The 56,919-nt window shown below is 70.8% G+C and carries 54 protein-coding genes and 1 tRNA gene (2 of these 55 running past the window's edge); 23 read left to right on the top strand and 32 right to left on the bottom strand.

From position 1 onward, the window contains the following. The 5 genes from KF837_18455 to KF837_18475 all read left to right on the top strand — a co-directional run. On the top strand, positions 1-1,092 hold the 3' portion of the coding sequence (locus KF837_18455; GenBank protein MBX3229308.1) for a hypothetical protein. It extends 699 nt beyond the left edge of the window; only the last 1,092 of its 1,791 coding nucleotides appear in the window; its start codon lies beyond the left edge, outside the window; its stop codon occupies positions 1,090-1,092. A gap of 38 nt (positions 1,093-1,130) precedes the next feature. Further along, a complete protein-coding gene (ftsY, locus tag KF837_18460; protein MBX3229309.1) occupies positions 1,131-2,372 on the top strand; it encodes a signal recognition particle-docking protein FtsY in 1,242 nt (413 codons plus the stop codon). Between the two features lie 417 nt (positions 2,373-2,789). Continuing rightward, a complete protein-coding gene (locus tag KF837_18465) occupies positions 2,790-3,488 on the top strand; it encodes an outer membrane beta-barrel domain-containing protein (GenBank protein ID MBX3229310.1) in 699 nt (232 codons plus the stop codon). Between the two features lie 11 nt (positions 3,489-3,499). After that, positions 3,500-4,375 (top strand): hypothetical protein, encoded by an 876-nt coding sequence (locus KF837_18470; protein MBX3229311.1) that lies wholly within the window; start codon positions 3,500-3,502, stop codon positions 4,373-4,375. Positions 4,376-4,410: 35 nt separating this feature from the next. Then, on the top strand, positions 4,411-5,874 hold the full coding sequence (locus KF837_18475) for a sigma 54-interacting transcriptional regulator (protein MBX3229312.1): 1,464 nt from the start codon (positions 4,411-4,413) through the stop codon (positions 5,872-5,874). 11 nt (positions 5,875-5,885) lie between these two features. Here KF837_18475 and KF837_18480 read toward each other — a convergent pair whose 3' ends face one another. Then, positions 5,886-6,779, bottom strand: coding sequence for a LysR family transcriptional regulator (locus KF837_18480; GenBank protein MBX3229313.1), 894 nt, complete (start codon positions 6,777-6,779; stop codon positions 5,886-5,888). 92 nt (positions 6,780-6,871) lie between these two features. Between KF837_18480 and KF837_18485 the strand changes: the two genes are divergently transcribed. Beyond that, on the top strand, positions 6,872-7,555 hold the full coding sequence (locus KF837_18485; GenBank protein ID MBX3229314.1) for an NAD(P)-binding domain-containing protein: 684 nt from the start codon (positions 6,872-6,874) through the stop codon (positions 7,553-7,555). A gap of 3 nt (positions 7,556-7,558) precedes the next feature. Here the strand turns inward: KF837_18485 and KF837_18490 are convergent, their stop codons facing one another. After that, the gene (locus KF837_18490; GenBank protein MBX3229315.1) at positions 7,559-8,305 is read right to left on the bottom strand and encodes a HEAT repeat domain-containing protein; all 747 of its coding nucleotides are present in this window, start codon (positions 8,303-8,305) and stop codon (positions 7,559-7,561) included. Positions 8,306-8,345: 40 nt separating this feature from the next. Continuing rightward, positions 8,346-9,752, bottom strand: coding sequence for a cache domain-containing protein (locus tag KF837_18495; protein ID MBX3229316.1), 1,407 nt, complete (start codon positions 9,750-9,752; stop codon positions 8,346-8,348). A 93-nt stretch (positions 9,753-9,845) separates the two neighbouring features. Between KF837_18495 and KF837_18500 the strand changes: the two genes are divergently transcribed. Then, positions 9,846-10,868 (top strand): histone deacetylase, encoded by a 1,023-nt coding sequence (locus KF837_18500; GenBank protein ID MBX3229317.1) that lies wholly within the window; start codon positions 9,846-9,848, stop codon positions 10,866-10,868. 16 nt (positions 10,869-10,884) lie between these two features. Here KF837_18500 and KF837_18505 read toward each other — a convergent pair whose 3' ends face one another. The 4 genes from KF837_18505 to KF837_18520 all read right to left on the bottom strand — a co-directional run bounded on the left by KF837_18505 (position 10,885) and on the right by KF837_18520 (position 13,128). Next, complete coding sequence (locus tag KF837_18505) at positions 10,885-11,334, bottom strand: DUF2147 domain-containing protein (GenBank protein ID MBX3229318.1); 450 nt, start codon at positions 11,332-11,334, stop codon at positions 10,885-10,887. A 56-nt stretch (positions 11,335-11,390) separates the two neighbouring features. Continuing rightward, positions 11,391-11,579, bottom strand: coding sequence for a hypothetical protein (locus KF837_18510; GenBank protein MBX3229319.1), 189 nt, complete (start codon positions 11,577-11,579; stop codon positions 11,391-11,393). Between the two features lie 139 nt (positions 11,580-11,718). Next, positions 11,719-11,791: transfer RNA gene (locus KF837_18515), tRNA-His, on the bottom strand. A 179-nt stretch (positions 11,792-11,970) separates the two neighbouring features. Further along, a complete protein-coding gene (locus KF837_18520) occupies positions 11,971-13,128 on the bottom strand; it encodes a hypothetical protein (protein MBX3229320.1) in 1,158 nt (385 codons plus the stop codon). A gap of 231 nt (positions 13,129-13,359) precedes the next feature. Between KF837_18520 and KF837_18525 the strand changes: the two genes are divergently transcribed. From KF837_18525 to KF837_18535, 3 genes are read left to right on the top strand one after another with little or no spacing between them, the layout of a single operon-like run. After that, positions 13,360-13,878: a phosphotransferase gene (locus KF837_18525; GenBank protein ID MBX3229321.1), complete on the top strand. Its 519-nt coding sequence runs from the start codon at positions 13,360-13,362 to the stop codon at positions 13,876-13,878. A gap of 9 nt (positions 13,879-13,887) precedes the next feature. After that, entirely contained in the window at positions 13,888-15,072 is a 1,185-nt protein-coding gene (locus tag KF837_18530; GenBank protein MBX3229322.1) for a PLP-dependent transferase, read from the top strand. 48 nt (positions 15,073-15,120) lie between these two features. After that, positions 15,121-15,708: a hypothetical protein gene (locus KF837_18535; GenBank protein ID MBX3229323.1), complete on the top strand. Its 588-nt coding sequence runs from the start codon at positions 15,121-15,123 to the stop codon at positions 15,706-15,708. On the opposite strand, the gene KF837_18540 is transcribed toward KF837_18535, so the two are convergent. Continuing rightward, on the bottom strand, positions 15,671-16,633 hold the full coding sequence (locus KF837_18540; GenBank protein ID MBX3229324.1) for a trypsin-like serine protease: 963 nt from the start codon (positions 16,631-16,633) through the stop codon (positions 15,671-15,673). The two genes, KF837_18535 and KF837_18540, sit on opposite strands and share 38 nt — an antisense overlap. Beyond that, on the bottom strand, positions 16,630-17,124 hold the full coding sequence (locus KF837_18545; GenBank protein ID MBX3229325.1) for a tetratricopeptide repeat protein: 495 nt from the start codon (positions 17,122-17,124) through the stop codon (positions 16,630-16,632). The genes KF837_18540 and KF837_18545 overlap by 4 nt, the downstream gene beginning before the upstream one ends. 26 nt (positions 17,125-17,150) lie before the next feature. Here KF837_18545 and KF837_18550 point away from each other — a divergent pair, with 26 nt between their 5' ends. Together KF837_18550 and KF837_18555 are read left to right on the top strand one after the other, a co-directional pair. Continuing rightward, positions 17,151-19,163 (top strand): hypothetical protein, encoded by a 2,013-nt coding sequence (locus tag KF837_18550; GenBank protein MBX3229326.1) that lies wholly within the window; start codon positions 17,151-17,153, stop codon positions 19,161-19,163. Then, the gene (locus tag KF837_18555; GenBank protein ID MBX3229327.1) at positions 19,160-19,753 is read left to right on the top strand and encodes a hypothetical protein; all 594 of its coding nucleotides are present in this window, start codon (positions 19,160-19,162) and stop codon (positions 19,751-19,753) included. The genes KF837_18550 and KF837_18555 overlap by 4 nt, the downstream gene beginning before the upstream one ends. A gap of 3 nt (positions 19,754-19,756) precedes the next feature. On the opposite strand, the gene KF837_18560 is transcribed toward KF837_18555, so the two are convergent. Beyond that, positions 19,757-20,239 carry an acyl-CoA thioesterase gene (locus KF837_18560; GenBank protein ID MBX3229328.1) on the bottom strand — a complete coding sequence of 161 codons (483 nt, stop codon included), beginning with the start codon at positions 20,237-20,239 and terminating at the stop codon, positions 19,757-19,759. A gap of 62 nt (positions 20,240-20,301) precedes the next feature. Between KF837_18560 and KF837_18565 the strand changes: the two genes are divergently transcribed. Continuing rightward, positions 20,302-21,015 carry an alpha/beta fold hydrolase gene (locus KF837_18565; GenBank protein ID MBX3229329.1) on the top strand — a complete coding sequence of 238 codons (714 nt, stop codon included), beginning with the start codon at positions 20,302-20,304 and terminating at the stop codon, positions 21,013-21,015. Positions 21,016-21,098: 83 nt separating this feature from the next. On the opposite strand, the gene KF837_18570 is transcribed toward KF837_18565, so the two are convergent. After that, positions 21,099-22,004 (bottom strand): DUF882 domain-containing protein, encoded by a 906-nt coding sequence (locus KF837_18570; protein ID MBX3229330.1) that lies wholly within the window; start codon positions 22,002-22,004, stop codon positions 21,099-21,101. A gap of 381 nt (positions 22,005-22,385) precedes the next feature. On the opposite strand from KF837_18570, the gene KF837_18575 reads away from it, so the two are divergent. The 3 genes from KF837_18575 to KF837_18585 are packed head-to-tail and all read left to right on the top strand — an operon-like array spanning position 22,386 to position 24,878. Next, positions 22,386-22,925, top strand: coding sequence for a hypothetical protein (locus KF837_18575; GenBank protein MBX3229331.1), 540 nt, complete (start codon positions 22,386-22,388; stop codon positions 22,923-22,925). Then, positions 22,922-23,926 (top strand): DUF72 domain-containing protein, encoded by a 1,005-nt coding sequence (locus tag KF837_18580; GenBank protein MBX3229332.1) that lies wholly within the window; start codon positions 22,922-22,924, stop codon positions 23,924-23,926. The genes KF837_18575 and KF837_18580 overlap by 4 nt, the downstream gene beginning before the upstream one ends. Positions 23,927-23,951: 25 nt before the next feature. Then, a complete protein-coding gene (locus tag KF837_18585) occupies positions 23,952-24,878 on the top strand; it encodes a hypothetical protein (protein MBX3229333.1) in 927 nt (308 codons plus the stop codon). 6 nt (positions 24,879-24,884) lie between these two features. On the opposite strand, the gene KF837_18590 is transcribed toward KF837_18585, so the two are convergent. The 11 genes from KF837_18590 to KF837_18640 form a co-directional block, all read right to left on the bottom strand. Beyond that, positions 24,885-26,021: an MCE family protein gene (locus tag KF837_18590; GenBank protein MBX3229334.1), complete on the bottom strand. Its 1,137-nt coding sequence runs from the start codon at positions 26,019-26,021 to the stop codon at positions 24,885-24,887. Next, positions 26,018-26,797, bottom strand: a complete 780-nt coding sequence (locus KF837_18595) for an ABC transporter ATP-binding protein (protein MBX3229335.1) — start codon at positions 26,795-26,797, stop codon at positions 26,018-26,020. Before KF837_18595 ends, KF837_18590 begins: the two co-directional genes overlap by 4 nt. A 37-nt stretch (positions 26,798-26,834) precedes the next feature. Beyond that, positions 26,835-27,116, bottom strand: a complete 282-nt coding sequence (locus tag KF837_18600) for a hypothetical protein (GenBank protein MBX3229336.1) — start codon at positions 27,114-27,116, stop codon at positions 26,835-26,837. A 249-nt stretch (positions 27,117-27,365) separates the two neighbouring features. Further along, complete coding sequence (secF, locus tag KF837_18605) at positions 27,366-28,583, bottom strand: protein translocase subunit SecF (GenBank protein ID MBX3229337.1); 1,218 nt, start codon at positions 28,581-28,583, stop codon at positions 27,366-27,368. Between the two features lie 9 nt (positions 28,584-28,592). Beyond that, on the bottom strand, positions 28,593-30,641 hold the full coding sequence (gene secD, locus KF837_18610; protein MBX3229338.1) for a protein translocase subunit SecD: 2,049 nt from the start codon (positions 30,639-30,641) through the stop codon (positions 28,593-28,595). Between the two features lie 51 nt (positions 30,642-30,692). After that, on the bottom strand, positions 30,693-31,109 hold the full coding sequence (yajC, locus tag KF837_18615; GenBank protein MBX3229339.1) for a preprotein translocase subunit YajC: 417 nt from the start codon (positions 31,107-31,109) through the stop codon (positions 30,693-30,695). A gap of 442 nt (positions 31,110-31,551) precedes the next feature. Beyond that, complete coding sequence (locus KF837_18620) at positions 31,552-31,872, bottom strand: hypothetical protein (GenBank protein MBX3229340.1); 321 nt, start codon at positions 31,870-31,872, stop codon at positions 31,552-31,554. Positions 31,873-32,056: 184 nt separating this feature from the next. Next, positions 32,057-33,028, bottom strand: coding sequence for an SUMF1/EgtB/PvdO family nonheme iron enzyme (locus tag KF837_18625; protein MBX3229341.1), 972 nt, complete (start codon positions 33,026-33,028; stop codon positions 32,057-32,059). A gap of 28 nt (positions 33,029-33,056) precedes the next feature. Beyond that, positions 33,057-34,754: a hypothetical protein gene (locus tag KF837_18630; GenBank protein ID MBX3229342.1), complete on the bottom strand. Its 1,698-nt coding sequence runs from the start codon at positions 34,752-34,754 to the stop codon at positions 33,057-33,059. 80 nt (positions 34,755-34,834) lie between these two features. Continuing rightward, positions 34,835-35,305, bottom strand: coding sequence for a hypothetical protein (locus KF837_18635; GenBank protein ID MBX3229343.1), 471 nt, complete (start codon positions 35,303-35,305; stop codon positions 34,835-34,837). After that, a complete protein-coding gene (locus KF837_18640) occupies positions 35,302-35,826 on the bottom strand; it encodes a hypothetical protein (protein ID MBX3229344.1) in 525 nt (174 codons plus the stop codon). The genes KF837_18635 and KF837_18640 overlap by 4 nt, the downstream gene beginning before the upstream one ends. Positions 35,827-35,975: 149 nt before the next feature. On the opposite strand from KF837_18640, the gene KF837_18645 reads away from it, so the two are divergent. The 4 genes from KF837_18645 to KF837_18660 are packed head-to-tail and all read left to right on the top strand — an operon-like array spanning position 35,976 to position 40,484. Beyond that, complete coding sequence (locus tag KF837_18645) at positions 35,976-37,337, top strand: serine/threonine protein kinase (GenBank protein MBX3229345.1); 1,362 nt, start codon at positions 35,976-35,978, stop codon at positions 37,335-37,337. After that, a complete protein-coding gene (locus KF837_18650; protein MBX3229346.1) occupies positions 37,334-38,401 on the top strand; it encodes a hypothetical protein in 1,068 nt (355 codons plus the stop codon). Before KF837_18645 ends, KF837_18650 begins: the two co-directional genes overlap by 4 nt. 5 nt (positions 38,402-38,406) lie before the next feature. Continuing rightward, complete coding sequence (locus tag KF837_18655) at positions 38,407-39,318, top strand: hypothetical protein (GenBank protein MBX3229347.1); 912 nt, start codon at positions 38,407-38,409, stop codon at positions 39,316-39,318. Next, positions 39,318-40,484, top strand: a complete 1,167-nt coding sequence (locus KF837_18660; protein ID MBX3229348.1) for a hypothetical protein — start codon at positions 39,318-39,320, stop codon at positions 40,482-40,484. Before KF837_18655 ends, KF837_18660 begins: the two co-directional genes overlap by 1 nt. Before the next feature lie 6 nt (positions 40,485-40,490). On the opposite strand, the gene KF837_18665 is transcribed toward KF837_18660, so the two are convergent. Continuing rightward, entirely contained in the window at positions 40,491-41,870 is a 1,380-nt protein-coding gene (locus tag KF837_18665) for a PhoH family protein (protein MBX3229349.1), read from the bottom strand. A gap of 147 nt (positions 41,871-42,017) precedes the next feature. Here KF837_18665 and KF837_18670 point away from each other — a divergent pair, with 147 nt between their 5' ends. After that, positions 42,018-43,127: a DUF1704 domain-containing protein gene (locus KF837_18670; GenBank protein ID MBX3229350.1), complete on the top strand. Its 1,110-nt coding sequence runs from the start codon at positions 42,018-42,020 to the stop codon at positions 43,125-43,127. A gap of 10 nt (positions 43,128-43,137) precedes the next feature. Further along, positions 43,138-44,139: an LD-carboxypeptidase gene (locus tag KF837_18675; GenBank protein ID MBX3229351.1), complete on the top strand. Its 1,002-nt coding sequence runs from the start codon at positions 43,138-43,140 to the stop codon at positions 44,137-44,139. A gap of 1 nt (position 44,140) precedes the next feature. On the opposite strand, the gene KF837_18680 is transcribed toward KF837_18675, so the two are convergent. From KF837_18680 to KF837_18720, 9 genes are all read right to left on the bottom strand, one after another. Next, positions 44,141-45,187: a hypothetical protein gene (locus tag KF837_18680; GenBank protein MBX3229352.1), complete on the bottom strand. Its 1,047-nt coding sequence runs from the start codon at positions 45,185-45,187 to the stop codon at positions 44,141-44,143. After that, positions 45,184-46,671, bottom strand: coding sequence for a protein kinase (locus KF837_18685; GenBank protein ID MBX3229353.1), 1,488 nt, complete (start codon positions 46,669-46,671; stop codon positions 45,184-45,186). The genes KF837_18680 and KF837_18685 overlap by 4 nt, the downstream gene beginning before the upstream one ends. A gap of 14 nt (positions 46,672-46,685) precedes the next feature. Further along, positions 46,686-47,150: a hypothetical protein gene (locus KF837_18690; protein ID MBX3229354.1), complete on the bottom strand. Its 465-nt coding sequence runs from the start codon at positions 47,148-47,150 to the stop codon at positions 46,686-46,688. Further along, positions 47,147-48,136: a hypothetical protein gene (locus KF837_18695; protein MBX3229355.1), complete on the bottom strand. Its 990-nt coding sequence runs from the start codon at positions 48,134-48,136 to the stop codon at positions 47,147-47,149. Before KF837_18695 ends, KF837_18690 begins: the two co-directional genes overlap by 4 nt. A 51-nt stretch (positions 48,137-48,187) precedes the next feature. After that, on the bottom strand, positions 48,188-49,144 hold the full coding sequence (locus KF837_18700; protein MBX3229356.1) for a thrombospondin type 3 repeat-containing protein: 957 nt from the start codon (positions 49,142-49,144) through the stop codon (positions 48,188-48,190). Then, the gene (locus KF837_18705; protein MBX3229357.1) at positions 49,144-51,453 is read right to left on the bottom strand and encodes a choice-of-anchor D domain-containing protein; all 2,310 of its coding nucleotides are present in this window, start codon (positions 51,451-51,453) and stop codon (positions 49,144-49,146) included. Before KF837_18705 ends, KF837_18700 begins: the two co-directional genes overlap by 1 nt. Positions 51,454-51,638: 185 nt before the next feature. Then, the gene (locus KF837_18710; protein ID MBX3229358.1) at positions 51,639-52,682 is read right to left on the bottom strand and encodes a hypothetical protein; all 1,044 of its coding nucleotides are present in this window, start codon (positions 52,680-52,682) and stop codon (positions 51,639-51,641) included. 210 nt (positions 52,683-52,892) lie between these two features. Continuing rightward, positions 52,893-53,948, bottom strand: coding sequence for a hypothetical protein (locus KF837_18715; protein ID MBX3229359.1), 1,056 nt, complete (start codon positions 53,946-53,948; stop codon positions 52,893-52,895). After that, the gene (locus KF837_18720; GenBank protein ID MBX3229360.1) at positions 53,948-56,572 is read right to left on the bottom strand and encodes a TonB family protein; all 2,625 of its coding nucleotides are present in this window, start codon (positions 56,570-56,572) and stop codon (positions 53,948-53,950) included. The genes KF837_18715 and KF837_18720 overlap by 1 nt, the downstream gene beginning before the upstream one ends. A gap of 82 nt (positions 56,573-56,654) precedes the next feature. On the opposite strand from KF837_18720, the gene KF837_18725 reads away from it, so the two are divergent. Beyond that, positions 56,655-56,919: the 5' portion of a hypothetical protein gene (locus tag KF837_18725; protein MBX3229361.1), read on the top strand. It continues 2,078 nt past the right edge of the window; the window shows 265 of its 2,343 coding nt (coding positions 1-265); it begins with the start codon at positions 56,655-56,657; the stop codon falls past the right edge of the window.

The following is a 56,919-nucleotide window of genomic DNA, read 5'->3' on the forward strand; positions in this document are numbered from 1 at the left end:
TCCGGCGCGAAGGCGGGGCCGCCCGGCGTCGGCGAGCTGCGCGCGTCGTTCGCCGGCAACACCGACATCGCGGCGACGACGACGACGCACGAGATCGAGCGTCACGTGAAGGTCAACGTGAAGGTGCCCGCCGCCGAGCGCGGCGAGCTCGAGCCGAAGGTCCCGGAGGAAGGGATCCCGATCGTCGCCGACGTCACGTCGAGCCTCGGCCCCGTCGGCGAAGGATCGATCGAGGCGCGCGTCGGCGAGGTCGTCGTCGGCGCGGCGCCGGTCGAGCGAGGCATCGCGCGGCTCACGCTCACGTTCGCGACGACGTCGAGCGAAGCGTTCGTGCGCCTCCGCTACGTCCCGTCCGCGCCTTGGTACGAGCCGATCGGCGAGCCGGTGATCCGGGTGCCGATCCGCGGGCCGTCGCTGCTCTCGAAGGCGCCGCTCCTCCTCGCCGGGCTCGCCGTGATCGCGTTCTTCCTCGTCGGCCGCGTGTCGGGACCGAAGATCAAGCCGGAGCCCGCGCCGGGGAAACCGGATCCGCTCCCCGATCCGACGCCGCGCATCGAGGTCGTGCGCCCCGCCGAGCGCGGTCAGGAAGGATGGACCGGCAAGATCGTCGACGCCCACGAAGGCACGCCGATCGCCGGCGCGCGCGTGTGGATCGAGCGTGGCACCTTCGACGGCCGCGCGAGCCTCGTCGGCTTCGAGACCGGACCGGACGGCCGCTTCACGCTGAAGGGCATCGGGCCCATCGCCGGCGACGAGAGCATCATCGCGGAGGGCCACCTCCACGCGCGGCTCTCGCAGACCCTCCCCGCCCCCGGCGAGCTCACGATCGCGCTCGCGGCGCGACGGCGCGCGCTCCTCGCGCAGCTCGTCGCGTTCGCGAAGAAGCGCGGCGCCCCCTTCGACGTCCGCCCCGAGCCGACCCCCGGCCACGTCCGCCGCGCCGCGCAGGGCGATCCGCGCGAGGCCGGCGCCGCCAAATGGGCGGCCGCGATGGAGAATGCGGTGTTCGGCCCGGGGGACGTCGACGCCCGGACCGAGGCCGAGGTCGCGCGGCTCGAGCCCGACAAACCCGCCGATCCGACGCAACGTTGACGGGGTAAGGCCGCTCTCCATATAAGGAGCACACCTCGATGGACAAGCTGCCCCTCATCATCGGCGTCGTCATCGTGGCGGCGGTCCTGGCGTACCTCCTCTTCTTCCGGAAGAAGCCGGCGCTCCCCGAACCGGCCGCGAAGCGCCCCGAGGCGGCGCCGCCGCCCGCCAAGAAGGCGGAGAGCGTCCCGTCCACGAAGGTGCCGTCGACGAAGACGGAGGTGCCGGAGTCGACGAAGGCCCCGTCCACGAAGGCCCCGTCGGCGAAGGTCCCAGCGGAAGAAGAAGCGCCCGCGCCGCCGCCCTCGGCCGCGCCGACCGCGGAGGCCCCGCCCGTCGTCTCGAAGAAGGACGTCGCCGGCCTGCGGAAGGGCCTCGCCGCGACGCGCGGCGGCTTCATGGCGAAGCTGAAGGCGCTCATCACGGGGAAGAAGGAGATCGACCCCGCGATCCTCGACCAGATCGAGGAGGTGATGATCACGAGCGACGTCGGCGTGAAGACCACGCAGGCGATCCTCGAGCGGCTCCGCGATCAGCTGAAGAAGAACGAGCTCGCGGACAGCGACGCGGTGTGGGCCGCGTTGCGCGCCGAGGCGACGCGCATCCTCTCGCTCCCGGTGCAGGCGCCCCCGAAGGGCGCGAAGCCGCTCGTCGTCTTGATGGTCGGCGTCAACGGCGTCGGCAAGACCACGTCGATCGGGAAGCTCGCGACGAAGTGGAACGCCGAGGGCAAGAAGGTGATCCTCGGCGCCGGCGACACGTTCCGCGCCGCGGCGGTGCAGCAGCTCGAGGTCTGGGGCAAACGCGTCGGCGCCGACGTCGTGAAGGGCAAGGAAGGCGCCGATCCGGGCGCGGTCGCCTTCGAGGCGACGAAGAAGGCCACAGAAAGTGGAGCCGAAATTCTTCTCGTGGACACTGCAGGTCGTCTTCACACGAAGGTGAACCTGATGGACGAGATCAAGAAGGTGAAGCGCACCATCGCGAAGGCGATGGAAGGGGCGCCCCACGAGACGCTCCTGGTCATCGACGCGACCACGGGACAGAACGCGCTCACGCAGGCGGCGCTCTTCAAGGAGGCCCTCGAGCTCACCGGCATCATCCTCACGAAGCTCGATGGAACCGCCAAAGGCGGGGTCGTCCTGGGGGTCTGCGACGAGCTGAAGGTCCCCGTCCGCTACATCGGCCTGGGCGAACGCGCCGAGGATCTCAGGGAATTCGTCGCGGCGGACTTCGTCGAGGCCTTGTTTGGCAAGGATGACGACGACGCGGCTGCGGCGTGAAAGAGAATTGGATTGCTCGGCCAAAAACATCCGTGTTATCGTGGCCTGCAACTCTGCAGTACCCCTGATTTTCTCAATGTTTTTGAAGCTTTGCAAGCCGTTCCGTAGAAGGGGTTCTTGATGAAGCACGCTCGAAGCTGGCTCCTTCTGGTGGTGGCGTTGTTGCTGCTGCCCTCGGCTGCGTTCGCGCAGCAGAAGAAGCCCGGCGCCAAACCGGGAACGACGAAACCGGCAGCAAAGCCCACCCAGCCCACGCAGCCGGCGGGCGGTGACATCGAGATCGACGATCCGAACACGCCGCCGCCCGACCAGCCCGCCGTACCACCGCCCGAGCCGCCCCCCACCACCGGTGGCGACACGAACACCGGCGGCGGCATCTGCGAGATCGACCCCACCGCCTGCCCCAAGCAGGCGGACGTGGCGAAGCTCGCGGGTCGTGACGTCAAGGCCGACGTCTACGCGGTGCAGCAGATCTACGCGCTCCGCCGCGGTCGCTTCGAGGTGAACCCGTACTGGAGCTTCAGCCTCAACGACCAGTTCGTCACCCACCCGGGCCCCGGCCTCGCGGTGAACTACTACCTGACGAACGTGCTCGCGGTCGGCATCAACGGCACGTACTACCAACCCTTCAACGGGGACGCCGACTTCAACTTCGAGAACCGCCGCGCGACGCGCCTCGCGGTCCCGCTGAACGAGTACCTCGCGGGCTACGCGGTGAACTTCACGTACGTCCCGATGTACGGGAAATTCAGCGGCTTCGGGAACTTCATCTTCCACTACGACGGCTACCTCGTCGGAGGCGTCGGCGGCCTCTTCACCCGTCCGATCGCGGTCATCGATCCCGACAACCGCAAGTTCGACTACGAGCACCGCATCGCCTTCAACCTCGGCTTCGGTCTCCGCGTCTTCTTGAACCGCTGGTTCTCGGTCATCGGCGAAGTCCGCAACTACGTCTACATCGAGCAGCTCGAGAACGTGAACGTCGGGACGACGCAGGCGCAGCAGACCGACCCCGGCACGTGGTTGGGTGAGAAGCCGCTGACGGTGAACGTCCAGGCTCAGGTTGGCATCAGCGTCTTCTTGCCGTTCAGCTGGGAATACAGGTTGCCGAAATGAAAGCGCGCAAGATGAACAGCCGGAAGCGCAGCTTCACCGCACGTTGCGTCGTCGGCGCGCTCGCCGTCGCGCTCGGCGTCGCGGCCGCTCCCTCCGAGGCGCAAGCGCAGGAGATCCAGCTCACCGGTCCGCTCGCCGGTGCCCCCGCCGTCCGCAAGCTCCGTCTCTACCGCGAAGGTCGCGCGGAGATCGCGCTCGGCGGCGGCTTCACGCTCCTCGACGAGTACAAGCGCACGATCTTCCTCTCGGGGCGGCTCCAGTACAACCTCTTCGACTGGCTCGGTATCGGCGTCTTCGGCGGTTTCTCGCCCGACGCGCTCAGCCTCAACACCGACCTCGCCGACAGGATCGACGACACGCCGGCGCCGCGTAACTCGCGCACGGCGGTGAACCTCCCCGCCAACGCCGGCAGCCCCGCGTTCGGCGACCAGGCCGGGAAGATGAGCTGGATGGCGACGCCCCAGATCTCGTTCAGCCCGTTCCGCGGCAAGCTCGCCCTCTTCCAGAAGCTGTTCGTCGACACCGACCTCTACCTCCACGGCGGCGTCGCGTTCGTCGGCGTGAAGGAGCGCGCGAACTGCGGCGGTACGGGCCAGACGGCGTGCACCGCGCAGGCGAGCTTCGCCACGAACGACCGCGTCGCGATCGCGCCGTCGTTCGGCCTCGGCCTCACGCTCTACCCGTCGGGCTTCCTCAGCATCAACGTCGAGTACCGCGCGTTCCCGTTCTCGTACAACCGCGGCGGCTTCGACTCGCGTGGCGCGGGCCCGGACGCGTCGTTCCCGGACTTGAAGATCGACTCCGAGGATCAGACCTTCAAGTTCAACCAGATGATCTTCGTCGGCGTCGGCATCCATCTGCCGACGAGCCCGAAGGTCAGCGAATAGGCTAGTCTCTCCTCCGAGGAGGTCGGCCGAGCGAGATGTCCGATACGCTCTCGCAGACCCGGCGCGAGGATCTCTCGACGAACGAGGGCGGCTTCATCGAGGAGCCCGCCCTCTACGTCGTTCTGGAGGGCGAGCGCGTCCTCTCCAGCGGCATGCGCGTCCCGCTCGCGAACGTCGACGAGCTGCGCATCGGCCGCGGCGCGACGCGCTCGCTGCGCGCCGAGGACGGCAAGAAGGCGGTGCTCGAGATCCCGGACCCGCGCATGTCCGGCAAACACGCGCGCATCTTCCGCGAGGACGGCGCGTGGCTGCTCGAGGACTCGGGCTCCACCAACGGCACGTTCGTCGAGGGCAAACGCGCGCCGTCGGCGCTGCTCGAGGAGGTCACCGTCATCACGTTCGGCGCGACGGTCGTGCTCTTCGATCCGGCGGAGCGGGTGCCGGACAACATCAAGACCGCGGCCGTCGACGCGCCTTCGTTGAAGTCGCGACCGCGCGGCACCGCCACGCTCGTCCCGGCGGTGGAGCAGGCGATGCCGCGCCTCGTGCGCGTCGCGATGTCGAAGCTCTCCATCCTCCTCCTCGGCGAGAGCGGCTCCGGGAAGGAGGTCCTCGCGCAGACGATCCACAAGCTGTCGGGGCGGAGCGGGCCGTTCGTCGCGATCAACTGCGGCGCGCTCGCGCCGACGCTGGTGGAGAGCCAGCTCTTCGGTCACCTGAAGGGCGCCTTCTCCGGCGCGCTGAAGGACGAGCCCGGCCTCGTCCGCGCGTCGTCCGGCGGCACGTTGTTCCTCGACGAGATCGGCGAGCTCCCCGCGAGCGCGCAGGCCACGCTCCTCCGCGTGTTGCAGGAGAAGGAGGTCCTCCCCGTCGGGGGGACGAAGCCGGTGCCGGTCGATCTCCGCGTCGTCGCCGCGACGCTCAAGCCGATCGACACGCACCCCGGCTTCCGCGCCGATCTCTACGCCCGCATCGCCGCGTTCGTGCATCGCCTCGTGCCGCTCCGCGAGCGCAAGGCCGACATCGGGCTCGTCACCGCGGACATCCTCCCCCGCATCGCCGGCGAGCGCGCGGAGAAGATCCGCCTCGCGCCCGATCTCGGGACCGCCCTCGTGCAGCACCACTTCCCGCTCAACTTCCGCGAGCTCGAGCACATCCTCTCGGTCGGCCTCGTCACGTCGACGGAGGACCTGCTCCGCCTCGAGAGCGTCGGCGAGGCGATGAAGAAGTCGCGCGCGCCGGAGGAGCCGGAGCGCGACCGCCCCTCGTCGCGCAGCGGCGGGACGAGCCTCAAGGACACCGGCAAACACGCGCGCTCGGCGGTCCCGAAGGAGCTCTCCGAGGACGACCTGAAGCTGAAGGACGACCTCGTCGCCGCGCTGACGAAGACGAAGGGCAACATCAGCGAGATCTCCCGCACGATGGGCAAGACCCGGATGCAGATCCACCGCTGGATGAAGCGCTTCGGCCTCGACCCCGAGTCGTTCCGCGGCGGCTGACGCGCGCGCGCCTACGTCTTCCGGAAGACGTCGACGAGGAAACGCAGGAACGCGCGGACGTTCACGGAGCTCGCGCGCGCCGGCGTCGCGACGGCGTGGATGCTCGGCCCCTCCGCCGCGAACGGCGCGAGCACCTCGACGAGCGCGCCCTCCTTCAGCGAACGCTCGGTCATGAAGTCGAGGACCTGGCAGAGCCCCATCCCCGCCTCCGCCGCGGCGAGGAGGTGGGCGCCGTGGTCGACGAGGACGTTGCCGCGGACGGGGACGGTGCGCGGCGCGGCGCCGTCGACGAACGACCAGTCGCGCGGCTTCCCGTCCGGGCTCACGAAGCGCAGGCAGTTGTGCGCCGCGAGATCGGCGAGCGATCGCGGCGCGGGGCGGCGCGTGAGGTACGCCGGGGCGCCGACCGTGGTCCAGCGCGTCTTGCGAAGGAGGCGCGCGACGAGGCTCGAGGAGGCGAGCGCGCCCATCCGGATCGCGACGTCGTGGTGCGGATCGGGGAGCCGCGCGACGCGGTCCGTGATCTGGAGCCGGAAGGAGAGGCGCGGGTACTGCGCGGCGAGCCGCGGCAGGTTCGGGATCACGAATGGGGCGAGGATGAAGGGCAACGTGACGCCGAGCTCGCCGTGCGGCTCGCGGCGGGCGCTGCTCATCGCGTCGCGCGCGCCCTGGACGCCGAGGACCGCCTCGCGGCAGCGCTCGAGGAAGACCGCGCCGTCCTTCGTGAGCGTGACCGCGCGTGAGGTGCGATCGAGGAGCTTCACGCCGAGGTCCTCTTCGAGCTTCCGGACCGCCTTGCTCACCGCGGCGGTGGTGACGCCGAGGCTGACCGCGGCGCGGCCGAAGCTCTTCTCCTCCGCCGTGCGGACGAAAGGGAGGATGCCCGCGAAGAGATCGGCCCGGATCGTCAACCTATAGTTGACGATATGTTGACGATGTCGCCATGGTCAACCGTGGGTCGCGGTCGTAGCTTCTTCGTCCGGAAGGAGAGACGAACATGAAGATTGGAGTCCTCGGCACGGGCAGCGTCGCGAAGATCGTCGCCGGCAAGCTCGGCGCAGACGGTCACGACGTGAAGATCGGGACCCGCGATGTGAAGGCGACGCTCGCGCGCAACGAGCCGGACATGGCGGGCCTCCCGCCGCTGCGCACGTGGCTCGAGACGAACACGCGCGTCTCGGTCGGCACGCACGCGGAGGCGGCGAAACACGGCGCGCTCGTCGTCAACGCGCTGTCGGGCACGGGCGCGCTCGAAGGGCTGGAGAGCGCCGGCGCCGACGCCCTCGCCGACAAGATCCTGATCGACATCTCGAACCCGCTCGATTTCTCGAAGGGCTTCCCGCCGTCGCTCACGGTGTCGAACACCGACTCGCTCGGCGAACGGATCCAGAAGGCGCTCCCGAAGACGAAGGTCGTGAAGGCGCTCAACACCGTGGCCGCGCCGCTGATGGTCGATCCGCGGCAGCTCGCCGGCGGCGAGCACACGATGATCGTCTGCGGGGACGACGCCGCCGCGAAGGCGGAGGTCACCCGCATCCTGAAGGAGTGGTTCGGCTGGAAGGACGTCATCGACCTCGGCGACATCACGAACGCGCGCGGCACCGAGATGTGGCTGCCGCTCTGGGTCCGCCTCTACGGCGCGCTGAAGACGCCGCTCTTCGGGATGAAGGTCGTGCGCTGACGGCTAGCGCTTCTTGATCTTGCCTTCGCCGTCGATGCCGAACTCGGGCGGGAGGACCTTGCGCACCGGATCGCGCTGGTCGTCCGGGATCTCCCAGCCCAGCTCGGCGAGGCCGTTCGCGATCTTCGCGCGGATGCGGGTGCTCTCTTCGTCGAGGAGCAGCTTGAGGATCGGCTCGAGCGAGCGCTCGTCTTGCTGCGCGAGCACCGCGACGACGGCGTTGAAGCGCGCCGGATCGCTCGCGTCCTCGAGGAAGGGCTCCACCGCCTCGCGGATCTTCGGGTGCTTGCGCTCGCCGAGCTCCTCGAGGAGCTGGAGCTTCGGATCGATGAACTTCGCGTACTCGGTGTCCCAGCGCGAGAGCCAGACGAGCAGCTCGTCGACGAGCTCCTCCTCCTCCAGGATCGACTTCATCACGCGGAGCGGCGAGTTGATGCTCTCCGCCTTCATCGCGAACGCGCGGACCGGCTCGATCGCCTCGCGCCCCGCCTTCAGGATCCCCTCGAACGCGGCCTCCTTCTCTTCCTGGTCGGTGATCGACGGATCGATCTGGAAGGTGAAGCGCTTGAGCAGCGCCTCCACCGCCTCGGCGGTCCCCTGCTTCGAGAGCTCCTGGATCGCCTCCTGGCGATCGTATGCCTGCGCTCGCTTGCTGCCCGCGTACTCGGCCCATTTCGCGATCGAACTCGGCTTCTTCTTCTCGCCGTCGCCCTTGCCGCTGTTCTTTTTGAAGATATCGAAGAGACCCATTTCGTCCTGAAACCCCGAGCCGGCGCCGAATGTTTCGGTCTCAGATCGCGACGGCGAGGAGCTGCACCTCGCGGCCGTTCACCTGGACCTGGTAGCGGACGGGCTTGCCGTGCTTCGCGAGCGCCTCCTGCTCCATGCTCTGAATGCGGTTCTTGAACACGTCCGGCGTGATCTGGTCGACCGCCTCACCGAGGCCGCGCTTCGCCGTGATGTACTCGTTGTAGAGTCGCGCGTAGTACTGGTCCGCCGGCTCGCCGACGCCCGGGTTCGAGCTCGGGACGACGCCGGCGAAGCTCGGGTCGATGCCGTACGCGTTCTGCGCCGCGCCGGCCGGGACCGGCGCCTTCGAGACGCGACCCTCTTCGTCGGTGTTGTCCTCCTCGACGCCCATGAGCTGGTTGAGGAGCTGATCGATCCGGAACGCGAGGCCGCCGAGCTCGGCGTGGTCCATGTCGAACCGCTTGTCGCTCTGACCGTTGAGGATCGCGAGGAGGCCCTCTTCGAGCTTCGCGAGCGGCTGCGAGATGTAGTTGCCGAGGAACCAGCCGCCCGCGACGACGAGGACGAGGCCGAGCGCCATCGCGCCGAGGATCGAATACGGCACCGCGCCGGTGCCCTCGAGCAGCGTCGTCGGCGCGACCGCGACGACCGCGGTCTGCTTGAGGCCGAGGCCGTCGAGCGGCGCGGCCGCGAAGTAGACGTTGCCGTTGCCGCCGCCCACGACCGTGCCGGTCGTCAGCGCGTTCTTCACGTCGCCGGCGCCGTCCTTGACCGCCGCCTTCACCTCGTCGGTCGTCTGCGTGCTCGAGATGATCTCGCCCTTGTCGTTGACGAGGAGCACGCCGCGGCCGCTCGTGCCCGCGATCGATCGCGCGAGCGCGTCGTTCAGGCCGACGCCGATGACGAGCATCATCGTGCGTCCGTTGTCGTCGCGAACGGGGACGTAGGAGGCGAGGTACTGGTCGGCGCGCTTCGCGTCGACCCAGATGTCCGAGCCCGGCGACGTCTTCGCGAGCGCCTCCTTGAAGGCGGGGTAGTTCGCGGCGACGTCGTCGCCGGAGGTGAGGTCGGAGCCGTTGCGGCCGAGGATCTTGCCGTTCGTGTCGACGACCGCCGCGAACGACGGCTTCGCGCCGAGGGCGGCGGTGGCCGCGTTCGCGATCTGATCGGAGAGCTGCCGCGCCGCGCCGGCGCGCGCGTCCTGCGTCGCCTTGCTGAGCGACTGGCCCGTCGCTTTTTCGGCGCTCTTCGCCGCGAGCCAGCGCTCGGCGCGCAGCCCGTCGAGCTGGAGCTTCGCCGCGACGCCGACCGCGTCCTGCTGCGCGCTCTTCTTCAGCGCGTCCGTGCTGCCCGTCGCGAGCGAGAGCTGCGTCTTCACGATCGCGAAGGCGAGCAGCCCTACGATGAGGACGATCACGGCGTTGACTGCAATGATCTTGTTCCGCATTCGGTACCGGCCTGTTTTCTCCGTCCACCCCACGCAGACGCGAGGCTTCGAAGCGACTCGACGCTATCATTCGGCGTCCTTCTGCGGCAACCCATGACTGACGCGCTTCTCCTTTCGGATCCGCGGTTTTTCCAGCACCGCTCCGCTGCCTACCACCCCGAACGCCCCGAGCGGCTCGACGCCGCCCAGGCCGCGATCGAGCGCGCGCGCGACGGCGGCCTCGTGTTCGCGCCGGTGGCGCCGCGACCGGCGACCCCCGCCGAGCTCGCGCGCGTGCACACCCCGAAGTTCGTCGAGTGGCTCGGCGGCCTCCGCGGCGAGGAAGGCTATATCGACGCGGATACGTACCTCGGACCCGAGAGCATCGCGGTCGCAGAGCTCGCGGCCGGCGGCACGGTCGCGCTGGTCGACGCGCTCCTCGACGGACCGGTGAAGCGCGGGATCGCGCTCGTGCGGCCGCCCGGCCACCACGCGCGGCCCGATCAGGCGATGGGCTTCTGCCTCTTCAACAACGTCGCCGTCGCGGCGGCGCACGCCCGCGCGCGCGGGCTCTCACGCGTCGCCGTGATCGACTGGGACGTCCATCACGGCAACGGGACGCAGGAGATGTTCTACCGCGATCCGAACGTCCTCTACGTGTCGACGCACCAGTTCCCGTTTTACCCGGGCACCGGCGCGGTGCGCGAGACCGGCGAGGGCGAAGGCGAGGGCTTCACCGTGAACGTGCCGCTCACCGCCGGCGGCGGCGACGGCGTCTACCGCGGCGTCTTCGAGCGCGTGATCCTCCCCGCGCTCGAGCAGTACGCGCCGGAGCTCGTGATCATCAGCGCGGGCTTCGACGCGTCCGCGCGCGATCCGCTCGCGGAGATGGCGCTCTCGGCCGACGCGTTCGGCTGGATGGCGCGCGCGCTGCGTCGCGTCGCCGACACGTCGGCGGACGGTCGACTCTTGCTCGCGCTCGAGGGCGGCTACGACCTCGTCGCGCTCGAGTCGGGCCTCCTCGCCGCGACGCGCGGGATCACCGAGGGCGTCGCGATGGAGATCGCGCGCGAGGTCGATCACGAGGACATCGAGCGCGCGGCGAAGACGGCGAAGCAGGCCTGGAAGGTGGATTGAGCTTGGAGGTGGCGCGTCAGCTCACGCGCGTCCACGTCTCGGAGCGGCCGAAGAGCGGGATGCCGACGTAGCCGCGGAGCGCGAGGCGGGTCGGGCTCTCGACCGTCGCCTTGCCCTTGTACGTCTTGCCGTGCTCGGGATCGTAGAGGTAGCCGTCGACGTAGCCCGAGCCGTCGAAGTGCAGGTTCCAGACGATCGCGGCGCCCATCATCGTGCGTGAGCGGAGCGCGGGGTCGGGGTTGTTCTCGTCGACGATGGGCTTGCCGTCTTTCGTCGCGGTCTTGAGCCACGAGATGCGCCCGACGTAGGCGCCGTTCTCGAAGGCGAAGCGGATGCGCGCCTCGCCGTTCGCGGTGAGCCACTCGCCCACGATCGCGTCCGCCTTCGCCTTCGGCGCGTCCGCGCGCGCGGTGTCGCTCGCGAGCGCGAGCGCGAGGAACGCGAGGGCGGTGACGGCGAGTCTCACGCCTCCAGCTTACGACTCCGGCGGCGCCGCGCCACGGCGGCGTAGATCGCGGCGAGCTACTCGGCGACGCGCCGGATCGAGCGGCGGATCTCGCGGTGAACCCAGCCGCGCCGCGCCCGCGCCGGCGCGCGGCGGATCGACTCGCGAAGCGCGCGCGGGAGCGCCGAGTCGGGGGACGGCTCCTCCACCTCGAACACCTCGTCGATCACCGGCACCATCAGGGTCACGTTCTCCGCTGCTCTCATCACGTCTCCTTCGCCTGCTCAGCACAGGAGCCACCCCGGAGATTCCTGCCTACACAATCGCTAACGCGCACGGAGCCGCTCCACCGCGATCGTCAAGTGCGCGAAAGCCCCGCGATTTCTCGCGAGGCTTTCGTTGCGGGGTGAGTGACGGGGATCGAACCCGCGACAACCGGAACCACAATCCAGCGCTCTACCGACTGAGCTACACCCACCGTGGTGTCGACCGGGGACCATACCCTTCTCCGCGCCATTCGGAAAGAGGTCTCTCAACGTCGGGGGCTTCGCCCCCGACACCCCCACCCCAGACACGGCCCTCGCGCTTCGCGCTCGGGGCGCTTCGCGCCCGCTGGGGCGGCCGCTTCTGGGGCCCCGTGCGGACCCATCGTGAAACTCAGAGCTCAACGCCCTTCGTGAAGTCGGAGGCGATCTGGGTCTTTACCTTCGCGGCCTCGGCTGCGGCGTCGGTGAAGATGCCGACCTCGCGGTTGTCGTCGAGGGCGGTGGCGGTGAAGTTCTGGGAGCCGACGAAGAGCTTCGCGCCGTCGACGACGATGACCTTCGCGTGGAGGTCCGGCGTCTTGAGCGACTTGAGCGGCACCCCTGCCTGCTTGAGCTTCGAGATGACCGTGAGCTGCGCGTTCGTCGTGCTCACGTCGCCGTCGATGACCACGTGCACGTCCTTGCCCGCCTTGTGCGCGGCGAGGATGCCGTCGACGAGCGAGCGATCGCTCAGCGTCTGGACCTCGACGTCGAGCGACGTCTGCGCCGAGTCGATGAACGCACGAAGGAAGTCCCGCGGCGCGCCGTTCGTGTTCGTGCCGTCGGGAGAGAGCACGAGCTTCGACCCGAGCGAGACCGCCTCGCCCGCGCGATCGGCGGCGAAGACCTTCTCGAGATCGGCGACGTCGGCGGGGTCCACGTCGGTCGCGATGTACTCGCGGTTCGTCTTCGGGCTCGAGGGCGTGAGGTTCATCGTCATGACGATCGCCTTCTCGCCGTCGATGAGGATCGTCTTCGCGTGCGTGTAGCGGTACGTCGCGGAGGACCACACGACGTCGACGCCGCGCGCCGTCAGCGCGTCGAACGCGGCGGTGTTGCTCCCGCCGTTGGTCGGGAACGACTTGTTGAGGACGACCTTCACGTCGCGGCCCCCGTCCTTCGCGTCGCCGAGCGCCGCGATGACCTTGGTGTCGGTGAGGAGGTACATCGTCATGTGGACGCTCTTCTTCGCGCCCTTGATCGCGGCGAGGATCGCGGCGCCGGAGTCGACCGGCTGCACCTGGATCGTGACCGCGCTCGTCATGCGCAGCGTGACCGGCTGCGGATCGGGCGGCGCCTCGCCCGTGTCGTCGTCGTCGTCGTCGCCCGCGGACGGCGTCTTCTTCTTGTCCTTGCCGGACGCCGGCGCGTCGGGATCCTCGTCCTCGGCCGGGTTCGTCGACGTGCCCGTCGGCGCGCCGCCGCCGCCGCGCGGCGTGCTCAGCTCGGCTGCGCTGCACGCGGCGAGGAGCAACGCCAGCGCGAAGGAGTACGATGCGAGCTTCGGCACGGCCCTACCTTGGCGCAGCAGGCCGGATCGGCAACCCCGATGATCGAGGAATCGGCGTCCTTCTTCGAAAAGAGACTCTCGCCCCGCGAACGGGACGTCCCGGAGGCAGCAAACCGCCTGATTTCGGAGGCTTCGCTGCTCGAGCGCCTCGGGCCGCTCGGCGTCGCGCCCCGCCTCCTCGCCCGCGGAAGAGACGCGCGCGGGCCCTGGCACCGCGTCGAGCGGATCGCGATGCCGACGCTCGCCCAGCGCATCGCGCGCGACGGAGCCCTCCCGCGCGCCTGGGTCGAGCGCGCGACCGACGCGCTCCTCCGCGCCTTCGCCGCGCTCCACGAAGCCGCCGACGATGCGGGGCCCCTCCTCGTCGTCCACGCCGACCCGAGCCCCGCGAACCTCGCGATCGACGACGCCGGCGATCGCGCGGTGCTCCTCGACTTCGACCTCGCGTGGTGGCGGGACAGCCACCCGCCGAACGACGGCGCGTTCCGCGGGACCGTGCAGTACGCGGCGCCCGAGGTCGCGCGCGGAGAGCGGCCCACCGTAGAGAGCGATCTGTACTCCTTGGGCGCGTCGTTGCTCCACGCGCTGACGGGCGAGCGGCCGCGCGCGGGCGACTCTTTTCCCGCGCTGCTCGCCGTCGCGGCGGAGGAGCCGCTCGTCGTCCCCGCCGGCGCACCGGCACAGATCGCGCGTCTCTTGGCCTTCGATCCGGCCGCGCGTCCCGCATCCGCGCGGATGCTCCTGTGCTAATGAGGCGGCATGTCCGCCGGTAGCACGCTGAGGCCCGACACGCTTTGCATCCACGCCGGGCAGGAGCCCGATCCGAACCACGGCGCGGTGATGACGCCGATCGTCCTCGCGAGCACGTTCGCGCAGGACGGGCCCGCCGTGTTCCGCGGACCGTACGACTACTCGCGCGCGGGTAACCCGACCCGCACCGCGCTCGAGGGCTGCCTCGCCGGCCTCGAAGGCGCGAAGCACGGGCTCGCGTTCGGGAGCGGGTGCGCCGCGACGACCGCGCTCCTGATGACGCTGAAGACCGGCGACCACGTGCTGTGCAGCGACGACGTCTACGGCGGCACGTTCCGCATCTTCGACAAGGTCATGAAGCAGTGGGGCCTCGACGCGTCGTTCATCGACATGAGCGATCCGGCGAAGGTCCGCGAGGCGGTGCGCCCCAACACGAAGATGATCTGGCTCGAGACGCCCTCGAACCCGATGCTGAAGATCATCGACATCGCCGCCGTCGCCGACGTCGCGAAGAAGGCGGGCGCCGTGCTCGTCGTCGACAACACGTTCGCGACGCCGATGCTGCAGCGCCCGCTCGACCTCGGCGCGGCGGTAGCGGTCCACTCCACCACGAAGTACCTGAACGGCCACTCCGACGTCGTCGGCGGCGCCGTCCTCACGAGCGACGACGCGCTCGCGGACAAGGTCCGCTTCCTCCAAAAGTCGACCGGCGGCGTCCCCTCCCCGTTCGATTGCTACATGGTCCTCCGCGGGCTGAAGACGCTCGGCGTGCGCATGCGCCAGCACGTCCAGAGCGCGCAGACGCTGGTGGAGCACCTCGGCAAGCAGAAGCTCGTCGCGAAGGTGTTCTACCCCGGCCTGAAGGAGCACGGCGGCCACGCCGTCGCGGCGAAGCAGATGAAGGGCCCCGGCGGGATGATCACGTTCGACCTCCGCGTCGGGAGCAAAGGCACCGCCCCCTCGGCCGCGTTCCTGAAGGCGCTCCAGGTCTTCACGTGCGCCGAGAGCCTCGGTGGGGTCGAGTCCCTCGCCGAGCTCCCCGCCATCATGACCCACGCGAGCCTGACGCCGGAGGCCCGGAAAGACCTGGGAATCGGGGACGGGCTCATCCGGCTGAGCGTCGGCCTCGAGGACGTGGAGGACCTGAAGGAGGACCTCGACCGGGGATTCCGCGCCATGGAAGCGGCCCTCTGAGACGGCTTCGTGCTAACGTTCGATCCTCTCTTACTTCCGGAGTCTCCGATGTTCCGTGCCACCCACGCGATTGTCAGCTTCCTCTGTTGCTCCGCCATCGTCATCCTCGGCGCCGGGTGTGGCGAAGACGAGAAGGCGACGCCGCAGGTCGTGTTCTCGGGCGACGTTCAGCAGGCCACCGGCAAGGACTGTCGCGACAGCGGGCCGCTCTTCGAGGTCGGCGAGTTCGGAAACCCGGGCGCGAACCTGCCCTCGAAGCCGGTCAAGGACGGCGAGGCCGCGGGGCAGGGCACCGTCAGCATCGCGTGCTCCGTCGTCCCGTCCGGCACCGACGAGTTCGCGGTCGACGCCACGGTGAACCTCTCCGGCGCGACGGGCGGCCTCTTCAAGCTCGAAGGCAAGTTCAAGACGACGGGCGAGCAGACGGACCTCCGCGTCATCGCGAGCGCCAAGCGCTCCGCCAACGGCTACGACCAGCGCGATCGCGGCTGCATCGCGCGCTACACGGACGGCATGGGCGTCGCGGCGGGGCGCGTCTGGGCGGAGATCGACTGCCCGAACGCGATCAACACGTCGGACGACAACCGCGCGTGCCGCGTCACCGCGCAGTTCCGCTTCGAGAACTGCGCGCAGTAACGACGTAGAGGACGATCACCGTCGCGAGCACGAGCGCGAGATCCGGCGCGGCGTGCCCGCGCGCGGCCGCACATTCGAAGCACCCTCCCGGCGGCTCCGGCTCCTCGAGCGGGGTCGCGCCCGCGGCCTGGAACGCGCGATCGATCACGCCGCGGAAGGGCGGGAGCTTCGTCGCGATGTTGTCGACGTCGAGGCAGTGATCGCCCGGGCGATCGGGGACCGGATCGCCGGTGACGCCGCGCGACACGATCCCGACGATCGCGCCGGAGTCCTGCGCGAGGAGCGGACCGCCGCTGTCGCCCTCGCAGATCGACTCCGGGAACGCGAGCTCGCTCCGGCCGAGGACCGGGTGCGCGTCGTCGGGTCCGACCTTCTTCACCGGCACGTCGCGCCGCTCTTGCCGCGCGGGCTCGTACTCGGCGGACGCCTTGCCGTACCCGATCGCGACGACGAGCTCGCCGGCGCGCGCGTCGCGATCGAGGCGGAGCGGCGCGAGCGGGACGTCCGCGATCGGCGCGTCGAGGAGGACGAGCGCGAGGTCGTGATCGCAGAGCGTGCGCGCGCCGTCGTGGAACAGCGCCGCGCCCCGCGCCGCCGGCGTCCAGCGCGCCGGATCGATGTCGCGCGGCGCCTGGCGCGTGAAGGGCGGGCGCTCGCGGCCAGCGTAGACGTGGATGTCGGGCGCGGCGAAGTCGGCGCCGATCGCGCCGCCCCCGAGCTGCGTGCCGTCGCTCGTGCACGCGATCGCGCCGCCGCCGCCGGCCGAGACGCAGTGACGCGCGGTGAGCACGAGCCGCGGCGCGACGAGCGTGCCGGTGCACGGGGTCGCGCGATCGGCGGCGGCGTCGTAGTGGAAGAGGAAGACGACGGCGTCCTGCGACGCGTCCGACGGAGCTCCGCCGACGATCGCCGGACGGAGCGTCAATTCGGCTGCCGCCCCGGCCCGCCGTCCATGCTCATCAGGAGGCCCTCGACCTCCATCCGCGTCTCGAGCTCCGGCTTCGATCGGAGGAACGCCTCGAGGTGGCGACGCGCGGAGACGTCGTCGCCGCGCGCGAGGTACGCGAGGCCGAGCGCGTAGAGCACCTCGCCGTCGGTCGGCGCTTGCTCGAGCGCGACGAGGCCCTCCGCGACCGCCCCGCGCGACTCGCCGAGCTTCCGCAGCACGTGCGTGAGCGCGACGCGCGCGCCGAGGTGCTGCGGCGCGAGCTTGAGCGCCGCTTGGTACGCGTCGCGCGCCGGCGGCATCTCGCCGATCTCGTAGAAGGTCTGGCCGAGGTAGAAATACGCGTAGTGGTTCTCCGGATCCTTCGCGAGGACGGCGCGGAGCTCCTCGAGCGCCTCCTTGTAACGCTCCTCGTGGAGGAGCTCGGTGGCTTCTTCGACTGCGGCCCACTTCGCGGCGTCGCGCTCCATGACGTAGGCGACTAGTGTAGCGCGAGATGGCGGCCGGCCGCGGGCAGACCACACGAATCGAGCCGTGGGGCGTCGTCCTCGCGCTCGCGCTCGGCGCCGCCTTCTGGGTGCCCGCGCTCCCCGCCGGTCGCGGCTGGTTCCCTGCCCCGCTCGACGACGTGTACATCCACTTCGACTACGCGCGCTCGCTCGGGCAGGGGCATCCGTTCGAGTGGATCGCGGGACAAGGGTACTCGTCGGGCGAGACGTCGCCGCTCTACGCGCTCGCGCTCGCGCTCGGATGGCTGGCCGGCTTCCGCGGGCGCGCGCTCGGGGTGTGGGCGGCGATCGTCGCGGTGGCGTCGGTCGCCTCGCTCCTCGGATCGGTGCGGCGGCTCGTGCGTCCGTGCCCGCCGTGGCTCGCCTGGCTCCTCGCGCTCGTGCCGCTCTCGATCGGCGTCGTCGACTGGGCGCTCTTCAGCGGGATGGAGGTCGCGCTCTTCGCGGCGGCGATCGGCCGCGCGCTCGAGGCGCTCGCCGCGACGCGCGCGAGCACGCGCGGCGGACCGACGCGCGAACGGCGGCAATGGACGCTCGGGCTCTGGGGCGCGGCGCTCGTGCTGCTCCGTCCGGAGGCGGTCGTCCTTGTCGCGGTCTTCGCCGTGATCGCCGCGCGAGGGGCGGGCGCGCGGAGCGGTCTCGTCGCGCTCGCGCGCGCGGCCGCGCCGGGGGCGATCGCGATCGGCGGCGTGCTCGCCGCGAACCGGCTCGCGACCGGCGACGCGCGCTCGGCCGGCGCGGCGTTGAAGCTGCTCTCGTCGAACCCGTTCCTCTCCGACGAGGAGCGCGCGCGCGCCTTCGTCGAGAACCTGATCACGTTCTGGGTCAAGGTCGTGCGCGGCGAGCTCGCGGTCACGCCGAAGCTCCTCTTCGTGCTGCCGCTCCTCGCCGTGCTCGCGCTCGTCCGTCGCGAGCGGCGCGCGCTCGCGGCGGCGTGCGTGACGTCGGCGATCGCGTGGACGGCGCTCGTGACCTGGAACGGCAACGCGCCGTACCACAACTTCCGCTACTACGCGCCGGCGCTGCTCCTCGTGGGGATCGCCGCGTCGTTCGCGATCGCGAGCGTGCGAAGGCGCGCCCTCGCCGCCGCGATCGCGCTCGCCGCGATCGGCGTCGCGGCGCCGAAGGTGCCGGGGCAGGTGAAGCACTTCCGCTCCGCGAGCGCGAACATCCGCGATCAACACGTCGAGGTCGGGGCGCGCGTCGCGGCGTTCCCCGCCGGCGCGCGCGTGCTCCTCGGCGACGCTGGCGCGATCCCGTACGTGTCGGAGCGCGGGGCGATCGACGCGCTCGGGCTCGGCGGCTACCGCGGCGTGCCGTTCGTGCGCGCGGCGGTCCACGGCGAGGCGGCGGTGATCGAGCTGATCGAGCGGCTCGATCCCTCCGCGCGCCCCACCCACCTCGCGCTCTACCCGAACTGGTTCTCGAACCTCACCTCGCGGTTCGGGGTGGAGATCGATCGCGTCACGATCGACGACAACGTCATCTGCGGGGGCACGACGAAGGGCATCTACCGCGCGGACTGGAGCGCGCTCGACGTGCCGGGGCCGCGCGCGGCGGACGTCGTCGACGAGCTCGACGTGGCCGACGTCGTCGACGAGGCCGCGCACGACTACACGCCGCCGCTCCCGCACGGAGGATGGACGACGCTCGACGTCCGCGCGGGCCGCTTCGACGGCGGGCGCACGATCCCGAACGGCGCGCGCGAGTCGTTCGTCGTTCGGGCGAGCGAACCCGGTGCGCTCCTGCTCCGCGTGCGGATCGACGCCGCCGCGCGCGGCATCACGCTGCGGTCGGCGCGCGCGACGAAGGAGCTCGAGCTCGAGCCGCCGGCGGACGGCGCGTGGCGCAGCGCGACCGCGACGCTCGACGGCGTGACCGCGGGCGAGCGCATCACGCTCGAGGCGCACGACGGCGAGTACCGCGACTACCATGTCTGGCTCGAACGGCCCCGCGCCGCATCGCCGGCGACGATCGAGCGCGATAAGCTCGCGCGATGAGTCGATCGAGCGTCCTGTTCGTGAGCGTCGCGGCGATCGCGTGCTCGGCGGGCGGCGTGACGGGCAAGGCGGACGCGCAGGCGATCCTCGACGCGCGGCTCGACCAGGGGCCGGACAACACGTGCGCGCTGCCCGGCTCGCTCCGCAACGTCGGGAGCTTCGGCGTGGACGGCGACGCGCCGGCGCCGGTCACCGACGGAACGGGGGGCACGGGCGTCGTCTGCACGGTGCGCGACAACGGCGACGCGACGTTCACGATCCACGGCGAGACGTACGTGAACGGCGAGCGCTGGTTCCTCGTCGACGGCAGGTTCCCCGCGGCGTACGACAAGCAGGCGAACCCGGACGGGGTCGCGCTCCCGGACCTCCGCGTCGCGCTCTTCGGCGCCGGTCCGCCCGGCGCCGCGACGTACGCGCAGAACGGCGGCTGCCGGCTCGCGTACCTCAGCGACCTCGAGGGCGCCGCCGGCGGCCGCGCGTGGGCGACGGTGACGTGCCCGCTCGCGCTGCGCGGCGAGCTCGACGCAGGCGATCCCGCGCAGACATGCACCCTCTCGGCGCGCTTCCGCTTCGAGAACTGCGGCTCCTGACGGTCACGCGTCGTCGCACGCTTCGGCGGCGCGCGCTTCGGCGTCGCGCGGTTCGGCGTCGCGTGATTCGGGGCCGCGTCCGAACATGAAGGCGTCGCGGATCGCTTGCGGGATGCGGGCGGGACGTGCGGTCGCGAGGTCGACGTAGCCCCACGTCGTCTTGGCGCGAAGGACGGTCGTGCCGTGCTCGTCGACGATCTCGGTCGCGCGGACGCACTTCGCCGCCATCGCGCTGTCGATCCAGGTGCGCACCTCGAGACGCGCGCCGCGAACGACGGGACGCAGGTAGTCGATCTCCTGGCGCCGCACGACGAACACGCCGCCGATGCGCCGGTACGCCTCGAAGTCGAGGCCCACCGCGGCGGAGTGCGCGACGGCGACGTCTTGCAGCCAGCGCACGTAGGCCACGTTGTTCGCGTGCTCGAGCTCGTCGATGTCGCCGTCGGCGACGGTCACCGCGATCGTGTGGGTGGGCGTAAGCGGCATCGAGACGCACCCTATAGTTGCACCGTCCGCACGGATCATGCTTCTTCTTGAGGGACTGCCGCATGATGACACCCGCCACCCTGCGCCAGCACGTGACGGAGACCATCTCGACGTTCCGCGAAGTGGTCCTCATGCCGCGCGACATCGCGCCGTCGGTGCCGGCGGGTCTCAAGCACGAGGACGACGTCATCGTGATGGTGCACGGCTTCTTCGCGAGCGCGGGCGTGTGGCGTCCGATGAAGCGCGCGCTCGCGTACGGCACCGGCGCGCAGGTCGCGAGCTTCTCGCACGCGCCCGGCGTCGGCGTCGACCGCATCGCGCGGAGCCTCGCGCGCCTCGTCGAGCGCGTGCCGGCGGGGTGCCGCGTGCATCTCATCGGGCACAGCCTCGGCGGCCTCGTCGCGCGCCACTACGTGCAGGAGCTCGGCGGCCACACGCGCGTCGCGCAGACGATCTCGCTCGGCTCGCCGTTCGGCGGCACCACGCGGGCCCATCCCTTCCCCTTCCTCGTCGGCCGCGATCTCTCGCATCGCTCGCCGCTGCTCGCGCGCCTCCGCGAGCGCGCGCACGTGCACGACGTCCCGCACACGTCCTTCGTCGGCGACGGCGACATCATGGTCGTCCCCGCCGAGAGCGCGGTCTTCCCGCGCGGCGACGTCGTCGTGCTCCCCAAGTGCGGGCACAACACGCTCCTCTTCCATCGCGAGTCGATCGCGCAGGTCGTCGACCGCGTGCGCGCGGTGCAAGAGCAGGCCCGCCGCCTCCGCGAAGGCTGACGCTCGAGCCGTCGCCGGCGCGCGCCGCGCGTGCTCGAGCCGATCACCCCGCGCTCGGCCGCGTCGGTGCGGACGGCGAACGATCAGCGTTCGCTCGCTGTCTCCGGCAGGTCCATCGTGCCGACGTATGAGGCGTCGCGTGCCTCTTGCGTCGGGTCGGCGAGCAGCCGCTCGCGCCATGTGACGCCCGGCGGCGAGCCGTCGACCCAGTGGTAGCTCCGCTCGCGGACGTCGACGTGCACGTATTGCGTCTTCGGATGCGTGTAGATTCCAATGCCCGCGCGCGGGTACGTCCGCACGTACCTCGCGAGCGCGGACGCGGTGACGCCTTCGAGCTTGAAGTCGAGCGCCTCGCCGGATCCGTGTTTGCCGTGCGCGCCCCTGCGCCGCGCGCTCACGACGACGATCGGCGCGCCGCCGAAGTGATACGAGGCGCGGAACACGAGCTGCACGAGCCGCGCGTCGAGCGGCTCGGCGACCTCGCCATTCTCCTGATCCGGCGCGTCGGCGACGCTGGCGGCCACGCGCATGAGCTCCTTCAACGCCGTGAGCTCCAGCGAGCCGTGATCGCTGTAGAGCCGGAGATCGGCGTGGGCCTCCGTGTTCTGGTTCGTGACGCTCACCGTCGAGAGCGCCTCACCCCACGGCCTCGGCTCGGCGGGCTCCGCGGTCGTGGGCACCTCCTCCGCGACGTCGACAGGTGGCGGCTCCGCTGCGACGTCGACGTCGGCACGCTCGCTCGCGGGCAGTGACGGCGCCGGGACTTCGGCGACCGCCTCGCTCGCGGGCGCATTGGTGGAAGTCGGCGCGTCGATCGAGGCAGACGACGACGGCGCGTCATCGCGCGCGGACGCGTCATCGCGCGCGGACGCGTCATCGCGCGCGGACGCGGCGTCGCGCGCGGGCGCGGCGTCGCCCATTCCTGCGAAGAGCACCACCGCGAGCGCGACACCAGCGCCGCGCAGCAAGAGCCTGCGCCGCTCGCGCACCCCCGCAACGGCTGCATCCGCAAGCGAGACGACGGCGCGCCCACCACACGCCAGCGCCTCCGCCGAAGCCCGCTCCGCCCCACCGCGCACCGACGTCAACGCCCCCGCAACCAACCCAAGCTCCAACGACAACACCGCCCCAACCCGCGGCTTCGACTCCAGCGGCGACGCCGCCCCAACGCGCGGCGACGCCCCTGCGCGCGACGCTGCCCCTGCGCGGCTGCGGTTGCCTTGGGGTCGGGGCATCGTGGGAGCGTAGCAGCTTGCGGTCGGTGCTTTGGCGAAGTACGAGTCTTCGTCGTCATGGGCGTCCGTGCGCGTGTTTTTGCCGGGATCCTTGGGGGTGCGTGTATCCTACACGCGGCGCCGGCGCGCGCCGACGTGAGCTCGTTCCTCTCCGGCGGCGGGGGGTACGGCGCGCAGTACAACGACGCGACGAATCGCTTCCGGCAGACCGGCGCGGCGAGCTTCGGGCTCGGCGTGGGGACCGATCCGCTCCGGCGCGCCGTGCTCGGCGGCATGCTCCGGAGCACCACCTTCTTCGGCCTCGGAACCGACCTCGGGCTCTCCATCCGCATCGCCACCGGCGGCTTCGCGCGCGGCGACTGGGGGCTCGCGTTCGACGCCGGCGCAGCGTGGCGATCGTTCGGCCGCGGCGAATACGGGCGCTGGCCGATCACCGCGCGCATCACCGGCGGCGGACCGTGGGGCCTCCAGCTCGCCGTCGCCGGCGACGTGCTCAAGGTCGCCGGGAACGACGCGCAGGCGCGCGGCGTCGTCGCGGTGCTGGAGCTCGATCTCCTCCGCCTCACCGTGATGCGCCAAGGATCGAGCGAGAAATGGTGGCCGAACCCGGCCCCCGCCGGCGGCCGCGTGCAGGAGACCGCGAAGAACGGGCCGCTCGCCGGCCTGTTGTGGTGAAGGACGACGACCAGCTCGGCCTCTTCGCAGGGGACACGTCGCCCCTCATCGAGCCTCACGTCGAAGAAGAAGACCGCGCGCTCGCGGCGCGCGTCCCGTCGTTCATCCGCTTCGGATCGAGCAGCTGGTCGTTCCCCGGCTGGGCCGGCATCGTCTGGAAAGGCACCCCCTCCGAGACCGACCTCGCGCAGCGCGGGCTCGCCGCGTACGCGCAGCACCCGCTCCTCCGCACCGTCGGCATGGACCGCACGCACTACCGGCCGCTCCGCGACGAGGACCTCGCGGAGTACAAAGCGCAGGTCGACGAAGCGAAGACGCTCGCGCCGGGGCTCCCGCCCTTCCGCGTCGTCTCGAAGATCTGGGACGAGGTCACGACCGCGGTGTTCCCCTCCCATCCGCGGTACGGCGCGCGCGCCGGTGCGCGAAACCCCGCCTTCCTCGACGCGGAGACGTTCCGGCGCGACGTGCTCGCGCCCTACCGGCGCGCGGGGGCGACGGGGCCGTTCGTGTTCGAGCTCACGCCGATGCCGAGCGGCACCTTCGACGAGCGCGCCTTCGTCGCGCGCGTCGACGCGTTCATCGCCACGCTCCCGGCCGGGCATCGCTTCGCGTTCGAGCTGCGCAACCCCGAGCTCTTCGGGACGCGCTGGCTCGACATGCTGCGCGCGAACGGCGTCGCCCACGTCTTCAACTACTGGACGGCGATGCCGTCGTTGCGCCTTCAGCTCCGCGCCGGCAGCCCGACCGCGTCGTTCGTCGTCGTGCGCCTGATGCTGCCGCCGTACACGCGCTACGCGCAGCGGAAGGCGGAGCTCGCCCCGTTCGATCGCGTCGTCGAGCCGCAGGAAGAGATGCGCGAGGACGTCGTCGCGATCCTGCACGCCGCGTCGGAGGCAGGATGTGGGGAAGCCTTCGTCCTCGTGAGCAACACGGCGGAAGGGTGCTCCCCGCTCACGATCCGCGAGCTCGCGCGGCGAACCGCTCGCGTGTTCCGCCGCTGAAGGCGGAGACGCTATGCTGTGGGCCATGCTTCGCAACTCGCTTCTCTCCGGCGTGGCCGTCTTCGTTCTTGCCCTCATCGCGTGCAAAGGCTCGACCGAGCCCGACGCGACCTCCACGTCGTCGAGCAGCGGCGGCGAGCCCGCCTCGTCCGGCGGCAGCTCGAACGGGAGCAACGGGAACGGCAGCACGAGCACGACCAGCAGCGGGTCGAGCGGGAACCCGCCGCCCTCGAACGACGTCGTCATCTCGGACGAGAGCGTCGACGTCGACGGCACGCCGCGCGCCTACAAGCTGGTCGCGCCGAAGGACTACGACGAGGCGAGGGCGTACCCGCTCATCGTCGCGATGCACGGTGACGGCCAGGACGCCGGTGGCTTCATCGGCTTCAGCGGGCTCACCAACGTCGCCGGCACCGAAGCGGTGATGGCGTTCACCGATCAGTCGCTCGACCTCACGACCTACTACGACAACAACAAGGACCAGAAGATGGTCCCCGCGATCATCGCCGCGGTGAAGGGCAAGCGGAACATCGACGCCGGGAAGATCTGGGGCTTCGGCTACAGCAAGGGCGCGTTCCAGATCGGCGAGCTCCTCTGCAGCGGGAAGGACATCTTCACCGCCGTCGCGGTCCACCAGGGCGGCGCGCCGCAAGACAAGGACGGCGACGGGAACGGCGACTGCTGGAATCCGGTGAAGGTCCCGATGTTCGTCCTCGGCGGCGGGAACGACAAGGACATCGGCAGCGAGTACTACGCGCAGTTCTTCGCCGGCATCCACGGCTGCGACAACCCCTTCGGCGCGCGCACCAAGGCGAGCCCCGACATCTGCGAGAAGTTCAACGGGTGCGACGCGGGAAAGCCCCTCCTCTTCTGCGAGGCCCCGGGCGTGCCGCACTACCCGATCTACGAGAAGTCGGCCGAGCTCTCCGTGGCCTGGTTCAAGACGCTCTGACGTTCGTCACTTCGCCTTCGCCGGCGGGGGCGGCTCGGGGCTCCGCTCCTCGTTCTGCTTGATCGAGTAGCGCACGAGCGCGCGCAGCACCTGGTTGCGTTCGACGTTGCCGACGAGCAGCTTGATGTCCTCGTACACGCTCGGGTCGACGAGGAGCGCGCCGACGGTGCCGCGCCCCGCCTTCATCCCCGCCACGATCTCGCGGAGGTCGTCGCTCATCGCGTTGACGTTGCCCATCAGGTGCTGCGTCTGATCGTCGCCGTACACGATCGCGTGGGCGAGGCCATTGCCGGTCCGCACCGCCTCGAGCGACTTGTTGAGCTCGATCATCGAGCCGGTCGTCGCCTGGGCGAGCTTGTCGTCGTAGATCGCCGCGTGCGCGAGCCCGTTGCCGTTCTTGATCTGCGTCGTCAGCTCGTTCGCGTCCCGGCTCACGCGCGCGAGGTTCGCGCTGGTCGCCTCGAGGTTGCCGAGGATCCGCTCGACCTTCTTCGCCTCCTCCGGATCGAAGATCATCTTGTGCGCGACACCGTCCCGGAGCGCGACGCCGTCGAGGATGAGGCGGAGCGAGGACATCGTCCCGTGGAGGTCTTCCTTGAACCGATCGTCCGCGATCCCCTCCGTGACGCGCTTGATGTCCGAGAGCGCGGCCTTCGCCTCCTGCGCCGCCTTCTGCGCGTCGCCGAAGAGATCGCCCGGCGGCGCGGTGTCGAGCCACCCGTCCGGTGCGACGGCCGCGTTGGGGTCCTTGCCCTCCGCGCGCATCTTCTCCGCGCGCGGCTGATCCCAGGCGATGACGACCATCTTGTCGCCGAGGAGGCCCTTCGCCTCGATCGTCGCCACCGTCCCCGCGCGGATGCGCCCCATCTCCGCCTTCGCGATCGAGAGCGTGACGTAGACCTTGTTGTCGTTCGGATCCTTCCCGTGCTCGACCTCGCCGACGGAGCCGATGTCGATGCCGCCCATGCGCACGACCGACCCTGTCCGAAGGCCGACGACGTCGTCGTACGCCGCGTGGTACGTGACCTTGCGGTCCCACGCCTTGCGGTTCTCACCGATGGTGAACACCGCGATCGCCGAGAGGACGATGCCGAAGAAAACGAAGAGCCCGACCCGGAACGTTCGTGCCTTCTCGCGCTTCACGAGGTCGAGAGTAGCACCGACACGTCCTCGATCTCGGGCGCCTTCCCGTCGATGAAATCGCGGACGTACGGGTCTTCGCTCCGGCGGAAATCCTCCGGCGTGCCTTCGAGGAGCAGCCTCCCCTTCCCGATCATCACGATGCGGTCCGACACCGAGAACGCGGTCCCCATGTCGTGGGTGACGACGATGCTGGTGAGGCCGAGGCGCTTCTTGATCGAGCGGATCAGGTTGTTGATGCGCGCGGTGTTGATCGGGTCGAGGCCGGTGGTGGGCTCGTCGTAGAGGAGCACCTCGGGCTGGAGCGCCAGCGTGCGCGCGAGGCCGACGCGCTTCTTCATGCCGCCGGAGAGATCGCTCGGACGCATCTCCTCGATCCCCGGCAGGCCGACGCTCGCGAGCGCGTCCGCGACACGCTGCGCGATCTCGGGCTCGGTCATCGTCTTCCAGTTCTGCTCCCGCAGCCCGTAGGCGACGTTGTCGCCGACGCTCAGCGAGTCGAACAGCGCGGCGCCCTGGAAGAGGTACGCGATGCGCCGGCGCACGCGATAGAGGTCGGCGTCGTCCATCGCCGCGACGTCCTTGCCGTCGAAGACGATCTCGCCGCGATCGGGCCTGAGGAGCCCGATCAGCATCTTCAGCATCACGCTCTTGCCGCTGCCGGACGCGCCGAGGATGGTGACGGTCTCGCCGCGCGCGATCGCGAACTCGAGGCCGCGGTAGATGACCTTCGTCCCGAACGCCTTGTGCAGGGCACGGAAGTGGATCAACGGCTCCAGGTGAACCGCTCTTTCTTCTGCGGGTGGCGACCGCGACTCAGTGCTCGTCGATGACGAGCCAGACGTCGTCGAGGCAGAGCTCGCCCTTCGCGTGCTCGGTGATCTTGAGGTCGCTCACCTTCGCGGGCCGACCGTTGATCGTCACCTTCGTCCGCGCGGGATCGATCCGGCCCGTGACCGCGCGCTTCTCGCTCGCGATCGTCAGCGTGTCCGGCGCGATGGCCGTGATGACGCCGTGGACCCTGCGGTCCGTCGACAGAGGCTCGGCGGCGCCGAGGAGAGAGACCGCAATCGCGACGAGACCGAGCTGCTTCATCATGGCGAATTCCCCTCGGGGCTGCGGAACTCGACCACCCCCGGTCGAGACGCGTCGCGCTCATACCATCTCGACCATCCGCTCGCATCAACAAATAGTCGAGCTCATTTCGCTCGAAAAAACCGAGCGATTGTCGCTGGATATGCGTGCATCAGCGAGCGAGGCGCCGCGCGCACCCGATCCGCGGCTTCCCGGTGACGTCGAGATCATTCGGGAAACCTGGCGCTAGGCTAGCTCACCGACGGCCGGAGCCTAGGCCGGCTTCGCGCGGAGGCGCTTCTTCATGCTCGCGGTCTGCGAGCGCTTGGAGATGCGCTTGTCGATCCACTCCGTGAGCGGCGCGGCGACGTAGATGCTGGAGTACGTGCCGGCGACGATGCCGACGACCATGCCGAAGGCGAAGTCCTTGAGGACGCCGGTGCCCCAGATGAAGAACGCGAGGACGGAGAGCATCGTCGCGCCCGACGTGAGGATCGTGCGCGAGAGGGTCTCGGAGACGCTCATGTTGATGATCTCGCCGAAGCTCTTGCCGCGATGCTTGCCGAGGTTCTCGCGGATGCGGTCGTAGACGACGACGGTGTCGTTCATCGAGTAGCCGACGATCGTGAGCACGACCGCGATCGTCGACAGCGTGACCTCGCGTCTCGTCACGACGAAGGCGCCGAGGACGACGACCGCGTCGTGGACGCACGCGAGGACGACGCCGGGCGCGAACCGCAGGTCGAAGCGGAACGCGAGGTAGATCATGATGAACACGATCGAGAGCGCGACCGCGTTGCGCGCGCTGTCGCGGAGCTGCTTGCCCGCCTTCGGACCGACCCACTCGACGCGGAGGGCGTGGTCGGGCACCGCGTCGCCGAGCTGCGCGCGGAGGACGTCCATCAGCTGGTCGCCCTTCGACTGGAGCTGGATCTCGACGCGGTGGTCGCGCTTGTTCACGACCTGCGGGTTCTTGTCGGATACGCGGAGCTTCACGTTCGCGACGGTCTGGACCTGCTGCTTGATCTTCTCGAGGTCGGGCTCGGTGTCGTAGCGGACGCCGAGCTTGTCGCCGCCGGCGCTGAACTTCACCTCCGTCGCCTGCGCGTTCTTCGGGCAGGCGGCGTCCCCGTCGCCCTCGACGCCGAAGCAGAGCGCCTTCTTGAGCGCCTCCTTCGTCGTGTCGTCGACGGTGCTGATCTCCTGGACGCGGATCAAGAACTGGCTGTCCGACGTCGGGCTCTGGACCTGCACCACGTCCGGCTCGGAGAACTGCCCCGAGTGCACGACCGCCTCGCGGATCTGCCCGCCGTCGGTCGTCTTCGTGAACGCGACCTCGATCTCGGTGCCGCCGCGGAAGTCGGTGCCGTAGTTCGGACCGGGGACGTAGAGCGAGACGATCGAGGCGATGGTGAGGAAGATCGACAGCGCAATCCACCATTTGCGCTGGGACATGAAGTCATAGGTTTTGTGGGACTTGAAGAACTCCATGACTCCCTCTCAGAACTCCGCGCCGACGCTGAGCCGCTTGACCTTCGCGCCGCGGACCCACCAGTCGAAGACGAGGCGCGTGCAGAACACGCCGGTGAAGAGGCTCGCGATGATGCCGATGATGAGCGTCACGGCGAAGCCCTTGACCGGACCCGTCCCGTACTGGGCGAGGATGAGGCCGGAGATGAACATGGTGACGTGGCCGTCGACGATGGCGGTGAACGCCTTGTCGTAGCCGGCGTCGACCGCGGCGCGGACGCTCTTGCCCTGGCGCAGCTCCTCGCGGATGCGCTCGTTGATGAGCACGTTCGCGTCGATCGCGACGCCGATCGTGAGCGCGAGGCCGGCGATGCCGGGGAGCGTGAGCGTGCCGCTGAACGACGCGAGGATCGCGAGCTGGAACAGCAGGTTGAAGAGCACCGCCGCGTCGGCGACGAGGCCGGACTTGCGGTAGTAGATGAACATGAACACGAGGACGAGCATGCCGCTCGCGACCGCGCCGATGGCGCCCTTCGCGATCGCGTCCTCGCCGAGGGTGGGGCCGATGATCGACTCGTTGGAGAGCTGGATCGGAGCGGGGAGCGCGCCGGAGCGGAGGACCATCTCGAGCTTCTCCGCGTTCTTGAGCTGCTGGTCCTGATCGCCCGAGCCCATCGTGATGCTCGCGCGGCCGCCGCCGATCTTGGAGCGGATGACCGGCGCCGAGTTGATGACGTCGTCGAGGATGATCGCGAAGCGACGGTTGATGTTGTCGCCGGTGACCTGCTCGAAGCGGTCGGCGCCGGCGGGGCTGAACGTGATCGCGACGTAGACCTCGGGGACGCCGCTGCGCTGATCGATCTGGCGCTGCGCGTCGGTGATGTACTCGCCGGTCACGTCCGCGCGCGCGCGGAGGTAGAACGTACGCCAGCCGTCCTCCGTCGCCTTGCCGGTGTCCGGGTCGTAGTCCTCGGTCTTCTCGTAGCCGACGACGTGATCGTCGGGGACGTCCATCGTCTTCACGAACGCCTTGAGCTTGTCGAGCGCGGCCTGCATCGCCTTCGTGCGCGCGACCTCGTCCTCCTTGACGTTCTTGCCCTCGAACTCGTTCGGGATCTTGGTCGAGAAGAAGGTGCGGCGTGCGTTCTGCTTCTGCCCGTTCACCTCGCCGAGCGGCGCGTTCTCGATCCGCGTCTCGATGCCCTCCGGCACCAGCTTCTCGTCGACCTTGGAGAAGAAGTCGGCCTCGTCGTCGAGCATCTTGAACTCGAGGCGCGCCGTCTTGCGGATGATCTCCTTGATCTCTTCGAACTGCGCGCGGTTCGAGCCCGGCACCTCGACGATGATGTCCTCGTCGCGCGTGGTGACGCTCGCCTCGCGGAGGCCGAGCTCGTCGACGCGGCGGTTGACGGTGTCCTTCGCCTGCGTGACGGCGCGCTCGCGCGTCTGCGTCTCGAGCTCGGCGCGGAGCTTGAACACGACCTCGCCCGGCTCGCTCGTGCGGACCTCGGCGAGCTCCTTCGCGAACTTCTCCTTGAAGCGCTGGTCGATCATCGACAGGTCCGCCGGGTTGACGAACTTGATGCGGAGGAGCGCGCTCTCGGGCGTGAAGATGTGCACCTTCTCCTCGAGCTGCTTGAGCTCGGGGAGCTTGAGGAGGCCTTCGCCGGTGTGGATCTTGTACGAGGTCGCCAGGTCCTGGCGCATGTCGTCGGCGAACTTGTCGCGCTTGTCGCGGAGCGCCTCTTCGACCTCGACCGTGTAGACGAGGCGGAGGCCGCCTTGGAGGTCGAGCCCCTTCACGACGCCGAACTCGATGCGATCGCGCACGTAGGTCGGGCACTTGAACCTCGCGGTGCCGTCCTTGGCGCGCGAGAGGTCTTCGAACGTCGGCAAGAGGCAGACGATCGAGCCGAAGAAGGTCGCGGCGACGAAGCCGACCTTGAAGCGCCACGTGCTGTCCATGATCGGCAGCGCCGTGATGATGGCCCAGATCACGGTGAGGCCCATGAGGACGAGGCCCCAGAAGTTGTCGGCGCGATAGAACGCGTAGCCCGCGGCGCCGGCCACGGCCATCACGATGAAGGAGTTACGCTGAGAGCTGGTCATCGATGTGGGCTCGGCCTGGGTTCATTTCTTGTCGGCGGTCGCCTTCGCCTCTTTGAGATCGGCGAGCTCCTTGTCGGTCTTGCTCGCGGACGCCGGCGCGGCGTCGTAGGACGAGACCGAGCTCGCGAGGACGGACACGGTGGTGCCCGGCGCGATCTTCACCTTCGCGACGCGCTCGTCGAGCTCGACGAGCTCGCCGATGAGGCCGGCCTGGGTGACGATCTTGTCGCCCTTCTTCAGGTTCTTGCGCGCCTCCGCCTCCTTCTTGTTCCGCCGGAAGCTCATGAAGAGGAACGGAACGAGGATGAGGATCGGCAGGAGCATGGTGAGCATGCTCCCGCCGGGGGGCTGGGCGGCCTGCTGCCCGCCCGCGGGGGCGGGGGCCTCGACGCCGGGCGTGCCCTGCTTGGGCGGGACGTTCTGGAAGGAGAAGGACATCGGATCGCGATACTCCGCAATTCCCCGAAAAAAGAGCCCAAAACCGAGCCGATCCGGGGGAGGTCGGGGGGAGTTAGTCGAATCCCCATGGGGGGTCAACCGCAGGGGCAGCGAGCCCCAAAGCCCAGGCCGCGCGCCGGGGAGAGAACCCTCGCCGGCGGCTCCCATTCCCGTACTCAACTCAACGTCGGGGGCTTCGCCCCCGACACCCCCACCCCAGACACGGCCCTCGCGCTGCGCGCTCGGGTTGCTTCGCAACCGCTTGCGCGGCCGCTTCTGGGGCCCCGGTGCTGGCTGCGTGGGAGGGGGCTGCGCTCGCGGTGGCCGCTTCGAGCTTCAGCCGGTGCTGGCTGCGTGGGAGGGGGCTGCGATCGCGGCCGCTTCGAGCTTTAGCCGGTGCTGGCTGCGTGGGAGGGGGTGCGATCGCGGGTGGGGGTGGGGGTTAGAAGATGTCGCGGGTCGAGGGGACGTCGTCGGGGCGCGGGGGTTGTTTCTTTGCGATGCGGCGGGTGGGGGCGCGCTTGAGGGGCGTGTCGGGCTCGAGGGGCACGAAGGCGTGGGCGGGGGCGTCGATGGGGGCGATCGGGATCGCTTCGACGTCGGGGGTCTCGGGCGTCGCGCGGTGGAGCTCTGGGGTCGCGGCGAGGAGGCGGCAGAGCTCCACCGCGAGGATCGCGAGCAGGACGACGAGGCAGGCCGGGGCCGCGGACTTGCGGCGGGGGGCGGGCTCGAACATCGGGAACGTCGCGGTCGCTTCGCTCATGTCGGGGCACGACGCAGGACGGGTGCCACGCGGCGAGTGCGCAGGTGGGCGCGCAAGCGTGAGCGCGAGCGTCGCGTTCTCGATGGGTTGGAGGTTATTCCAGCGTCACTGTGTAATTGCAGGTGGGGCGGACGGGGACCAGGGAGAAGATCCACCTGCGCCTGGCGGCGGAGCGACCGGGGGGTCAGTCGGTTGCGTCTTTGGCGCAGCGGAAGCCGACGTTCGGGCCTGCCTCGCGCGCCGAGCCCCAGTTGCGGCTCGTCGTCCTCGACGCGGACGGCGTCGAGAGCCAGCCGCCGCCGCGCAGCACGTGGCTCGCGCCCGCGCGCGGGGAGAGGTCCGAGCTCGTCTCCGCGTACCAGTCGGCGACCCATTCTTCGACGTTTCCGCTCATATCGTGGATTCCGAATGGGCTCGCGCCGGCCATGTGGGTCCCGACCTTCGACGGCCGCCGGCCGCCGCAGCTCCGCTGCGTCGCCTCGCTCGCGAGCGTGACCGCCGCGCCGCAGCCGGCCGCGCTCTGGCCGCCCCACGGATAACGGATCGGCGTCGTCCCCCGCGCCGCCATCTCCCACTCGACCTCGCGCGGGAGGCGCTTGCCGACCGACGCGCAGTACGTCGACGCGTTCGTCCACGACACGCACGAGATCGGGAGCTGCGGCTCGCCCTTGTCCCACGTGCACTCGAGGCTCGAGCGCACCGGACGCGGGCACGCGCCCTTGTCGACGCACGCGCGGTACGCGCCGACCGTTACCTCCGTCTTGTCGAGCCAGAACGGCGGCACGACGACGACGCGCGAGGGCCGCTCGTTCGGCGGCGCCTTCTTGTCGTCGGTACCCATCGTGAACTTGCCGCCCGGGATGCGGGCCATGCCGTCCTTCACGACCACGCTCTGCCGGACGAGGACGACCTGCTGCGGCGGTTGCTTCGGCGCCGGATGCTCGTCCGCCTCCTCGCCCTCGACCACGTGCGGGACGCTGCTCGACGGCATCGGGACGGTCGCCGGCCCAGGACCGCCCGAGCTCGCCGGCGGGGTCGACGGCGCGCTCGCAGGCGCCGCCGGCGCGCCGCCGTCGTCCGCGAGCGCAAACGGGATCGGCAGCGCGCAGACGAGCGCGAAGACGACGAGACGCGTTCTGACGAGCGGCGCTCTCATCCGACCCGGCCCACGATTTTACCCCAGCTCACGCGCCGGCGGCGAGGACGTCGCGCGTCGCCTCGAAGGCGCGCCGCGCGCGATCCGCCGCCGACTCCACGCCGTCGCCGCCGAGCGACTCGCCGACGATGCGGGCCACGCTCGCGCCGTCGAGCGGGGTCTTGAGCACCCGCGCCGCCGCCGCGAGCGCGACGCCGGCGCAAGCCGCCGCGATCGTGACCGAGAGCGCCGCCTCGCCGAGCGCGATCGGGAGGACACGCGCGCGCTTCTCGCGCACCACCGTCCGCGCGGCCTCCGGCAGCACGCCGGTGGGATCCATCCCGAGGACCGCGAGGACCGCGCCGTCGGAGAGCGCGACGACGGCGCCCGCGCTCGACACGCCACGCTCCGTCGCGACGACGAGCCGCGGCGGGCGGCGCGCCATTCCGCCGCGGGCGTGCCCGCGCGACGCGAGGACGTCGAGCACCGCGCCGGGGCCGTGCGCGTTCGCGGCGACGATGCCGTGCACCCGCAGGCCGACCCCGTTCGCGAGCGCGGGGCCGAGGACGCCGAGCACCGCGTCGGCGGTCCCGATCTCGTCGACGACGAAGCGGAGCGCGATGTCTCGCCCGTCGACGCCCTCTTCTCCGTGCGGCTCGGGCGCGCGCGGCAACGCGTGCTCGACGTCGACGAACGAGAAGATGCGCTTGCCGTGCTCGTCCGCGAGCATGTTCTCGCAGACGGCGGCGAGGTCCGAGACGTCGAACGCGGAGCCCGCCGCGCCGACGAACAGCTTCGGGATGCGGCCGATGCCGGGGAAGCCCGGCATCCACGTGAGCGCGTCGGTGAAGGCGGACTTCACGTCGCGCGCGAGGAGCGCGCCGTGCGTGAGCGGCTCGTCGGCGGGCTCGAGGACCGTGACCGCGAGCGCGCGACCGAGCGCCTTCACGAGGCGCGGCCCCGGGAACGGACGGAGCGACGTGAGGTGCACCGCGCCGACGTCGTAGCCGCGCGCGCGGAGCTCCGCCGTCGCGCAGAAGAGCGCGTCGCCGACGGGGCCGGTGCCGACGAGCACGAGCGGCGACTCGCCGAGCGGGATCTTGTCGAACACGTCGTGACGCCGGCCCGACACGGAGCCGTACTCGCGCAGCGCGGCCCCGAGCGCGAAGGGCACGCGCTCGGCGAAGGCGCGATCGCTGCCCGCCGTGGCGCGCGCGCGCGGCGCGCCGGCGGCGCCGACGAAGGCCTGGATCGCGCGCTCGTGCGGGAGGCCGACCATCGCGACGCCGCGGCCGGCCGCGTGCGCGGAGCTCGCGAGGCCGTGCACGACGACGAAGGGGACCCCCGAGTCCTCCGCCGCGCGATGCGCGACGAGCGTGAGGTCGAACGAGTCCTCCGGTCCCGACGCGGAGAGCACGCCCCAGCCGAGGTCGGCCAGCGCGGCGAGGTCCTCCGCGCCGTGCCCCGCGATCGCGTGCGCGACGACGCCGGCGCGCGCGGCGGCGGCCTTGCGGAGGCCGTCACGCATCGTCGCGAAGGCGGCGATCGGCCCGAAGAGCGCGGCGCGCTCGCCCTTGTCCGCCGCCGCGAGCGCGGTCGCGAGGTCGCCGTGCGCGAGGAGCTGGCTGCCCGTCATCTTCTCGGCGAGCGTGAACGCCGCGACGGCGTCGAGCATCTCGAGCTTCACCGCCGCCCCGCGCACTGACTGCACCGCCGGTGTCTCCGCGGTTCGTTCGAGCTCGTCCATGATGGGCGAACGATGCGCGAACCCCTTCTCGCGCGCAAGAGGCGCCTTGCCACGATGCGTCGCGCGCCCCGCCGACCGAGCTACCGCCCTTGCGACGGGTTGGACGGGAGCGGCTCGATCCGCGGCGAAGGCGCGGGAACGAGCGGGGTCGAAGGCCGCGGCGCGGTGTTGTCTCGGGGGAGCGCGCCGGCCGGGGCCGCGCCGGCCGCCTGCGGGGGACCGACCCATTTCACGCAGACGCCGGCGGCGTTGGCGCGCGAATAACCTTGATCGAGGAACGTGCGCACGACCGCGTCGCACCCGAGCTTGGCCGCCTTCTCCGTCAGCGCCTGCGCGACGTCGTCCGGATGCGCCTCGCTCCCGAAGCCGATCGCCTGCACGAGCGCGATCTCGTAGTAGGGGCGGGTCGGGAGCGGCTGATCGGCGAGGTAGAGCTCCACCGGGCGGCCGGTCGGGGGCTCCGGCGCGCGGAACATCGCCTGGTGCGTCTCGGTGTGGCCGCACGCGACGAGGAGCACGGAGAGCGGGAGGAGCACGGAGAGGCGGGTCACAGCTCGCTGTCCTCTGGCTCGAGGGGAGGCGAAGGCGCCGGCGGGAGGAGCGGCCCGTCCTTCGAGGGGGGGAGCTGCGTCGTCATCGCGCGCCCGAACATCGAGAGCGTCATCAGCTCGTCATTTGTAGAATACACACGAGTACCGGAGCACGTCGCGCCGAGGCTGCACGTGTAGTAGTACTGCTCGACGTGCATGCGCCCCGCGAGCTCGAAGCGCGCGCGCGTGCCCTCGATGACGGCGACGTTGCCGCCGATCGCCGCGACGCGCGCGAGGAACTGCGGGAGGAGCGTCTCGACCGTCGCCTCCTGCTGCATCGCGTGCACCTCGACGACGCCGAGATCGACCGCGTCCGGCGGCGGGCGGCCCGTCGCGTAGATCGCGACCGGACCGGAGTACGCGCCGAGCTGCACCGGCCCCGTCCGCACCGCGCTCCCGCCGATCGACGAGCAACCGCCGAGCGCGAGCGCGACGACGAGCACGGCGAGCCGCGTCACCGCTTCGGCGTCACGATACACCATCGGCGGAAGCATACAGCGGTCGGACCCCGAGCGCCGGGCGCCGCCGGAGCTGGGCTGGCGCGACGATACCGCAACCCTTCGGAACCATTGTCTTCCGAATTGCATCGCCCGCGACGTGAAAACACGTTGGTCGCTGCTATACCGCGAGGGTGACGCTAGACCGCGGGCAGATCCTGGCCGGAAAGTACCTCGTCGAGCGCACGCTCGGCGAGGGCGGCTTCGGCATCGTGCTCGAGGCCACCCACCTCGTCCTCGGGGAGCGCGTCGCGATCAAGGTCCTGAAGGCAGAGCTCGCGCGCGACGAGGTCGTCGTCGCTCGCTTCCTCCGCGAGGCTCGTGCGGCCGCGCGCATACGCGGCGAGCACGTCGCGCGCGTCCTCGACGTGGGATCGTCTCCGGGGGAGCCGCCGTATATCGTGATGGAGCACCTGGTGGGCAACGACCTCGGAAAGCTCGTGGCGACGCGCGGCGCGCTCCCGGTCGCGACCGCGATCGATCACATCCTCCAGGCGTGCACCGCGCTCGCGGAGGCGCACGCGCTCGGCATCGTCCATCGCGACGTCAAGCCATCGAACCTCTTCCTCACGACGCGACCCGACGGCACGCCGTCGCTCAAGGTGCTCGACTTCGGAATCGCGAAGGCCGCGCCCACGTCCGACGCGGCGCCGAGCTTCACGCGCACACAAGACGTGGTCGGCACCCCGCTCTACATGGCCCCCGAGCAGATGCGCTCGGCGAAGGTCGTCGATCGTCGCACGGACGTCTGGGCCCTCGGGGCGACGCTCTACGAGCTGCTCGCCGGCAAGCCCGCCTTCGACGGCGCGACCGTCTCGGACATCTACGCGATGGTGCTCACCGAATCGCCGGCACCGCTCGATGTGTCCGTACCCGCACCGGTCGCCGCCGCGATCGCGTGTTGCCTCGAGAAGACCGCCGAGCGCCGCTTCCCGGACGTCACCTCGTTCGCCGCGGCGATCGCGCCGTTCGGGACCGGCCGCGTCGGCGCGCCCACCGTCGGCGCGATGACGGCCGGGAGCCTCCCGCCCGCGAGCCTCCCGGTCACGACCCTGCCGCAGACCGTGCTCGCGCAGCGTCACACGCTGGCGCTCAGCCCGATCGCGACCGCGCCTCGCGCGAGAACGCGGCGCGGCGCGCTCCTCGCCCTCCTCGCGCTGGCTGCCGTCGTCGGCGCGGCGATCGCGGTATATCCACGCGCGCGCGTCGGCGCAGCGTCGCGGCCGGCGCCGGCCCCAGCCCCAACGGCGGCCCCTGACGCGACTGTGGCCGAGGTCGCCTCCGAGCCCGCGCCGACGCCGGAGACGGCCGCGCCGGCCGCCGTGGTCACCGAGCTGCAAGCGCGCGCGACGACCCCCGCGAGCGCGAAGCAGCGGCAGACGAAGTCACGCAAGCAACCCGAGGCCAAGCTCGAGCCGAAGCCCGAGGTCGACCCCGAGCCGTCCGCCCCCGCGGCGTCCTCACCCCGCGGCGTCGCGACGTCGCGCTTCGAATGAAGCGACGCTCCCTCCTCGCGCTCCTCGTCGCGGCGAGCGGCTGCAACGCCCTCCTCGGCATCGAGGCGGGCGAGTACGATCCTCCACGAGACGTCCAGCGCGATGTGCCGCGCGACGCCCCGAGCGGCGACGACGACGACGACGTCACGCCGAACGACGCCGGCGCGGGCGTCGTTCGCCCCGAGGTAATGGACGGCGGCGTGGCCGTGCTCGCAACGGACATGGCCATCGACGCCATCACGGTCGGCGCGACGCACGTGTTCTGGACGAACCGCAGGAGCCGCACCATCTCACGCGCACCGATCGGGGGTGGCGAGACGGAGGCCTTCGTCGAGAGCACGGAGAACTCACTCGGCGCGACGATCGTCGCGAAAGACGGCGCCGTGTACTTCCTGAGAGCCGGCGTCCACCGCTGCCCGGAGAGCGCGTGCGCGGCGACCGGCCCCGAGCGCGTGGTCCCGCCGCCCGCATCCATCTTCACGGTCGCAGGCCCTGGCGCCACGTACGCGAGGGGCAGCGGCCTCTATCACTGCCCCGTGCTCCCGTGCGCGGGCAGCGACGTGCAGATCGCCGAGGGCGGAGCTCGCATCATCTGGAGCATCACGAGCACCAGCGACGAGGCGGTATGGGCGAGCTCGGTCGCCGACGGACCGCTCACCATCTTCGCGCGTGACCTCTCGCGCGCAAGCCCCGAGCGCGTCGTCTCGCCCCCGCAAGACGCCGGTACGCTCGGCGTCTTCGCGCTGTCGGTCGCCGACGCGTGGCTCGTGTTCTCCACCACGGACGGGCTCTACCAAACGCAGCTCGGCGGAGCCGGCCCCAACCACCGGCTCGCCGACGGCGACATCCGCAGCTTCGTCGTGCGCGGCGGACAGATCTACTACACCGACACGACCCACGGTGCCGTGCTGGTGCGCCCGCTCGAGACGCCGTCCAGTCCCGCGTCGGTCCTCGCGGCGGAGCAACCGAACGCCCACGCGCTCGCGATCGGCCCCGACCGCACGCTGTACTGGGCCGTCACCGACGACGCCGGCAGTCGGCTCGTCCGGCTCGTGAGACAATAGCCGGGATGAGACGCGCGACGCTCCTCGTCGTCCTGGGCCTGGTGAGCACACCCGCGGTCGCCAGCGCCGACGGGGGCGACGCCGAGGCGCTCTTCGTCCAGGGCAACGCGCTCGTCGCGCAGGGCAAGTACGCAGAGGCATGTCCAAAGCTCGCGGAGAGCGAGCGGCTCGAGCCCGCGATCGGCACGCGCTTCAACCTCGCCGACTGTTACGAGCACCTCGGACGCACGGCGTCGGCGCACGCGACGTTCCTCGACGTCGCGCGACTGGCGCACGCGGCGGGCAAGTTCGAGCGCGAGCGCCTCGCGAAGGAGCGCGCCGCCGCGCTCGCGCCGCGGCTCGCGAAGGTGAAGCTCGACGTGAGGTCGGTGGCGAACGGGCTCGAGATCCGGATCGACGACGCGGTCGTCCCGCGCGCGACGTGGCGCGACGAGCACGTCCTCGATCCCGGCCCCCACGCGCTGACCGCGACGGCCGCGGGGCGCGCGCCGCTCCGCCTCGCCGCGACCGCGAAGGAGGGCGCCGTCACGGTCGTCGCCGTGCCCGAGCTCGCGGCGCCGCGACGCGAAGCACCCCCCACCGCGCCGGACGCGCCCGCCGGCTCCGGGCGGCGCACCCTCGCCCTCGCGCTCGGCGGCGGCGGCGTCGCCGGGCTCGTCGTCGGCAGCATCGCGGGCGCGCTCGCCCTCTCGTCGAGGAGCCGCGCCGAAGACCTCTGTCCGCAGACGACCTTCCGCTTCCGCTGCCCGACCGAGGAGGGCGCCGACGAGTGGCGCTCCGCCAACACCGCCGGGAACGTCGCGACGATCGGGTTCATCGCCGGCGGCGCGATGCTCGTGGCCGCGATCGCGATCTGGCTCACGGCCCCGAGCGCGACGCCGAGCGCGCGGCTCCCGACCTGGAGCTCGAGCTTTTGATGCGCCGCGCAGCGATCGCGACGCTCGCCGTCCTCGCGGGGTGCAACGCGCTCCTCGGGATCGAGCCCGCGGTCCACGACGCGCCGGACGCGCGATCGCCGGAGCCGGAGCCGGAGCCGGAGGAGACGGGCGCGCCTTCCCACCCCGACGATCCGCCGACGCCGCTCGTCGACGCCGCGACGCCCGATCCGGGACCGCCGGAGCCTGGACTGTGCGTCGATCTCCCGAACAACCCCCGTCACTGCGGGCGCTGCGATCACGACTGCGGGCCGGGCGCGTGCAAAGCAGGAGTCTGCCAGCCGGGCGTGCTCGCGATCGACGTGAACACCCCCGAGGCCTTCGTCGTCACCTCGAGCCACGTCTACTACCAGACCGGCGGAGGCGACGTGCAACGCGTCCCCATCTACGGCGGCCCCGTCGCGACCCTCTACAGCGCGGGCGCGGCGGGCCTGGGCACGAACCTCGTCGTGCGCGGCGAGCACGTCTACTTCGGCGACCACCCGGGCAAGCGCGTCGTCCGCTGTCCGCTGGCGGGAGCGTGCACGCCCGAGGTGGTGATCCCGAACCTCCCGCAACCGAACCTGATCGCGTCCGGCGACAGCGGCCTCTACGTCACGAACGGCGTGCGCTCGACCCATATCTACCGCTGCGACGGCGATACCTGCGCGAGCCCCACCGTCTTTACCGCGGACGAGGACGGGATCAACCAGCTCGTCGTGAGCGGTCAGACGCTCGTCTGGGCGGTGTACATGGCCGATGGAACGGCGATGGTCCGCACCGCCCAGACGACCGACCCGACGCCGCGGACGCTCTTCGAAAACATGTTCGGCGGCGGCATCGGCATCAGCGCGCTCACCGTGATCGGCCCGCGCGCCTACTTCGTGCTCCGCAGCGAGCTCTCCAGCGTGCACCTCACCGACGGCACGCCGCCTCGCCTCCACTCGAACCTCCACGTCATGGCGTTCCAGCTCGAGCCGTGGAACGGCTCCTTCTGGTTCGGCAACTACTACACCGGCGACGTGCGCCGATGGCCGCTCGGCGCCGACGCGGGGGCGCCGCCGATCCTCGAGGTCGACTCGGATCCCCTCCTCCATGACATGAGGGTGGAGTCGACCGGCATCTACTGGACGTCGAACAAGCGCCTCATGCGCCTCGCCCACCCGTGAGCGTGGTCAGAGCAGGTTGGCGGCGAGCTCGGCGAGCTCGCTGCGTTCGCCGCGCGTCAGCGTGATGTGGGCGGCGACCTTCTCGCCGCGGAAGCGGTCCGCCGCGACGGAGAGGCCGTTCGAGGCGCTGTCGACGTACGGATTGTCGATTTGCCCAGGATCGCCGGTAAGGACGATTTTTGTGCCATCTCCGGATCGCGTGATGATCGTCTTCACCTCGTGCGGGGTGAGGTTCTGCGCCTCGTCGACGATGATGTACTGCTGCGGGAGCGAGCGGCCGCGGATGTACGTGAGCGGCTCGACCTGGAGCTGGCCGCTGTCGAGGAGCTCGGCGTAGGCGCGGGGGCCCTTGCGCGTGCCGCTCGAGAACAGGAACTCGAGGTTGTCGAAGATCGGCTGCATCCAGGGGTTCAGCTTCTCGTCGACGTCGCCGGGCAAGAAGCCGATGTCGCGGCCGAGCGGCATGACCGGGCGCGAGACGAGCATGCGCGTGTAGACGCCGTCCTCGATCGTGCGCTTGAGGCCAGCCGCGAGCGCGAGGAGCGTCTTGCCGGTGCCGGCCTTCCCGATCAGCGTGACGAGGCGGACGTTCTCGTCGAGGAGGATGTCGAGCGCGTGGCTCTGCTCCTTGTTGCGCGGGCGCACGCCGATGACGCCCTCGCGCGGGGTGCGGAGCGCGACGATCTCCTTCTTCCCCGCGTCGTAGCGGCCGAGCGCGGTGTGGGACGCGTTCGCCCGATCGCGGAGGAGGATGCACATGTTCGCGATGAGCGGCGCGGGCCCTTCTTTTCCGGCGCGGGAGAGGTCGCGGACGGACTTGTCGTCCTTCGGCGGCTCGAGGAGGTGCGGCGGGACCGGGATCTTGCCGTCCTGGAAGAAGGCGTCGATCTCGTCGGCGGACACCTCGACGTCGGTGACGCCGGTGTCGACGCGCTCGGGCGTGACGCGCTGGTTCTCGTAGGTCTCCGCCGGCATGCCGAGCGCGTCGGCCCGGATGCGGAGGTTCGTGTCCATCGTGACGAAGATGGTCGGCGACCCCGCGTTCTGCTCGCGGACCTCGAAGGCGGTCTGCAGGATCGCGGCGTCCATCGCCTGCTTGTCGATCGCGGTCGGCAGCTCCGGGAAGCGCGCCGGCACGAAGACGGTGAGCGACCCGCCCGACTTGATCGGGACGCCCTTCGAGAGGGAGCCGCCCTGATCGCGGAGGTCGTCGAGGAGGCGGACGACGTGGCGCGCGTTCCTGCCGCGCTCGGAGCCTTCGCGCTTGAACTGATCGACCTCCTCGATGACGTAGATCGGGATGATGACGTCGTTGTCGTCGAACTTGAAGATCGCGTTGGGGTCGTGAAGCAGGATGTTCGTGTCGAGAACGTAGTTCTTCTTCATGCGGGATTGGCGCGCGCGCGTCCGAGGTGTTCCCAGCCGTAGCCCGATCTCACCAGATCGTCTAGTGTGGACGCCCGAATGAGTCAGCGCCCCGCCATCCGGAAGCGCGCCAGCACGCAAGATTCGGCTGGGCTCCCGCCCTGGCTGGTGCGGGCCGAGCGCCTCCTCATCGAGGCGGTCCGCAGCGTCCGGCTCCTCGGATCCGTCGTCCCGCGCAACGCGGCGCAGGAGCGCGCCCGCCTCGTCGACGTCTTCGAGTCGGGCGGCATCGCGACCCCGCGCTGGTCCTACGCCCGCTCCGACCACACCGCGCTGCGGAAGGCCCTCGCCCGCGCCGCGCACCGCCTCGAGGCGGACGCGCACCCGGTCGGCCGCCTCTACGCCGATCGCGCGCGCGAGCTCGAGGTCGAGGCCGCGCTCGCGAGCGAGGTCGGCACCGGCGTCCTCGGCGCCCTCGCCCGCGCGCGCTTCCGCTCCGAGAACCCGGCCAAGGCCGGCGAGGCGACGATCCTCGCGCGCAAGTGGATCAACGAGGGCCGCGACGCGCCGGAGCCCGCGAGCGCGGAGATGGTCCTCACCGACGCGAACGTGCCGGGCTCGCTCCTCACGCGCATGCGCGAGGAGGTGGGGCGCCTCATGTTACCGTTCGCGGTCGTGGTGCAGCCCTCCCTCGCCGCGCTCGCCGCCACCGGCGAGAGCCACATCCTCGTCGCCGCGAACCGCAGCTGCACGCGCGAGGACGTCGAGCGCACGGTCATGCACGAGATCGAGGCGCACGCGATCCCGCGCGCCCGCGCCGCGCAGGGCCGCCTCGCGATCTTCCAGATCGGCACCGCGCGAGGGATCGACGATCAGGAGGGCTTCGCGCTCGTCCTCGAGGAGCGCCACTCGTTCCTCGGCCCGAAGCGCAAGCGCGAGCTCGCCGCGCGTCACCTCGCGGTCGAGGCGATGGACGGCGGCGCGCGCTTCCACGAGAACGTCGAGGCGCTCGTGAAGGAGCACGGGCTCACCGTGCGCGAGGCGGTCTTGATCGCGGAGCGCACCTACCGCGGGAGCGACGGCACGACGCCGGGGCTCGGCCGCGAGCGCATCTACCTCGAGGCCTTCATCCGCGTCGGCGAGCACCTCGCGAAGAAGCCGGCCGACGAGGGCTTCCTCACGAGCGGCCAGGTGAGCATCGACGCGATCCCGACCCTCGCGCCGTTCGTGAAGCGCGCGCGCGCGACCGAGCCGCCGAGCAACGCCGGCCTCGGCTGAAGGGCGCGCGTTGCGGAAGCCGCGCCGCCTCCGCGAAGGCGATCTCGTCGCCGTCGTCTCGCCGTCGTGGGGCGGGCCGGCCGAGTTTCCGGCCGCGTTCGAGGCGGGCCTCCGCGCGCTCGCGGAGCTCGGGCTGCGCGTCCGTGAATACCCCACGACGCGCGCGGCGAACGCGCCGGTGCGAGCGCGCGTCGACGACCTGCACGCCGCGTTCGCCGATCCGGAGGTGCGCGCGATCGTGACCTCGATCGGCGGCGACGACTCCGTTCGCCTCCTGCCGAAGCTGAAGGAAGAGCACCTGCGGAACGATCCCAAGATCGTCCTCGGCTACTCCGACAGCGGGACGCTCCTCTCCTGGCTCGTCCATCACGGCGTCGTCGCGTTCCACGGCCCCTCCGTGATGGCGGGCCTCGCGCAAGCGCAGCGCTATCCGCCGAGCTACCGCGCGATGCTCCGCGCGATCCTCTTCGACGCGGTGCCGCGCTTCGAGTACCCGCGCTTCGGAGTCGCGTGCGAGGGCTACGAGGCGGACTGGTCTCCGCGCGCGCTCGTCGCGGACGCGGGGGCGCGCCGGCTCCTCGGCGCGGGCGTGGCGCGCGGGCGGCTCTACGGCGGATGCCTCGAGACGCTCGAGGCGATCAAGGGCACGACGTGGTGGCCGGAGCCCGCCGACTGGGCGGGCGCGGTGATCATGGTGGAGGGCTCCGAGGCCGCGCCGCCGCCGGACGCCTACCGCCGCGCTCTGCGCTCGTGGCTCGCGGGCGGGCGGCTCGAGCACGTGTCGGCGCTCTTGATCGGGCGCGCGCGCGGCTACGACGCGGCGATGAAGGCCGCGCTCGACGCGGCGATCGGCGAGGTCATCGTCGAGGAGGCGGAGCGACCCGACATGGTCGTCCTCACGAGCTGCGAATTCGGCCACACCGATCCGCAGTGGCTCTTGCCGCTCGGATGCGAGGTGGAGATCGACGCCGCCCGCGCGACGGTGACGCTGCTCGAGCCCGCGGTCTCGTAGGTCAGAGCGCGGCCGGGAAGCAGACGCCCTCCGAGTCCCCGAGCTCGTTCTTCACGCGCTTGCACTCGTAGCCCTCGCGGCAGGCGCCGGCAGCGCCGACGTTGCATTGCTTGAGGCAGAACGAGCCTTCCTCGAAGAGGGCGCAGAACGCCTCCGCCGCGCCGGGCTGGAAGGGACACGAGCCGGGGCAGCTCACGGTGCACATGCCGCCGGGGTACTCCGCCGTCGCGCAGACCGCGTTCTCGCCGGCGCGCGAGCACTCCGCGTCGAACGTACACGGCTCGCCGATCCACTTGCCGTCGGTGCCGCCGAGCGGGCCGACGTAGTCCATCCGCGCGGCGTAGAGGTTCCAGACGTTCCAGAAGACCCACGCGCCGCCGCCCGCGTTCTCGTTCACGCGCGGGTTGTAGGCGTAGAGCACCGCCGTCGCGTCGTTGGCGGGCGTGACCTTCAGGTCGTCGAGCGTCGTGCCGGTGATGTCGGGACCCCAGCCCGAGGCGGTGCGGTCGCCGGCGCGGATCTGATCGAGCATGTCGCGGAGGGTTCGGCCGAGGCAGTCGACCTGGCGATCGAAGCCCGCCGTCTCGGGGAGGCACTTCGTCGCCTTGATGCAGCCGCACTTGAAGACGTACTCGACGCGCTCGGGCGGGAACACGTAGTCGCGCGCGCCGACGAGGCCCTCCGTCGTCTGCGCGAGGACGAGGAACACGAGCGGGTTGATGCGGTACTTGACCGACGCCGCCAAGATCGCGTCGGACGCGCGGATGCCGTTCGACTGGTACGTCTCGAGGAAGCTCGAACGCAGGTAAGGCGTCCGCGCGAGGAACCTCTGCACCGCGTCGCGGTTCAGCGAGTCGGAGTCGGTGAACGCGCCGCTCTCGAGCAGGTTGTTGCGATCGAACGGCAACGCGAGGCCGCTGCCGTCGGGCTTCGCGAGGTCGAGCGCCTGGAGGAACGTCGGCTCGGGCTCGTCCGAGCACGACGCCGCCGCCAGCGTCGCGAACATCCCGAGCGCGGCGACGAGCACGAAGGCAGAGCGGCGGATCATTTGCGGTCCTCGATCAGCGAGCCGGGGCTCGGCGGCTTCGCCGGCGCGGCCGGCGCGGCCGGCGCGGAGGAAGGCGCCGCCGGCGGACGCGGCGTCGTCTTCACGATCCCGGCGTTGAACGGCGCGCGCGGACGCTCCGCGACGACGGACGCCGGCGGCGCGGCGGCGCTCGGCGCAGGCGGCGGCGCGGCGGCGCTCGGCGAGGACACGACCGGAAGCGGCGACGACGCGACGAGCGACGCGACCGGCGGCGGCGAAGACGCGACGCTCGATGCGGCCGGGGGCGGTGAGGACGCGACCATCGGCGCGGGCGGGCGTGTGAGCGCGAAGGCGACGAGGGCCACCGCGAGGGCGACCGCGACGAGGCCGAACGCGGCCTTCTTGTTGCTCGTCTTCGGCTCGCGTGCGCGCGAGCCCGTCGCGGACGTCATCGCCGTGACCGGCGCCTGCTCGGTGGGGCGCGAGCTCGGGCCGGAGCTGCGCTTCACGTCGGGCGTCGTCGTCGCGACCCCCAAGGCGGGTGCAGGGTCGTCGAGCTCGGGCGGCGGGATCGACCGCTTCATCGTGAGCGCCTGCGTCACCGCGTCGATGTGAAGATGCGACGCCTCGCGCGCGAACGGCCGCAGCGCCTCCGCGAGCGCGGCGACGTCCGCGTAACGCTCGCCGCGATCGCGCGCGAGGCACTTCATGATGACGGCCTCGAGCTCCACCGGAAGGCTCGGCTCATGCTCGCGCGGAAGGGCCGGATCGATGTAGAGGACCTTCGCGAAGAGCTCCCCCGTCGCGTTCTCGTCCGACACGAAGGGCCGCTTGCCGGTGAGCGTCTCGTAGAGGATGACGCCGAGCGCCCAGATGTCGCTCCGCGCGTCGACGTCCTTCGACGCGCGCACCTGCTCGGGCGACATGTACTGCGGCGTGCCGAGGAGGTTGTCCGTCGACGTGAGCGGCGCGCCGTCGACCTTCGCGCTGCTCTCCTTCGAGATGCCGAAGTCGAGCACCTTGAGGAGGCGCTTGCCCGCCGCCTCGGCGATGAAGAGGTTCGACGGCTTGAGGTCGCGATGAACGACGCCGAGCGCGTGGACCTCGGCGATGCCGGCGCACGCCTGGAGGACCCACTCGAGCGCGGTCTCGACCTTCATCTTCCCGTTCGCGACGAGCTCGTCGGCGAGGTCGTGACCGGAGAGGAGCTCCATCACGAGGTACGGGACGCCGGTCGGGAGCTTGCCGATGTCGAAGACGCGGACGAAGTGCTCGCTCTTCACGCGCGCGGCGAGGCGGGCCTCGCGGACGAAGCGCGCGTGGAGGATCTCGTTCGACGCGTGCTCGGGGCGGAGGAACTTGATCGCGACGCGCTGCTGCAGCTCGGGGTACTTCGCGGTCGCGACGACGCCCATGCCGCCCGCGCCGAGGACCTTCTCGACGACGTAACGACCGCCGATCCGCATCCCCTTCAGGGACTCGATGAACGTACGGTCCTCCGCCACGAGCGGAGTATACGCTACGGGCCCTGGCACGACTGCATGCACCGGAGCCCGTCGCGGCAATCCTTGTCGTCGCCGCAGCCGTCGTCTTCGCAAGAGCCCTCGCGCCGCGCGAGCTCGTCGTCGACGCACACGATGCATGGGCTCGGAGCCCCCGCCTCGCCGGACAACCTCATCCCCGTCGCGCACTCCGCCGTGCAGCCCTTGCCCACGCCGCCGCAACGATCGTCACGGCAGAGGCAGCGATAACCTCCGGCGTCGGGCCGCTCGAAGCGCTCGGCGAACCGGAACGACTCCTTGCAACATCTCCGGCAGTCGCTCCTTCCACGGCAGTCGTCGCCGCCGCTCGGCGCGTCCGCTCCGCCCTCGAGGCCCGGTCCTCCTCCCGGCCCCGGCCCGCCGATCGGACCTTCGAGGTCGTCGATCCCGACGATGGTGCGGCACCCCGCGATCGCGATCGCGAGCACGACCCATCGCTTCACAGCGCGCCTCCGAGCGAGAGGCCCACGCCGCTCCGCGCCGGCGCGAGGTAGAGCGCGCGGTGATCGCTCCGCGGCGCCGTGATCCACAAGACGACGCCGGCCACGAGCGCGCCGGCGCCGACGCCGACGAGCACGGTCGACAGATCCGCCGCCGTCCCCGCGCTCTTCGCCGCTTCGTCGCCCTGCCGTCGTGCCTCCTGGCTCGGGCAGCGCCGGTCCGGGCACTGCTCCTCCGCCGTGCTCCACTTCGAGAACGCCGAGATCCCGAGCCCGGCGCCGACCCCGACGCCGACGACGCCCGCCGCGCCGACGACCACCGCCCAGACCTTCTGCGCGTTCAACCCCTCCGGCGCGGGCCTCGGCCTCTCGACCTCCACCCGGGCCGGAGGCGGCGGCGGCGGCGCGTCCGCGAGCGCGGGCACGACGACGTCGATCGTCGCCCCTTCCCCGCGCAGATCGACCGTGCTCGTCCAGTCGATCTTGCCCGGCGCCTTCGCCGCGAAGGTGTGCGCGCCCGGATCGATCGGCAGCGCGACGCCCCACTGCGCCTCCCCGACCGCGACGCCGTCACGCGTGAGCGCGAAGCCCGGCGCGCTCGCGGACACGACGATGCGCATGCGCGTGAGCTTCGACTCGAGCTCCGCTTCCTTCTTCGCCGCCGCCTCTTCGCGGTCCTTGCGCCCCGTCTTCCGCGCCTCCGCGAGCGCGGTGGTGTAGTCGGCCCACGCCGTCGCGGTCTTGCCCTCGGCCTCGTGGCAGAGCGCGATCGCGAAGAGCGTCCCGCCCCCCGGATCGAGGCGCTGGCTCTCGACGAGCTTCGGGCAAGCGGCGGCGAAGTCCTTCGCTTCCATGAGCCGCTTGCCCTCGTCGAAGAGGGCCTGCGCGGTGGCGACGTCCTGCCCCGTCGCCTGGGCGCGCGCGGTCCCGGAGCCGCACGCCATCGCGGCGAAGAACCCGAGCCCGACGCTTGCTCCTCGCGGGTTCATCGCCTCGCAGTCAACCACAAGCAGACCGGGGTTTGCGATCGTGAAAGAGGATCACTCGATCTCGACGTCGGCCGGCGGCTCCTGCGGGATCGGGCATCCGTTGAGCTCCGGATCCGCGTTCGGCTGACCCGGCTCGTCGGGGCACGCGTCGACCGACGACGGCACGGTGTCGCCGTCGCGATCGTCGTCCTCCTTCACGATCGGCGGCGGGCACCCGTGGAGCTTCGGGTCCACGTTCTTCTCGCCCTTCGACTGCGGGCATTGGTCCTCCGCGTTCGGGATCCCGTCGCCGTCGACGTCGTCCGCGGGGCAGCCGTTCGTGTTGACGTCCTGCGTCCGCACGCCCGGCGTCTTGATGCACGCGTCGTCGGCGTCGGCGACGCCGTCGCCGTCCGCGTCGGGCCCGAGCGGCGGCGGACCCGCGATCGGATCGCGCCGCCGTCCGCCGAACGAGACGTGGACGCCGCCCCACACCACGTGCGCGTCGGCCTCCGCCTGGCGCGCGGTCCCCGGCTCGACGACGTGCGTGTACGCCGCCATCGGCCCGATCGCGATGCTCCCCTCGCGCAGCGCGAAGTCCCAACCGAGCATGCCGTTCGCGCCGAAGCGCGGCGCGGAGCCGTTGAGCGCGAGCCCGGCCCCGCCGCCGAACCACGGTCCGGCGGGTCCCATCCGCGGTCGCGGATGGAAGCGAACGCCGCCGGTGAAGAACGCGATCGTCGCGGTGGAGCGCGGAGGCAGCCCCGGCGCCGGATCGTTCGGCGCGAGGAAGACGCCGCCCGCCGCCACCTCGGCCGAGAAACAGGAGAAGATCGGGAGCTCACCCGCGACCGCGCCCGCTCCGCCGAACCCGAAGTCGCCGCCCTGCGGGGTCCCCACCGCGTGAGCGAGCCCCGCGTGCGCATGGACGCGGGGCGTGCTCTTGTAGGCGGGGGTCTCGTCGGCGGTGGCGGGCTTCGTCGCGAGGAGCAGGGCGAGCGCGGCGAACGCGCAGGCCGTCTTCGCCATCAGTTGGTGGCGGTGCCCGTCAGCACCATCGTCGGGAGCGGGGCGCAGATCGGGACCGGGTTCGCCAGCGTCACGGAGTACGCGCCCTGGTAGAGGCCGGTCGGGACCGGCGACGCGGTGGGGAAGAACGTCAGGTTGTTGTTGCTGGTGGAGGTGGTCCCGGCGCTGATCGTCGAGGTCGAGGTCGCGGGACCGAACGCGTCGGTGAAGCCGGCCGGCCCGCTCGTCGTCGTCACGGTGAACGTGAGATCGGCGGAGAGGTTGCCGGTGTTCCGCACCGTGGTCGGGCTCGGCGCCGAGGTCGCGCCGCGCGCGGTGTTGGCGAAGTTCTTCGTCGCGACGTTGTTGAAGTCGATCACGGCGCCCTGCGCGGTCTCGTTGATCGTGACGTTGAACGGCGCGGCGACGTTCCCGGTCGTGAGCTCGAGGACGTCGTTGATGCCGTTGTTCGCGGTCGACGTGGTCGCGCCGGTCGTGCCGGACGGGATCAGCTTCGGCGTCACCGTGACGTCGATCGCCGCGCCAGCGCCGATCGGCCCGTTCGCGGGAGAGACGGTGAAGCCGGAGCCGGCGCCCTTCGCGAGCGTCGCGGTGAAGGTGGTCGCCGGGCCGTTGTTGGTCAGGCGGACCGTCCTCGCCGCCGCCTGCGTCCCGCACGGGACGAAGTTGAAGTTCAGCGGCGACGGGGCCGCCGCGATCGAAGGCGCCGCGCCGGTGCCGCTCAGGGTGAGGTTCCCGGGGAGGTTGCCGCAGAGCACGACCGGCGGCGCGTCCGCCGGCTGCGAGACCGTCGCGATGTCGCTCGTCGCGCCGACGGCGACCGGGGTGAAGCTCGCGGAGGAGCTCGCGCTGTTCGTGCCGGCGGTGGAGCCGAGCGTGAGGGTGGACGCGCTCACGCTGAACGGCGTGCCGGCGCTCGTCTTCTGATCGAGGACGATGTCGACGTTGCCGAGGTTCGTGAACGTGTAGCTCGGGGACGTCGCCGTCACGCCGATCGGGACGCCGGCGGCGCCGGCCGCGTTGAGGATCGTGATCGAGTTCGTCGAGCGCGTGACGACCGCGCCGCGCGCGGTCTGATGGAGCTCGATCGCGTGCGGGGTCGCGTCGCCCGGCGCGGTCGTCGTGATCGTGAGCGTGTCGCCGAACGCGTCGGGCGCGGTCGAGCTCGTCTGCGGGATCTGCTTCGGCACGACCGTGAGCTCGACGAAGCTGTTCGCCGCGACGGTCTGGTTGTTGATCGCCGCCGCGTTGGCGGTCGTGTTGTACGAGAGCGTGTAGACGGTCGTGCTCCGCGTGAGCAGGGCCGAGAACTGGAACGCCGCGTTGCTCGAGTTCGTGATCCGCACCTTCTGCGACGGCGCGGTGGTGCCGCAGTCGACGAGCCCGGCGGCGCTCCCGAACGAGATCGACGGCGGCGTGACCGAGACGACGCCGGTGGTGCCGGTGCCCTTGAGGCTGATGTCGGCGGGCGCGACGTCGCAGAGCGGACCCGCCCCCGGCGTGAGCTTGATCGCGCTCGTGTAGTCCTCCTCCGCGGTGGGCGTGAACGTCACCCTCGCCTCCTGGACGCCGGGCGTCGCGGTGGTCGGATTGACGCTGAGCGCGAACGGGCTCGGATCGTCGGCGACGCTGAGCGTGATCGGGACCGGCGCGTTGCCCGCGTTCGTGACGGCGAAGACGTTCTCCACCGGCGTGCCGATCGTCCGGTTGCCGAAATCGATGCCGGAGGGGACCGAGAACCGGAGCACGCCGCCGCGCGCGCTCTGCTTCAGATCGAGGGTGGCGGTCGTCGGTCCGATCGAGAGCTTCAGCTGATCGCCGAGGCCGTTCTGCGCCGTCGTCGACGGGATCGCGACCGGCTTCGGCGTCACCGTCACCGTCACGCTCTGGCCGCTCGGGATGCTCCCGCTCGCAGGGTCGATCGTGAAGGGCGACGCCGCGCTCTTCACGAGCTCCGAGGTGAAGCTCACCGCGACGGCGCTCGGGTTCGAGATCGTGAAGGTCTGCGCCGCCGCGGTGCTGCCGCAGTCGGTGTTGCCGAAGTCGATCTCCGCGGTCGACACCGTGGGCAGGCCGCCGTCGCCGGTGGGGACGCTGGTCTCCTGCTCGTTCGTGCCCGTGTCGGTGACGCTCGAGTCCTTCGTCGGGACGACGACGCTGGCGTCGGTCCGCGACGCGTCGCTCGCCGAGCCGTCGGCGCCGGGGGGATCCGGGATGTCTGCGCCCGTCGCGGAGTCACCACATGCCGCAGCAGCTGCGGCAAACAAGCCAACCCACGCCCCCATCACGATCCAATGCGCACGCCTCATGACGCTCCCACTCCCGCGGGTCGTACCCGCGATATCCAAGTTCGACGTATCGATCACACGGCCCGTCGGGTCGTGCGAGCAAAGGCCCGACGTTGAATATAGGGGAGCCGCCGCGCGATGGGGCGATGAACCTCACCGACCTCGAACAGGTCAGTGAGCGCGAGTCGTACTTGGTGGGCTCGCGGTCAGCGAGGCCCTGCGCCCGTCACGGGCCCGGTGGCCTTCGCGGTCTGCGTGAGGCCGGGCACGTCCTTCATCAGCGAGCCGGTCGCGTTGATCGGGCCGTTCGTGCCCTTGATGTCGGCGTCGTAGGCCGCGTTGACGAGGAAGTTCGTGTCCTTGATCTCGTGCGGGCCGGCGCCCGAGCCGTAGAGCATCGCGCCGTAGTCGTTGCTCTCGATCGTGACGTGATCGAGCGTGAACTTGTCGACCGCGTTGAAGTGGAGGCCGCAGTGCGAGTTCGCGACCTTCGTGTACGCGAGCGTCAGCGACTTCGCGCCGGAGGAGATGATGAAGTCGCCGCCCTTGCCGGTGCCGTGGAAGTTCGAGTCCGTCGCGCTGAACGTGCCGGCGGCGTCGTTCATCGTGAGGCCCGGGGCGACGCCCTTGTCGTAGTCGAGGTACGACGCGGTGAAGGTGCCGGCGAGGGTGGAGCCCGCCGTCGCGGTCACGTTCGTCTTCGTCACGGTGAGCTTGCTGCCCGCATCCATCTTGAACGGCGACTCGGCCTTGATGACGCCGTTCTCGATCGTCGCGTCGCCGCCGGTCTCGGTCCAGATCGCGTTCTTCGCGCCTTCGATGTCGAGGCCGTTCGCCTCGAGCTTTCCGCCCTGCGAGACGAGGAGGCCGCCCCAGCCGGTGCCGGTGAGCTTCGCGTGCTTCGCGGCGGAGTCGACCTTGAGCGTCCCCTTCACGATCACGGTCACGCCAGGTCCGAGGTTGATCGTCGCGCCCGGCGCGATCGTCACGACCTCACCGGCGTTGATCGTCCCGTTCTCGGCGATCGTCTTGCCGTCCTCCCACGTGCCGCTCGCGATCGTCGTGCCGGGATCGACGTCGATGTCGTCGTCGTCGTCGCCGACGGCGTGCTCGCCGTTCTCGGCCTTCGGCGGCTTCTTCGTCGTCTTCCCCGTCTTCGTCCTGCTCGGGGACTCGGCGGTCTCGGTCGTGCACGCCGACGCGAGGAGGGTGAGAGCGAGAGCCGAAGCGAGGAACGTGACGGTACGCATGACCGCATCATAGTGCAGGCGGCGTGCCCCACCGGCTTTTTATGGTCAGGGGCTCCGCCCCCGACACCCCCGCGCCGGACACGGCCCGCCGAAGACGGCGGGTCGCTGCGCGACCGCTTTCGCGGCCGCTTCCGGCGCCGCGACAGCGGCAGTCTGTCCTCAAGGAGCTGGTCCGGCGCTCCATCGGGGTCGATGTAGGTGGTGCGCGAGCTATTTCACGTGGAGCGGCACGAGCGTGAACGCCGCGCCGGCGCGGTTGTCGTGCGTGACGATCCAGATGGTGCCGTCGCCGGGATCGTTGGGCGCGCGGTACTTGATGTCGCTGTCGGAGATGCGACCGGCCTTCGTGTCGAAGAGGAGGCGCGCGGCGTCGTTGAAGTCGCCGAGGTCCGTGTAATACGTCGCCCAGACCTGCTCGCGCTGCGTCGTCGCGAGGAGCGGCTCGGGGTACTCCTCCCAGCTCTCCGGCGTGACCTTCACGTCGATCTTGTGCTCGAAGCAGTCGGCGCGCCGCGAAGCGACGCAGCGATCGATCGTGATGCCGGCGTCGAGATCGACGTCCTTGCCGTCGAGCGTGATCTTCTCGACGACCGGGTTCGCGTTCGTGCGATCGGCGTACGAGTACACACGGTTGATGCCGATGACGTAGTCGTTCGGCCCGAGCTCTCCGCCGTTCTCGTCGGTGCAGCGGATCGGGACCTGCTGCGGCGCGTTCCCTTGCCGATCGGCGATCCGCACCTGCCCCGCGCACGCGATGTTGAAGATGATGACGAGGCCGTAGGGCACGGTGCCGGGGCGCTCCTTGAGGACGTCCTCCGGCATCTGGAAGGTGAAGGTGTTGCCCTGCGGGAGGAAGGCGCTCAGGTCCACGTCGCGCGGGATGCTCGCGAGGAGCCCCGCCGCGCCGCCGTCGGGCGCGGCGGAGGGGACGCCGCCGTCGACCGGGAACGGCGGCTCGAGGCGCGCGCCGCCGTCGATCGGCGTGCCGTCCGCCGTCTGCGAGGGGATGAAGCACGCGTAGTAGAGGTCCTCGCGCGGGTTCACGCAGACGACCGGGATCCACACCGTCTTGAGCTCGCGCACCTTGTCGCGCCGCCCGTCCGCGACGAGCGTCTCGAGCGTCACCGTCTCGCCCGCGCTCGCGTACGGCTTGTCCGCCCGCACCCCGAACATCCGGACGCTGTTCACCTTGCTCTGCGCGTCCCACCCGCCCGATCCGCAGGCGATCGCGATAGGAACGAGGAGGGCGAGAGCTCGAGCGCGCATCACATCTCCAGGCGGTAGCCGAGGCTCGGGAGGATCGGCACGCCGGTCGCGAAGGTCGATTGGGAGAAGTTGTAATTGTAGCTCGCGCCCTCGACGTTCCCCTGGTTGTAGGCGTTGTAGAGGTCGAGGTACGCGCTCATCTTCATGCCGTTCTGCAGGTACCAGGTCTTGTCGACGCGGAGGTCGAGCTGGTGGAACGCGGGGTTGCGCGTGCCGAACGGCGGGAACGAGTAGCCGGGGATGTACGCGCCCGCGGTCGCGTCGAAGAAGCCGTACGTGAGCGGCGTGCGGAGGTTGCCGGAGACGTAGCGGAAGCGCGCGCCGATCTCCCAGCCGCCGCCGAGGCGGTAGCTGCCGATCGCGGTGAAGATGTGCGTCTGATCGAAGTTGAAGAGGTGCTCCGGCTCGTCGGGCGCCTCGCGCCGCACGCTGCGCGAGAGCGTGTACGCGACGAAGCCGAAGAAGCGCGCGTCGGGCTTGTAGCGGAGGAGCGTCTCGAGGCCGAACGCGCGGCCCTCGCCGGTGTTGCCCTGCCCTTGCACGATGATGCCGTCGTACTGGCGGTAGAAGCCCTCGGACGAGACCTCGATGTTGCGCGTGATCTGCTGCTCGACGCCGGCGCCGTAGTGGTTCGCGATGATCGAGCGCGTGCCGGGGACGCCGAAGACCGGGTTCGTCTCCTGCGGCTGCGGCGGGTTCGCGAAGCGGCCGACGCCGCCCTTCACCGTCGTGCGCGGGAAGTCGCTCTTGACGTCCTGCTTCACGACGAGGCGAGGCTGGAGGTCCCACGACTTGTTCTCCTTCGTGTAGTCGAGGCGAACGCCGGGGACGATGCGCGTGCCCTTGAACGGCGTGAGCTCGAGCTCGTCGTAGAACGCGGGGCGATAGAGGTTGTCCTCGCCCTTGAAGACGAGCGGCGGCCGCGAGCCGAACGGGCCCGCCGGCGGCTCGCCCGGGCGCGGGATCGGCGGCGCGCGCAGGTTCACCTGGTACGGCTGCGAGAGCATGTCGATGCCGAAGTTGTTCCGCGCGCCGGAGCCGAGCTTCTGCGAGAGCTCGATGCGCCCCGTGATCGGGACCGAGTCGAGGTTGAAGAAGTTGTCGCCGACGCCGAACTGGAGCGCGTCCTTGCCGACGGCGGCGACGGCGCGGAGCTCGGTGTCGGGGGAGAGCTTGCCGACGTAGCGCGCCTGGAACCGATAGAACGCGGTGCCGAGGCCGATGTTGCCGGTGAGCCCCGGCGCGCCGCCCGCGACCTGACGCACGAGGACCTGCAAGCGATCGTCGGAGCCGAAGAAGAAGAAGCGGAGGTTGTGCTTCCCCTTGTCCCAGCTCTTCTGGAGCATCGCCTGGTAGTCGTAATAGACCGGCGCGGTCGTGACGCCCGACTCGAGCGCCTCGAGCACGGGCTTGAGCCACACGTCGACGTACGAGCGGCGACCGCCAACCGCGAAGTTCCAGCCCGTGTTGCCGATCGGCCCCTGCGCGACGAAGCGCGCGTCGATGAGGTCCGCCTGCACGAGGCCGTGGACGCCCTCGCGCGCGGTGAAGAGCTTCGAGCCCGCGTCGCGCTTCACGACCGGGTCCTTCACTCCGACGTCGATGACGCCGCCGGTGTGGCGTCCGAAGTACGAGCTGAAGTTGCCGGGGTAGAAATCGATGTGATCGAGCATCTCCGAGGGGATGACGCTCGAGAGGCCGCCGAAGTGGTAGATGATCGGCACGAAGGTGCCGTCGACGTAGGTGCCGGTCTCTTGCGGGGCCGCGCCGCGGACGATGAGGAGGCCGATGATGCCGGGCGCGCGCGCGATGCCGGGGAGGTTCTGGACCGCGCGGAGCGCGTCGCCGTTGGTGCCGGGGATGCGCGTGAGCTCGCGCTGCTCGAGCGTGCGCTTCGTGACCTCGCGCGGAGGTTTGGTCCCCTTCACCGTGACCTCTTCGATCGGCTCGGTGTCGGCGCCGCGCCGGCCCGGGGGAGGCGGCGGCGGCGCGACCTCGGGGCGCACGAGGCGCGAGTCGAGCTTCGCCTCGGTGCCGGGGTCGAGCATCTCCTCGTCGGTCTGCGGATCGAAGCCGGACGCGGCGATCGTGATCGTGTACTTGCCGAACGGGAGCCGCTCGAGCTTCCACGTGCCGTCGTCGGCCGTCGTCGTCGTCTGCGGCTGGCCGTCGGGTCCGACCGCGGTGATCGTCGCGCCCGCGATCGGCGTGTCGCTCACCTGCTTCGTGACGCGGCCGATGAGCTGCGCCGGCGGCGGGGTGAACACGTAGCGGTGGCGGACCTTCGCCGCGATCGGGACGCCGTCGCGCTTCGCGGGCTCGAGCTTCAGCGTCTTCGCGGCCTCGAGCGCGGCCTCGTCGAAGCCGTGTCCGCCGCCGGACTTGTCGATCGTCGCGCGCGTCACCGCGCCGGTCGCGTCGAGCTCGAGGACGAGCACGACCTCGGTCTCGGTCGTGACCTTGTCCTCGATCGCCTGCGGCGGGTACTTCGCGCCGTCGTCCTGCACGACGACCGGCATCGTGATGACGGGCTGCGCCGGCGGAGGCGGCTGCTCTTGCGCGCGCGCGACCGCCGCGCTCGACATCGCCGCGACGAGCAGCGTGGCCTGGAGAAAGCGCCTCATCCGCGGCGGCGCACCTTACTACGAGGCGTGGTAGAAACCGCGTCGTATTTCACCCATCGTGCTCCTGAACGTCGTCCCCCTCCTGCGTAGACTCGACCGTCCGCTCTACGTGCTGTGGGCGGCGCTGAGCACGATCGCGTCGGCGCGGTCGTTCTACGGCTACATGCTGAAGCAGACGGGCGGCGAGTGGAGCGCGCCGCTCGACGACGTGTTCATCCACTTCGACTACGCGCGCTCGACCGCGCTCGGCCATCCGTTCGAGTGGACGATCGGCAACGGCTACTCCTCCGGCAACACGAGCCTCACCTACCCGTTCGTGCTCGCGGCGGGCTGGCTCGTCGGGTTCA

This window comes from Labilithrix sp., assembly GCA_019637155.1.
Lineage (GTDB): Bacteria > Myxococcota_A > Polyangia > Polyangiales > Polyangiaceae > Labilithrix.

Bases quoted from the DNA above. Each gene is read 5' to 3' on its own strand.
- ftsY (MBX3229309.1), top strand. From the start codon at position 1,131: ATGGACAAGCTGCCCCTCATCATCGGCGTCGTCATCGTGGCGGCGGTC.
- KF837_18470 (MBX3229311.1), top strand. From the start codon at position 3,500: ATGAACAGCCGGAAGCGCAGCTTCACCGCACGTTGCGTCGTCGGCGCG.
- KF837_18475 (MBX3229312.1), top strand. From the start codon at position 4,411: ATGTCCGATACGCTCTCGCAGACCCGGCGCGAGGATCTCTCGACGAAC.
- KF837_18485 (MBX3229314.1), top strand. From the start codon at position 6,872: ATGAAGATTGGAGTCCTCGGCACGGGCAGCGTCGCGAAGATCGTCGCC.
- KF837_18490 (MBX3229315.1), bottom strand. From the start codon at position 8,305: ATGGGTCTCTTCGATATCTTCAAAAAGAACAGCGGCAAGGGCGACGGC.
- KF837_18495 (MBX3229316.1), bottom strand. From the start codon at position 9,752: ATGCGGAACAAGATCATTGCAGTCAACGCCGTGATCGTCCTCATCGTA.
- KF837_18500 (MBX3229317.1), top strand. From the start codon at position 9,846: ATGACTGACGCGCTTCTCCTTTCGGATCCGCGGTTTTTCCAGCACCGC.
- KF837_18510 (MBX3229319.1), bottom strand. From the start codon at position 11,579: ATGAGAGCAGCGGAGAACGTGACCCTGATGGTGCCGGTGATCGACGAG.
- KF837_18525 (MBX3229321.1), top strand. From the start codon at position 13,360: ATGCCGACGCTCGCCCAGCGCATCGCGCGCGACGGAGCCCTCCCGCGC.
- KF837_18530 (MBX3229322.1), top strand. From the start codon at position 13,888: ATGTCCGCCGGTAGCACGCTGAGGCCCGACACGCTTTGCATCCACGCC.
- KF837_18535 (MBX3229323.1), top strand. From the start codon at position 15,121: ATGTTCCGTGCCACCCACGCGATTGTCAGCTTCCTCTGTTGCTCCGCC.
- KF837_18545 (MBX3229325.1), bottom strand. From the start codon at position 17,124: ATGGAGCGCGACGCCGCGAAGTGGGCCGCAGTCGAAGAAGCCACCGAG.
- KF837_18550 (MBX3229326.1), top strand. From the start codon at position 17,151: ATGGCGGCCGGCCGCGGGCAGACCACACGAATCGAGCCGTGGGGCGTC.
- KF837_18555 (MBX3229327.1), top strand. From the start codon at position 19,160: ATGAGTCGATCGAGCGTCCTGTTCGTGAGCGTCGCGGCGATCGCGTGC.
- KF837_18560 (MBX3229328.1), bottom strand. From the start codon at position 20,239: ATGCCGCTTACGCCCACCCACACGATCGCGGTGACCGTCGCCGACGGC.
- KF837_18565 (MBX3229329.1), top strand. From the start codon at position 20,302: ATGATGACACCCGCCACCCTGCGCCAGCACGTGACGGAGACCATCTCG.
- KF837_18585 (MBX3229333.1), top strand. From the start codon at position 23,952: ATGCTTCGCAACTCGCTTCTCTCCGGCGTGGCCGTCTTCGTTCTTGCC.
- KF837_18600 (MBX3229336.1), bottom strand. From the start codon at position 27,116: ATGATGAAGCAGCTCGGTCTCGTCGCGATTGCGGTCTCTCTCCTCGGC.
- secF (MBX3229337.1), bottom strand. From the start codon at position 28,583: ATGGAGTTCTTCAAGTCCCACAAAACCTATGACTTCATGTCCCAGCGC.
- yajC (MBX3229339.1), bottom strand. From the start codon at position 31,109: ATGTCCTTCTCCTTCCAGAACGTCCCGCCCAAGCAGGGCACGCCCGGC.
- KF837_18620 (MBX3229340.1), bottom strand. From the start codon at position 31,872: ATGAGCGAAGCGACCGCGACGTTCCCGATGTTCGAGCCCGCCCCCCGC.
- KF837_18625 (MBX3229341.1), bottom strand. From the start codon at position 33,028: ATGAGAGCGCCGCTCGTCAGAACGCGTCTCGTCGTCTTCGCGCTCGTC.
- KF837_18630 (MBX3229342.1), bottom strand. From the start codon at position 34,754: ATGGACGAGCTCGAACGAACCGCGGAGACACCGGCGGTGCAGTCAGTG.
- KF837_18640 (MBX3229344.1), bottom strand. From the start codon at position 35,826: ATGGTGTATCGTGACGCCGAAGCGGTGACGCGGCTCGCCGTGCTCGTC.
- KF837_18650 (MBX3229346.1), top strand. From the start codon at position 37,334: ATGAAGCGACGCTCCCTCCTCGCGCTCCTCGTCGCGGCGAGCGGCTGC.
- KF837_18655 (MBX3229347.1), top strand. From the start codon at position 38,407: ATGAGACGCGCGACGCTCCTCGTCGTCCTGGGCCTGGTGAGCACACCC.
- KF837_18660 (MBX3229348.1), top strand. From the start codon at position 39,318: ATGCGCCGCGCAGCGATCGCGACGCTCGCCGTCCTCGCGGGGTGCAAC.
- KF837_18665 (MBX3229349.1), bottom strand. From the start codon at position 41,870: ATGAAGAAGAACTACGTTCTCGACACGAACATCCTGCTTCACGACCCC.
- KF837_18680 (MBX3229352.1), bottom strand. From the start codon at position 45,187: ATGATCCGCCGCTCTGCCTTCGTGCTCGTCGCCGCGCTCGGGATGTTC.
- KF837_18695 (MBX3229355.1), bottom strand. From the start codon at position 48,136: ATGAACCCGCGAGGAGCAAGCGTCGGGCTCGGGTTCTTCGCCGCGATG.
- KF837_18700 (MBX3229356.1), bottom strand. From the start codon at position 49,144: ATGGCGAAGACGGCCTGCGCGTTCGCCGCGCTCGCCCTGCTCCTCGCG.
- KF837_18705 (MBX3229357.1), bottom strand. From the start codon at position 51,453: ATGAGGCGTGCGCATTGGATCGTGATGGGGGCGTGGGTTGGCTTGTTT.
- KF837_18710 (MBX3229358.1), bottom strand. From the start codon at position 52,682: ATGCGTACCGTCACGTTCCTCGCTTCGGCTCTCGCTCTCACCCTCCTC.
- KF837_18715 (MBX3229359.1), bottom strand. From the start codon at position 53,948: ATGCGCGCTCGAGCTCTCGCCCTCCTCGTTCCTATCGCGATCGCCTGC.
- KF837_18720 (MBX3229360.1), bottom strand. From the start codon at position 56,572: ATGAGGCGCTTTCTCCAGGCCACGCTGCTCGTCGCGGCGATGTCGAGC.